Annotated in this window: 23 protein-coding genes (1 of these 23 running past the window's edge); 8 read left to right on the forward strand and 15 right to left on the reverse strand. The window is 69.5% G+C overall.

Annotation, left to right across the window (positions count from 1 at the left end; all coding sequences use genetic code 11):
- Positions 1-590 precede the first annotated feature (590 nt).
- Entirely contained in the window at positions 591-1,814 is a 1,224-nt protein-coding gene (locus ACT53R_RS09390; RefSeq protein WP_476171605.1) for a glycosyltransferase family 4 protein, read from the reverse strand.
- A 185-nt stretch (positions 1,815-1,999) separates the two neighbouring features.
- On the opposite strand from ACT53R_RS09390, the gene ACT53R_RS09395 reads away from it, so the two are divergent.
- Positions 2,000-3,034 (forward strand): zinc-dependent alcohol dehydrogenase family protein, encoded by a 1,035-nt coding sequence (locus tag ACT53R_RS09395; RefSeq protein ID WP_476171606.1) that lies wholly within the window; start codon positions 2,000-2,002, stop codon positions 3,032-3,034.
- Between the two features lie 16 nt (positions 3,035-3,050).
- Here the strand turns inward: ACT53R_RS09395 and ACT53R_RS09400 are convergent, their stop codons facing one another.
- The gene (locus ACT53R_RS09400) at positions 3,051-4,895 is read right to left on the reverse strand and encodes an ATP-binding cassette domain-containing protein (RefSeq protein ID WP_476171607.1); all 1,845 of its coding nucleotides are present in this window, start codon (positions 4,893-4,895) and stop codon (positions 3,051-3,053) included.
- Between the two features lie 24 nt (positions 4,896-4,919).
- Here ACT53R_RS09400 and ACT53R_RS09405 point away from each other — a divergent pair, with 24 nt between their 5' ends.
- The 7 genes from ACT53R_RS09405 (at position 4,920) to ACT53R_RS09435 (ending at position 16,562) form a co-directional block, all read left to right on the forward strand.
- On the forward strand, positions 4,920-5,873 hold the full coding sequence (locus ACT53R_RS09405; protein ID WP_476171608.1) for a class I SAM-dependent methyltransferase: 954 nt from the start codon (positions 4,920-4,922) through the stop codon (positions 5,871-5,873).
- 104 nt (positions 5,874-5,977) lie between these two features.
- On the forward strand, positions 5,978-8,101 hold the full coding sequence (locus ACT53R_RS09410) for a hypothetical protein (protein ID WP_476171609.1): 2,124 nt from the start codon (positions 5,978-5,980) through the stop codon (positions 8,099-8,101).
- 153 nt (positions 8,102-8,254) lie between these two features.
- Positions 8,255-10,285, forward strand: coding sequence for a hypothetical protein (locus ACT53R_RS09415; protein ID WP_476171610.1), 2,031 nt, complete (start codon positions 8,255-8,257; stop codon positions 10,283-10,285).
- Positions 10,286-10,331: 46 nt separating this feature from the next.
- Positions 10,332-12,335, forward strand: coding sequence for a carbamoyltransferase family protein (locus ACT53R_RS09420; RefSeq protein WP_476171611.1), 2,004 nt, complete (start codon positions 10,332-10,334; stop codon positions 12,333-12,335).
- 136 nt (positions 12,336-12,471) lie between these two features.
- Positions 12,472-12,705, forward strand: a complete 234-nt coding sequence (locus ACT53R_RS09425) for a hypothetical protein (protein ID WP_476171612.1) — start codon at positions 12,472-12,474, stop codon at positions 12,703-12,705.
- Positions 12,706-12,901: 196 nt separating this feature from the next.
- Positions 12,902-15,040 (forward strand): hypothetical protein, encoded by a 2,139-nt coding sequence (locus tag ACT53R_RS09430; protein ID WP_476171613.1) that lies wholly within the window; start codon positions 12,902-12,904, stop codon positions 15,038-15,040.
- A 211-nt stretch (positions 15,041-15,251) separates the two neighbouring features.
- Positions 15,252-16,562, forward strand: a complete 1,311-nt coding sequence (locus ACT53R_RS09435) for an amidohydrolase family protein (protein WP_476171614.1) — start codon at positions 15,252-15,254, stop codon at positions 16,560-16,562.
- A 98-nt stretch (positions 16,563-16,660) separates the two neighbouring features.
- Here ACT53R_RS09435 and ACT53R_RS09440 read toward each other — a convergent pair whose 3' ends face one another.
- From ACT53R_RS09440 to ACT53R_RS09500, 13 genes are all read right to left on the reverse strand, one after another.
- Complete coding sequence (locus ACT53R_RS09440) at positions 16,661-17,155, reverse strand: DinB family protein (RefSeq protein WP_476171615.1); 495 nt, start codon at positions 17,153-17,155, stop codon at positions 16,661-16,663.
- A gap of 53 nt (positions 17,156-17,208) precedes the next feature.
- Entirely contained in the window at positions 17,209-18,489 is a 1,281-nt protein-coding gene (locus ACT53R_RS09445; protein ID WP_476171616.1) for a cupin-like domain-containing protein, read from the reverse strand.
- A gap of 14 nt (positions 18,490-18,503) precedes the next feature.
- Positions 18,504-19,691: an ABC transporter permease gene (locus ACT53R_RS09450; protein WP_476171617.1), complete on the reverse strand. Its 1,188-nt coding sequence runs from the start codon at positions 19,689-19,691 to the stop codon at positions 18,504-18,506.
- A 9-nt stretch (positions 19,692-19,700) separates the two neighbouring features.
- On the reverse strand, positions 19,701-20,849 hold the full coding sequence (locus ACT53R_RS09455) for an ABC transporter permease (RefSeq protein ID WP_476171618.1): 1,149 nt from the start codon (positions 20,847-20,849) through the stop codon (positions 19,701-19,703).
- A 116-nt stretch (positions 20,850-20,965) separates the two neighbouring features.
- The gene (locus tag ACT53R_RS09460; RefSeq protein WP_476171619.1) at positions 20,966-21,916 is read right to left on the reverse strand and encodes an aldo/keto reductase; all 951 of its coding nucleotides are present in this window, start codon (positions 21,914-21,916) and stop codon (positions 20,966-20,968) included.
- Between the two features lie 10 nt (positions 21,917-21,926).
- A complete protein-coding gene (locus tag ACT53R_RS09465; RefSeq protein WP_476171620.1) occupies positions 21,927-22,613 on the reverse strand; it encodes an ABC transporter ATP-binding protein in 687 nt (228 codons plus the stop codon).
- Positions 22,610-23,590: a polysaccharide deacetylase family protein gene (locus tag ACT53R_RS09470; RefSeq protein ID WP_476171621.1), complete on the reverse strand. Its 981-nt coding sequence runs from the start codon at positions 23,588-23,590 to the stop codon at positions 22,610-22,612. The genes ACT53R_RS09465 and ACT53R_RS09470 overlap by 4 nt, the downstream gene beginning before the upstream one ends.
- Positions 23,591-23,620: 30 nt before the next feature.
- A complete protein-coding gene (locus tag ACT53R_RS09475; protein WP_476171622.1) occupies positions 23,621-24,709 on the reverse strand; it encodes a glycosyltransferase in 1,089 nt (362 codons plus the stop codon).
- Positions 24,710-24,712: 3 nt separating this feature from the next.
- Entirely contained in the window at positions 24,713-25,597 is an 885-nt protein-coding gene (locus tag ACT53R_RS09480) for an alpha/beta fold hydrolase (protein ID WP_476171623.1), read from the reverse strand.
- Positions 25,594-25,803, reverse strand: a complete 210-nt coding sequence (locus tag ACT53R_RS09485) for an MbtH family protein (protein WP_476171624.1) — start codon at positions 25,801-25,803, stop codon at positions 25,594-25,596. Before ACT53R_RS09485 ends, ACT53R_RS09480 begins: the two co-directional genes overlap by 4 nt.
- 171 nt (positions 25,804-25,974) lie before the next feature.
- Positions 25,975-36,300, reverse strand: coding sequence for an SDR family NAD(P)-dependent oxidoreductase (locus tag ACT53R_RS09490; RefSeq protein WP_476171625.1), 10,326 nt, complete (start codon positions 36,298-36,300; stop codon positions 25,975-25,977).
- A 20-nt stretch (positions 36,301-36,320) separates the two neighbouring features.
- Entirely contained in the window at positions 36,321-53,255 is a 16,935-nt protein-coding gene (locus ACT53R_RS09495; RefSeq protein WP_476171626.1) for an amino acid adenylation domain-containing protein, read from the reverse strand.
- A protein-coding gene (locus ACT53R_RS09500) for an amino acid adenylation domain-containing protein (RefSeq protein ID WP_476171627.1) crosses the window boundary here: on the reverse strand, positions 53,252-57,671 show its final stretch. Its footprint extends 14,585 nt past the window's final position; the window shows 4,420 of its 19,005 coding nt (coding positions 14,586-19,005); its start codon lies beyond the right edge, outside the window; the stop codon is at positions 53,252-53,254. The genes ACT53R_RS09495 and ACT53R_RS09500 overlap by 4 nt, the downstream gene beginning before the upstream one ends.

A 57,671-nucleotide genomic window follows, 5' to 3' on the forward strand; every position in this document is an offset into this window, starting at 1 on the left:
TCTTCATGAGTTCTCCTTGGTCTGTCGAGGGTAGAGAACTCACCTCCCGGGCGGCTACATGATTCGTCTCAGGTCAACGGCAGCCCCGTCCTTCCGTCATTCTCTTGGCCGCATATCGAGTCAAAGACAGGTTGTTCTTCGACGGACGGATACTGTCCAAATCCGTGCAGGCGGTGCTTCAGGAAATATGTCTGGCCTTGGCCAAACAGCCCGGGGACCAAAGCCGCATTGGCGGATATCTTCGTGCTTACGAGCGCATCCTGTCTCGCGGGTATGCCGGCGCGGCTTACCACACGCTATCCAAGCTCGCTTCCCCGAGCAACCCAAGCACGGCCGCGTTCTGGAGGCCGGTTGTTATGGTCCGGCGGCGAAAACGGACGAGTAAGCTGACCATCCTGTGGCTACGAGATCGGGCGCCAACGACGGAGGACACATGAGAGCCACTGGGCACGGAACGCCATTATCTTCAACAATGTGGCTCCCGGCGGGCACAAAAGTCTGCGGCTGCTCTCCATTCCGCAAATTTGTCTGCTGCAGTCCCGGTAGGCTAGCGCATGCTCTGTAGAAAAATCATTAGCAAAAACAGACCGTTACAACTCGCCTAATTCTCTACCGTAAACATACGCCTCCAGCGTCTGCTCCACCATGCGCGTGCCGCTGAAATCCGCAGCACGCGCCAGCCCGGCTTCACGAAGGCGTTGTGCCTTCGCCGGGTCGTCGACCAAGTCGACGATGGCTGTCGCCAGCGCGTCCGGGTCGATGCGTGCCAGGCCGTCGGGATCGATCGCGACGTCGACGAGCACGCCGTTGCGGTCGTGTTCGACGATCTCCGCAAGTCCGCCGATGCGGCTGGCGACCAGCGGCACGCCGGCCGCCATCGCCTCGGTCGCCGCGTAGCCGAACGGCTCGTACAGCGACGGCACCACCGCGACCGCAGCGCGCGCGTACAGCGCCCGCAACTGCGGGCGTTCGAGCTTGCCCAGGAATCGCGTCGTCGATGCCAGCAGCGAATCGGCTGCGGCGAACTCCCGCAGCGCCTCCGTGTGGTCTTCCATGCCATCTCCGGCGACGACCAGCCGGAGGTCGTCACGGCCGGTCGCGATGCGGCGGAATGCATGCAGCAGGAAACGCAGGCCCTTCTGCGGTACGAGGCGCCCGGCAAAGACGATCGTCTTCACCGGCGAACCGTCGGCGGCGGCCTCCACGGGACACAGCGCCGCGACGGCCGCGACCGCGTCGGGTTCCACGTCCGCCCAGGGCGCCGCGCCGTTGTGGATGGCGACCACGTTCGCGTCCGCGCGCAAGGTGCGCACATCCTCGGCCACCGAATGGCTGACGGCAATGACCAGATCGCTGGTGCGGCACAGGTCGCGTTCCAGTTCGGCGATGAAGCCCAGTGTGTCCACGCCCCAGCGCGGCGTGAACAGGTGCTCGAGCGAATGCACCGTCGACACGATGGGCCTGCCCCAGCGTTCGCGCAGGCGTCGACCGCAGCGATAGGTGAACCAGTTGTTGCAGTGGATGACGTCCGGGATGCCGCGTCCGCTTTCGCAGCGCCGCGCGACTTCATCCGCGATGCCATCGGAAAACAGGTTGAAGCGTTCGCTGCCGAGCACCAGCGGGTCGACGTCGGCATGCACGAAATGCACCTGCCGGTTGGCTTCGACCAGGGTATCGCGCGGGCCGCATCCACCGATCGCGATGGTCAGGCGCATGTCTTCCGACGCCAGCCCGTTCGCCAGTTGCCCCAGGTACGTGGCCACGCCGCCGATGGTCACGGGCGGGAATTCGTGGGCGAGGATCAGGACGTGCATGGGCGACACATGGCGGTTCGGCATCCTCGTGGGCGATCTTGCAGGCGATGGCGCGCGGGCCTCCCCGCCCGGCGCAATGCGATTCTCGCCGATCGGCGCGCGAATGCAACGCGATCGCGCCCTGCCCCGCGCGAACCGGTTTGTGGTAAGCCTGCACCTCCGCGAACCGCCCCGAGCAGCCCCCCATGCGCGCAACCCTCCTCTACGGTGCCGGCGACGTCCGCATCGAGCACGTCCCGGACGCGAGCCTCGTCCACGACACCGATGCGGTCATCCGCGTCGTCCGCACCTGCATCTGCGGCAGCGATCTGTGGCCGTACCAGTCGATGCCCCCCGGCGAAACCGGGCTGCGCATCGGCCACGAGGCGATCGGGGTGGTCGAGGCGGTCGGCCGCGAAGTGCGCAGGCTCCGCGTCGGCGATTTCGTGATCATGCCGTTCTCGTTCTCCGACGGCACCTGCGTGTTCTGCGATGCAGACCTGCACGGCTCGTGCGTGCAGGGCGGGCTGTTCGGCATGGGGCCGGTGGCGGGTGCGCAGGCGGAAGCGGTGCGCGTGCCGCTGGCCGACGGCACGCTCTACCCCGTCGGCGCCACGGCCGACGAGGCGATGCTGGCGTCGCTGCTGACGCTGTCGGACGTGATGGGCACGGGCCACCATGCGGCCCGTGCCGCGCAAGTCGCGCCGGGGAAGACGGTGGCGGTGATCGGCGATGGCGCGGTCGGCCTGTGCGGCGTGATCGCCGCAAAGCGCCTGGGCGCCGAGCGCATCCTGCTGCTCGGCCGCCATGCCGATCGCGTCGCGCTGGGCCGCGAGTTCGGCGCGACGGATGTCGTGGGCGAACGCGGCGAAGCGGCGGTCGCGCGCGTGCGCGAACTCACGAACGGTTTCGGCGTGCATTCGGTGCTGGAGTGCGCGGGACATGGCGAATCGATGGCGACGGCGATCCTCATCGCGCGCCCCGGCGGCCATGTCGGGCGCGTCGGCGTGCCGCAGGACGCCACCCTGCCCGCGTCCATGCCGGCCTTCATGCGCAACATCACCATCAGCGGCGGCCTGGCGCCGGCGCGCGCCTACATCGACGAACTGTTGCCCGACGTCCTGGAGGGACGCATCGAGCCCGGGCGCGTGTTCGATCGCACCACCGGCCTGGACGACGTGCCCGACGGCTATCTCGCCATGCAGGAGCGGCGGGCGCTCAAGGTGATGGTCGCCCCCTGAAACGCAGCGGCCGGCCTCAGGCCGGCATCGTCACGGGCGCATCCGTCGAAGCGCGCTGCAGCGTCGCCGCGCGCAGTTCCGCGTAGTCGCGCGAAGTCGCGGCCAGCAGCGATTCCGGTCCCTGCGCCACCAGCCGACCATCGCCCATCAGCAGCACTTCGTCGAAGTGCTGCAGCAGGTCCAGCCGATGCACCGAGGCCACGAGGCAGGTGTCGGCGAATTCGGCGAAGAGATTGCGGTACACCGCGGCTTCCGTCCGCGCATCGAGGCTCGCGGTCGGTTCGTCCAGCAGTATCAGCGAACTTCCGCGCGCAGCGAGGATGCCTCGCGCCAGCGCCACGCGCGCGCGCTGTCCGCCCGACCAGTTCGCGCCCTTCTCCGCGATCTGCACCTGCAGCGGATCGGCATCGGCGGCCATGAACTCCGTCACCATCGCCAGTTCCAGCGCGCGCGGCAGCGTGTCCCGCGACGGCGGGCCCTCCAGCGATTCGCACATCGACAGATTGTCGGCGAGGGTCGCCTCGAACAGTTCGGCGTCCTGCGGGATCATCGTCGTCGAGCCCCGCAGCAGGCGCGCAGCGTCGCGTGGCGTGTCCGCGACCAGGCCATCGGACGTCTCGACGACGATGCGGTCCGCGACGTACAGACCGGCGAGCACGCGCATGAGCGTGCTCTTGCCCGAGCCGCTCTTGCCGATCAGTGCATACCGCTTGCCACGCTGGAGCGACAGCCGGATGTGGTCGAGCGTGGGCGCTTCGTCGCGGCCGTCGACATGGCGGAACACCACGTCGCGAAGGTCGCAGCGTTCCCACGACAGCGGCACGATCGGCGCGTCCAGTTCTTCGTCGACCTCGGCGTGGCGGATGGGATCGGCGCTCTGGTAGTTGGCGTATTGCCCCGCGAACTGCTGGAAATTGGTGGCCACCGAGGCCACGACCGCACCGGCCTGCACTGCGTATTCCCAGACCATGTAGACGCTGCCGAGCATCAGTCGCTGCCCGCCCGACGACGGGCGCAGCACGAGCCACGCGTACAGGCCGACCAGGCAGCAGCTCAGCAGGCGGCTCGCCATGTCGACCACGAACCATTTGCTTTCGTTGAGCACGATCATCCGCTTCAGCGGCACGAAGATGCCTTCCACCAGTTGCCCGAGCAGGCGCACGAACGGGCGCACCTGGCGCAGGGCGAACACGGTGGTCGCATTGCCCAGCGCATCCGCGAGCACCGCGCCGTAGCGCCGGTCGGCGTCGTTGGTGCGGATCGCCAACCGCACGATCGCGCGGTCGAAGCCCGCGACGGACGTGGCGATCACGACCAGGCCCAGCGCCGCCATGCCGCCCACCAGCGGATGGATGACGACGAGCGCGGCGACCGGGCCGACCAGCCGCACCGCGCTGCTGAGGTACATGAACTGGCTTTCGGCGAAGTTGCCCAGCGCGGCGCTGCTCTGCTGCACCCGCTGCGCGGTGGCGACCGAATGGTGCCGGTCGTGCCACGACAACGGGAACGACAGCAGGCGCTGGGTCAGCGTGGTCGCCACCCGCGCGCGCACGGCGAGCGCGATGTTGCGTTCGAAGATCCGCCCGGGCGCATGGATCACCCAGCTGCCCAACGCAGCCGCGAGCACGGCGACGAGCCAGAGGGCCGCCTCCCCCGCCCCGGCGCCGCCCTTCGCCTGGAGGACGTTGAACGCGCGGCCGAGCAGATAGGGGATCAGCAGCAGCACCAGCTGCGCACCGATCAGCAGCAGCATCGAACTCACCAGCGTGGTGCGCCTGCCGCGTGCCTGCCGCCAGAGTTCTCGGTAGAGCAGCAGGACCGGGCTGACCGGCCTGCCCTGCTTCGCCTCGTCGGGATTCATGCGATTCCAGCAATGTGGGACGGGATGCCGCAACGCACTGTAGTGGAGCAGCCCCAAAACTCAACCTTCCGGATGCCGTCTCCGGCTTGCCGCACCGCGCCTTGTGGGGGGCAAGGGGCCATGCAATACTCCGGCCGCGACGGAAACGGATCAAGTCTAAGGTTGGAGACGCGCGTGTCACAGAGCGCCATGATCAAGGGCTACGACACGGCCATGCAGGGTGCCGTGATCGAGGCCTACTACGGCTCCAGCGACTTCTACAACTTCGGATTCTGGACTCCGGACACGAAGACCCAGTCGCAGGCTTCCGAACAGCTCGTCGAACGCCTTCTCGCGTTCATTCCCGACGATGCTCGCCAAGGATGCATCCTCGACGTGGCCTGCGGGCTGGGGGCTTCCACCCGCCATCTGCTGCGCCATTTCCCCGCGGACCGCATGGTCGCCATCAACGTGTCCGGGCAGCAGTTGGAGCGCGCCCGCCGCAATGCACCGGGATGCGACTTCCGGGTGATGGACGCGACCCGGCTGGATTTCCCCGACGCATCGTTCGACAACATCCTCTGCGTCGAGGCGGCATTCCACTTCGATACCCGCGAGGCCTTCCTGCGCGAAGCCCTGCGCGTGCTCAAGCCCGGCGGCAGGCTGGTGCTGTCCGACATCCTGATGTCCGGGCTCTCGCCGACCACGGCGAAACGCACGCACATCCCCGATGCCAACGCAATGACGTCGCCCGCCGGGTACGAACCCGCGCTCGTCGGCGCCGGCTTCGCGGAGGTGACGGTCGTCGATGCGACCGACGCGTGCTGGAAGCCGTTCCTGCGCTCGGTGCGGCAGTTCAAGGCGAGCCATGCGGGCGCCGGTCAGGCTCCGGCCATCCCGCCCTCGCGGCGCGAGGGACCGATCTTCTTCAATCCCGAATACCTGGCGCGTTTCATCCGCGGGTACGTGCTGGCTTGCGCGCGCAAGGCGGCCGATTGACCACGCGTTGAATCCCGGGGGCGTGCGGCCCCTGCGTCGCGCATCGCGTGGATGCATGGCGCCCGGGCGTCGTCCGGGAGGCTCGTCCTGACCATGGAGACACGATGCAATCCGATGTTCCCGCCACCGTTCCCGCTGCAGCGACGGACGAGGTCGATGCAATCCTCCGGCAGGACCCGATGCAGGTCTTCGCACGCATGGACGCGCGCTCACGGCGGGATTACCGCGACCGCGTCCACATGTGGGCCGGGCGCGCACGGCGCGAGGCACCGGAGGTCGCCCGGCTCGTGGTCGAGCTCGCGACGCAGGCCGGCGAGCGCCACGGCGCGTCCGACCGACGCGCGCACGTGGGTTATTTCCTCGTCGACGACGGCATCGCGGACCTCGCCCGCGCCCTGAAGACGAAGACCACCTGGCGCGAAGCCCTGCGCCTGCGCCGGCAGGGCACGCTGGTGTTCGCGTATTGCGCGCTGGCGGGTTTCATCTGCCTCGGCGCCGGCGTGGCGGCGGTGCTGCTGTTCGACATCCGGATGCCCTGGCCGGGCCAGGCCCTGCTCGGGCTTGCGGTGGCGCTGTTCCTGAGCGGCATCATCCCGGGCTGGTTCAACATGGTCATCTCGCGCGCGCTGGTGCCGCGCTGGATGCCGCGCCTCGATTTCCGCCAGGGGATTCCCGATTCGGCGAAGACACTGGTGGTCATCCCCTGCCTGCTCACGTCGCGCGAAGGCACCCAGAAGCTGGCGCGCACGCTGGAACGCCTGTACCTGGGCAGCGTGCGCGCGGGCGTCGGCTTCGCGATGCTGTCCGACTTCGTCGACGCCGATGCCGAGACCGCCGAGGGCGACGACGCGCTGCTCGAACATGCGCGCGCGGAGATTTCCGCGCTCAACGAGCGCCACGGCGGAGGCTTCGCGCTGTTGCACCGACCGCGCCGCTGGAATCCTTCGGAAGGCCGCTGGATCGGCTGGGAGCGCAAGCGCGGCAAGCTGGAGGAGCTCAACGCCTGGCTCGCCGGCGAGCCGTCGCCCTTCACGACGATGCACGGCGACCTGGGCATCGTGGATGGCGCGCGCTACGTGCTGACGCTGGACGACGACAACGCCAACCTCTCGCCCGGCGCCATCGCCGCGCTCGCCGGCGCGATGGCGCATCCGCTGCATCGCCCGGTGCTCGACGCCGGCGGCAAGCGCGTCGTCGCCGGCTTCGTCATCATGCTGCCGCGGTTCCGGATCAGCCTGCCGGACGACGACGAGGCGAGCCGGATGGAGCAACTCTTCCAGTCGACGATCGACATCGAGACGGCGGGCGAGCACTACTCGCCCGAACCCACCGTCGACGTCGACCAGGACGTCTTCGGCGAGACGGTCTACCTCGGCAAGGGCATGTACGACGCCGCGATGTTCCATCGCCTCACCCGCGGGCTCATCGCCGAGAACACCATCCTCAACCACGACGTGCTGGAGAGCGGCCTGCTCCGAGCCGGCCTGGTCAGCGACGTGCTGCTGGACGAGACGTTCGCGCCGACGTTCCTGGCCGCCACCAAGCGCAGCCATCGCTGGCAGCGCGGCGACTGGCAGCAGATCCCGTGGCTGTTCCCGACGGTGCGCAATGCCGCCGGCGTCCGGGTCGAGAACACGGTGTCGCTGTTCGGGCGCTGGAAGCTTCTGCAGAACATCATGCGCCTGCTGTTCCCGGTGTCGGCCATCCTCTGTTTCGTGGCGGGCTGGGCCACGTCGGGCCGCCCCGGCCAGTGGACACTCAGCCTGCTGGCGATCGTCTGGCTGCCTTCCCTGTTCGGGTTGATGCTGGGCGCGATCCGCAGCGCGCTGTCGGGGAACCTCGCATCGATGCTGCGCGGCATGGTGGCGGCGCTGTCCATGCGCCTCGGCGGCTTCATCTTCGGCGTGCACCATGCCCGGGTCGCGCTCGATGCCGTCCTGCGGTCAAGCTACCGGATGTGGATCTCGCACCGGAAAATGCTGGAGTGGACGGCATCGATCATGGACACCTCGCAGCGCGGGCTCACGCTGTGGCAGTACGTGCGGTTGATGTGGTTCTCGCCGGCCTTCGCGATCGCGGTGCTCGTGCTCGTTGCCAAAGTGAATCCGCCGGCGATCACGAGCGCGCTCCCGTTCGCGGCACTCTGGTCGATGGCGCCCTGGCTGGCCTGGTGGTGGAGCCAGAAATCCGGCGAAGGGACCTATTCGGAGCAACCTTCGCAATCGTGACGGCGTACTGCCAGCCCGCTTGCCGGTCCTCCACCCCGGCGGCATCGGGTCCGGTGCAGGAGGAATGCGATGGAGACGGATGCTGAGGGATCGGAGGGTGTCGACAGGATCGACGCCCTCCTCCGCGGGGACCCCGCCCGTGCCTTCGGGCGCATGGACGCGGGATCACGCGAGGATTACCGCGATCGCGTGCATGCGTGGGCCGTGCGGGCGCGACGCGCCGACGAGGACATCGCGCGCGTGGTGCTGTCGCTTGCGAAGGCCGCCTGCGATCGGCTGGGGCCGGACGACCGTCGCGCCCACGTGGGCTACTACCTGACGGACACCGGCATCGTCGACCTCGCCGCGGCACTTCAGGTACGACTGGACTGGCGCGAGCGGCTGCGCGTGCGCACTTCCGATGGCCTGCTGCTCGCGTACTGCGGCCTCGCCTATTCGCTCTGCGCACTGTACGGCGCGCTGTCGGTCCGGTGGCTCGACATCCGCCTGCCCTGGCCCGGCCAGGCGCTGCTGGCGCTGGCGGTCGCGGTGTACGTCAGCGGCATCATCCCCGGTTGGTTCAACATGATCCTCCACCGGTCGCTGGTGCCACGCCGGATGCCCCGGCTCGATTTCGCCGACGGCATCCCCGCTTCGGCGAAAACGCTGGTGGTGATCCCGTGCCTGCTGACTTCACGGGCCGGCATCGAGCGCCTGGCGCGCACGCTGGAACGCCTGCGCGCGCGCAACGCCGAGGCCGGCGCGGGCTACGCGATGCTCTCCGACTTCGTCGATGCCGATGCCGAACGCGCGGACGGCGATGCGGCCCTGCTCGACGCGGCGCGTGCGCAGATCGATGCCCTGAATGCGCGCCACGGCGGCGGCTTCGCGCTGCTGCACCGGCCGCGCCGCTGGAATCCCGCCGAAGGCCGCTGGATCGGCTGGGAGCGCAAGCGCGGCAAGCTGGAGGAGCTCAACGCCTTCCTGGCCGGCGAGGCGTCGCCGTTCGCGACGATGCACGGCGACCTCGGCGTCGTCGACGGCGCGCGCTACGTGCTGACGCTGGACGACGACAACGCGGATCTCTCGCCCGGCGCCATCCGGCAACTGGCCGGCGCGCTCGCGCATCCGCTCAACCGTCCGGTGCTCGACGACAGCGGCCGGCGCGTCGTGGCGGGCTACGTCATCATGCTGCCGCGCTCGCGCATCAGCCTGCCCGGCGAAGACGCGCCAAGCCGGCTCGAGACCCTGTTCCACACGACCGTGGAGATCGAGACCTCGCGCGGGCAGGACGACGAGAAGCCCACCGTCGACGTCGACCAGGACGTGTTCGGCCAGAGCTGCTACGTCGGCAAGGGGATGTACGACGCGCACCTGTTCCATCAGCTGACGCGCGGCCTCATCGCGGAAAACACCATCCTCAGCCACGACATCCTCGAAGGCGCGCTCGTGCGTGCGGCCGTGGTCAGCGACGTGATCCTCGACGAAACCTTCGTTCCCACGTTCTACGCCGCCGCGCGACGCACCCATCGCTGGCAGCGCGGCGACTGGCAGCTCATCCCGTGGCTGCTGCCGTGGATCCGCGACGCATCGGGCCGGCGCGCGAAGAACACGCTGTCGCTGTTCGGTCGGTGGAAATTGTTCCAGAACATCATGCGCGTCCTGTTCCCGATCGCGGCGCTGGTGTGTTTCGTCGCCGGCTGGGCCACGTCGGGCCGGCCCGGCGCATGGACGCTGAACCTGCTGGCGATCGCGTGGGTTCCCGCCTTCGTCGGCCTGTCCATCGGCGCCATCGTGATGCTGCTGTCCGGCGACCTGCGGTCGATGCTGCGCGGGTTGTGGGCGTCGCTGTCGATGCGCGCGGCGACCTTCATCTTCGCGGTGGACCACGCCCGCAACGCGCTCGACGCCATCGTCCGCGCCAGTTACCGCATGTGGGTGTCGCACCGGAAACGGCTGGAGTGGACGGCGTCGATCCTGGTGTCGACGCAGCAGGGGCTCACGTTCCTGCAATACCTGCGGCTGCTGTGGTTCTCGCCGGTCTTCGCGGTTGCCGTGGTTGCGCTCGTCGCGCGCGTCAATCTCCCGGCGCTGTGGAGCGCCGTTCCGTTCGCCCTGCTGTGGTGCATGGCGCCCTTCGTCGCGTGGTGGTGGAGCCAACCGATGGAAGCGTCGCGCACACCAGCGGGGTCTCCACGCACCTGACACGTCAACGGCACCCGGCATCGCTTCAACAAGGAGGACAAGACTGATGCGGATACTCGGCTATTACGGTGGCTTCGGCACCGAGTTCGACGACACTTCCCCGACGCAGACGCACGACGGCGCCGCGGTGCTGATCGAGGACGGCGACGTCGTCGCCGCGATCGAGGAAGAGCGGCTGAACCGGATCAAGCATTCGTACGCCGCACCCCTGCGCGCGACGCGCTTCGTGTTGGCGGAAGCGGGGATCGGGCTGGGCGATGTCGACTGCATCGCGATCCCCTACAGGCCCGAATCCGCCGAACGGCTGCTGCGGAGGCTGTACCGCGAAGACCCGACGGCGACGCATCCGGTGGACATCATCGACGCCCTGCGCGCGCAGTGGCGCGAACACCTCGGGGCGGACGTGCCGCGCGAACGGGTCCGGTTCGTTCCGCACCACATCGCCCACGCCACCGCGACCTTCGCGATGTCCGGTTTCGACGAGGCGCTGGTGATGACCATCGATGGCCAGGGCGACGCCGAGTCAGGCCTGGCGCTGGCGGGCCGCGCGGAGGGGCTGGAGCTGCTGCGCAGCATGTCGATCCGCGACTCGCTCGGCCATTTCTATCTCGACGCGATCGGATTCCTGGGCTACCGGCTGTTCGACGAGTACAAGGTCATGGGCCTGGCCCCCTACGGCGATCCGGCGCGCTTCCGGGACGATTTCGCGCGCATGTGCGAATTGCTGCCCGACGGTCACTGGCGCCTGCATCCGCACCTGCTCGACGAGTTCCACGCCACGCTGGTCCCGCGCCGCAAGGCCGAGCCCATCGTGCAGATCCACATGGACTTCGCCGCCGCGCTGCAGGAAACGCTGGAACGGGCGGTGATGCATGCGCTGCGGCATTTCCGCGCCGCCACAGGGCTGCGTCGGCTCTGCCTGAGCGGCGGCGTCGCCCACAACTGCACCATGAACGGCAATCTCCTGCGCTCCGGCCTGTTCGACGACATCTTCGTGCACCCCGCTTCGCACGACGGCGGCAATGCGCTCGGCGCCGCACTCGCCGTCCACCGTTCGATCGCCGGCGCCGGCGCGCCGCAGCGCCTGCGCAGCGTGTTCTGGGGATCGGGCATCGGCGGTCGCGACGAGGTCGAAGACCGGCTGGGTGCGTGGTCGGACGTGCTCGACATCGCGCACAGCGACGCGATCGAGGAGGACACCGCGGCGCTGCTGGCCGCGGGCGAGGTGGTCGGCTGGGTGCAGGGCCGCTCGGAATTCGGGCCGCGGGCGCTCGGCCACCGCAGCATCCTGGCCGACCCGCGTCCGGCGGCGTTCAAGGGACTGATCAACCGCATGGTCAAGACCCGCGAGTCGTTCCGCCCGTTCGCACCGGCGGTGCTGGAGGAAGCCGCGGCGGACCATTTCGAACTGCCGGACGGCAGGACCAAATTCCCGTTCATGTCGTTCGTCCTGTACGTGCGGCCCGAGAAGCGCGAGCTGCTCGGCGCGGTGACCCACGTCGACGGCAGCGCTCGCGTGCAGACCGTCTCGCGCGACGCGGATCCGCGGTTCTGGCGCCTGATCGATGCGTTCGGCCGCCGCACCGGCGTGCCCGTGGTGCTCAACACGTCCTTCAACAACAACGTGGAGCCGATCGTCGACTCGATCGAGGACGCCATCGCCTGCTTCCTCACCACCGGCCTGCACGCGTTGGTCGTGGGCGACTTCATCCTGCGCCGCAAGGAAGGCGGCGACCGGTCATCGCTCGTGCCCGGCCTCGCCGACAACGCGCGCCTGGTCGCCACGCGCCGGCGCGAGGCGGACGGTCGTGTCCACGATCGCTTCGAACTGCGCCGCTCGGAATGGAATGGGCAGGCGTCGAAGCCGCTGGATGCGGGGGGCCACGCCATGCTGCGGGCGATGGACGGCCGCGCCTCGATCGCGGCGCTGGCCGCGACGGCCGGCGTGCCGCTGGACGAGGCCATGCCGGTCATGGACGCGCTGTGGGCGGAACGTTTCCTGGTGATGCGTCCGCCGCACCCGGCGACCGTCGCGGAGGCCACGCCGTGAACCTGATAGAGTGCATGCTCTTCATGGAGCGTGTCCTTCCCTGCGGACGCCCGGCGGCATGCGCAACAGCCGCCGACGCCCATGCCGATACCGCAGTGCTGCGATGGCTGGAACCGCACGATGCAGACGGATCGCCATGACGGATCCGTGGACCGATGGCCAGGAGGTGCCCGCGATGAAGCCCTACACTCTCATTTCCGTGGATGGCCATGCCGGCCTGCCGGCGGCGCGGTACCGCGATTATCCGGAGCGCAAGCACCACGCCGCGTTCGATGAGGAACTCGAACAACTGGCGGAAATACGCAAGCACTTCGTCAACGCGGGGAAGAACGTCGCCGACGTGCCGCTGATGTACAAGGCGACGGACTGAACTCCCGTTCCCGCGCGCACATGTGCCGGCGGTGATCGCCGCACATGCGCGTCATCGAAGCGTGCAACCGTGGTGCGATCCGGCGAAGCACGCGGCCATGGAGGCCATTCGGCACGAGCGCCCGCAGGCGCCGTGAACCGACGCACCACCATCCCGCTCCTGGTCCGGCGAGCGGACCATTCGGGAGAGGTCTTGGGTGAACTCGGCCGTCGTTCCAGAACACGTGGCTGCGGGCGATCACGCCGCAGTCGATCACGCCATCGATACGATCCTGCGCCACGATCCCGCGGAAGCCTACGCGCGGATGGATGCGCGCTCCCGCGAGGACTACCGCGAACGCGTGCGCTGGTGGGGCGATCGCGCGCGACGATCGGCAACGGACGCCGCCCGGGCGGCGATCGACCTCGCGACGCAGGCCTGCCAGCGCCACGGCATCACCGACTGCCGGTCGCATGTCGGCTACTACCTGTCGGACGAGGGCGTGGTCGCGCTCGGCGCCGCGCTGCACGCGCGGCCGAATTTCCAGCAACGACTGCGGCTGCATTTCACCGCCAACCTGGTCCTGTACTGCATCTCGGTCCTGCTGATCTGCGCCCTGTTCGGCTTCCTGTCGGTGCACTATTTCGGCGCAAGCCTGCCGTGGTACGGCAAGACGCTGCTGGTGCTGGTCGCCGGCATCTACATCAGCCGCATCATCCCGGGCTGGCTCACGCTGCTGGTCTCGCGAACGCTGCTGCCGCAGTGGATGCCGCGGATGGATTTCAGCCAGGGCATCCCTGCTTCCGCCAAGACGCTGGTGGTCATCCCCAGCCTGCTGACCTCACGCGCCGGCATCCACAAGCTCGCGGAATCGCTGGAGCGGCTGTACCTGAGCAATGCCGAGGCCGGCGCGGGCTACGTGATCCTGTCCGATTTCGTCGACGCCGATGCCCAGTGCGTCGACGGCGACGACGCGCTGCTCGACGAGGCACGCGCGCAGATCGATGCGCTCAATGCACGGCACGGCGGCGGTTTCGTGCTGCTGCACCGGCCGCGGCGCTGGAATCCCGCCGAAGGCCGCTGGATCGGTTGGGAGCGCAAGCGCGGCAAGCTGGAGGAACTCAATGCCTACCTGATGCAGGAGGCAGCGCCGTTCGACGTGCAGCATGGCGACCTCGACCGGGTCGTGGACGCCCGCTACGTCCTCACCCTCGACGACGACAACGCCGATCTCACGCCCGGCGGCGTGCACCAGCTGGCGGGCGCACTGGCGCATCCGCTCATTCGCCCCGTGCTGGACGCGGACGGCCGGCGAGTGGTGCGCGGGCACGCGCTGCTGCAGCCGCGGGTCACGATCTCGCTGCCGCTGAACGACACGCCGACCCGGCTGGAGACCTACTTCAACTGGATGTTCGAGTTCGAGACCTCGGAGGAATACCGCTCTGCCCTGCCCATCATCGACGCCGACCAGGACCTGTTCGGACAGACGTGCTACTACGGCAAGGGCATCTACGACGTCGCACTGTTCCACCGCCTGACCCGCGGCCTGATCGCCGAGAACACCGTGCTGACGCACGATGCGCTGGAAGGCGGGCTGGTGCGCTCGGGCACCGTCACCGACCTGCTGCTGCACGAGACCTTCCCGCCGACGTTCCACAACTCGATGACGCGCACGCACCGCTGGCAGCGCGGCGACTGGCAACTGATCCCCTGGTTGTTCCCGACCGTCCGCGATGCTTCCGGTGCGAAGGTGCGCAATCCGCTGCCGTTGTTCGGGCGCTGGCTGATCTTCCACAGTGCGATCCGCATCCTGTTCCCGGTCTCGGCACTGATCTGCTACCTGATCGGCTGGGCCACCTTCACCCGCTCGGGCACCTGGACGCTGGGCCTGCTCGCGATCGCGTGGATCCCGCCGCTGGTGGCACTGCTGATCGGCACGCTGCACAGCCTGTTCATGCGCCGCGGCCTGGGCATGATCATGCGCGGGCTCTGGGCCTCGCTGTCGCTGCGCGGTGCCACGTTCATCTTCGCCGTCGACCAGGCGCAGAACGCCTTCGACGCCGCCTTCCGGGCGACGTTCCGGATGCTCGTGTCGCGCCGCAAACTGCTGGAATGGACGGCGTCGGTGCTGGAATCGAACACGCCCGATCCCACCCTGTTCCAGTACACCCGGATGATGTGGCTGTCGCCGGTGCTGGCCATGTTCACGGCCTGGTGGATCGCGCGGCTCAACCCCGACGCATTGCCGAGCGCGATCCCGTTCGCGGCGTTGTGGTTCGTGGCCCCGTTCGTCGCCTGGTGGTGGAGTCAGAAACCCGCCGCGCCGACCGGCCCGGCGCAGACCCCGCAGCCATGATGCGCCGGGTCGGCGGGCTGCGCGCGTGCAGCGATCCACGCGCGGCGGAGCGGTACCTGGAACCTGCTACAGTCGCCCCCTGCCGGCATGGCGACCACCACCGCGCCGGTCCGTCGCCCCGCCCGGCCGGGGATCGGCACGGACGAAGGGATGCAGCGGCTGCGTCCCGGAACGATCTCTACGCAAAACTCGACAGACCGAGGTGCCCGCGATGAAACCCTATACCCTCATTTCCGTGGACGGTCATGCAGGCCTGCCGGCCGCGGGCTACCGCGATTATCTGGAGCGCAAGTACCACGCCGCGTTCGATGAAGAACTTGAACAGCTGGCGGAAATGCGCAAGCACTTCGTCAACGCGGGGAAGAACGTCGCCGACGTGCCGCTGATGTACAAGGCGCACATGCACCGCTACTCGAACCCGGACAACACGGAGATGCAGGAACGCATCCGCGGCGCCTGGGACATCTCGGTGCGCCTGAAGGAACTGGATGCCGAAGGCATCGCCGGCGAAGTGCTGTTCCCCGATGGACAGGGCTTCAACACCTTCCCCTTCGGCGGGTTCTTCGGCGATCCGAAATGGGCGGGCGATGCGGAGCTGCGCGTCGCCGGTGCGCGCGCCTACAACCGCTGGCTGGCGGAGTTCTGCGCATCCAGCGGCGGACGCCTGCAGGGCGTCGCCATGATCATGCCGTTCGACATCTGGCAGGCCGTGTCCGACGTGCGTTCGGCCTACGCGGCCGGCCTGCGCGGCATCGTGCTGCCGCCGCCCGACGAAACCTATCCGCTCTACCATGAGAGCGTGTTCGACCCGCTGTGGGCGGTGTGCGCCGAGCTCGGCATGGCGGTGCATACGCACGGCGGCGATCCGCCGAAGATCTACGGCAACGGCATCGCCTCGCAGACGCTGGCGATCCTCGAACTCGGCTTCTTCCGCAGGCGCATCCTCGCCCAGCTGATCTTCGGCGGCGTGTTCGTCCGCCACCCCAACCTGCGTTTCGTCTACACGGAGCAGGGCATCGACTGGTTGCCCAACCACATCGAGATGCTGGAGCACGTCTACCACAACGACTGGCTGCGGATGGGGCATGCACCGAAGAAGTGGCTGGCGCTGTCGCCGAAGGAAGCGTGGGCGCGCAACTGCGCCGCCGCCGCCACCGCCGCGACCTACGACGAGGTCCAGCAGATCCGCCGGATCGGCATCGACAACATCATGTGGGGCGCCGACTATCCGCACGTCGAGGGCGGCTGGCCGAACTCGTGGAAGGAGATCAGGCAGGCGTTCGCGACGCTGGACGATGGCGACCGCCGCAAGCTGGTCGGCGAGAACGCCATGCGCTTCTACGGGTTCGATCCGGACGTGATCGCGCCGCTGGTGTCGCGGATCGGTCCGCCCGAAGGCGCGCTGGTCGGCGATGAAGCGCCTTCGGGCCCGTCGCCGTTCAACGAGCACGACTTCACCAACGGCTGGGTGAACACCTACGGCGGCTTCGCCCGCAACATGCGCTGGTCGCTCGATTCCTGAGCGGCCGCGGCCGGCGAGAGTCCCGATCCATCAGCCCGGGCACCCGTCGGTGCCCGGTGCCCTGCCCCGCCGGGATGGCGGGGCACTGCGTTTCGCGGTCAGCCCGCGTCGTCGATGTTGATGCCCGGGGCGCCGTAGATCGTCGGCGGCTGCCCGCCCGCCACCATCATCAGCATGCTGAGCTGGCCGCGATGGTGCACCTCGTGGCGGAACATCAGGTGCAGCAGGTCCATGCGCGTCCACGGCTTGCCGTAGAAGTTCACGCTTTCGTCGACCCACGCCTCGTCCTTCGACGCGACGATGTCCATCAACGCCGTGTGGGACGTCCGGAAGGCGTCCGTCATCTCGGCGATGCTCTCCGGCTGCCGGTTGGACGGCACCGGATTCTCGCCCTCGGGCTTCGCGCCCATGATCTCCGCGCAGAACCAGCGCTCGCTGATGCAGATGTGCCAGGCCAGTTCGCCCAGCTTCCATCCCTTGCCGGGAACGATGGTCTGTTCGTTGCGACCCTCGGGGATGGCCGCGAAGACTTCGAGGGTCGTGTTGTACTCGCGCTCCCATGTGTTGAGGGCGCTCTGGATATCGGCTCGCATGCGTAGGGCTCCAGTGTCGGGAAAAGCGGATGACGGACGGCAGGCGCGGTCGGCTAGACCACGCTCGAACCCGGCGACCGCAGGTAGACCATGAACTGCACGGCATCGATCTTGCTCAGGCTGTCGAGATCGGTCTTGCCGAGCCGGTTCCACATGAGATGCCGGAGCAGGTCTTCGGAATAGCCGAGCCGGCTCGCGATGCGTCCGATCGTCTGTTTCTGGACGTCGGTGATCGGCCCGACCGGCCGGGCGCGGGCCGCGAGGTCGGGCGCGACGTAGCGCGCCGTCTGGCCGATGTCCGCGATGATCTTGTCCACCTCCTGGTTTTCCAGGTGCGGCGGACAGAACCGCGACGGCTGCGCTTCGGGCATCACGCGCTCGCAGACGCGGCGCAGCACCGAGCGCATGCCGACGACCTTGTCGCGCAGCGAATCCGCCGGCCGCACGTATTCCGCCTCGATCTCCGGCATCGCCCGGGTGTAGACGTTCTCGCCGCGGCTGCCCGCCAGCTTCCAGCCGAGGTTCTGGATGTACGAATCCCGGTGCACGTTGTCGACGCAGAGGAAGCGGCCGTAACGGTTGCGCTTGAAGCGCAGGTTGAACGACATCGCGTCGTCGATGTAGCCGAGGTAATGCCAGATCAGCGCCGGCATGTAGATCGTCTCGCCCGGCTCCAGCACCGCATGGTAGCCGCCCACTTCGGCGACGAAGTCCAGCCGCTCCTGCGGCGACATCCGCTCCAGGTAGATGCCCGGCGTCCATGGCGACGCCGTCGTGGTCCGCAGGTGGAGGCAGGCATCGGGATTGAACAGGATCACCTGCTTGCGGCCGAACATCTGGTGCAGCAGTACCTGCCGGTGGTCACCGTCGAAATGCAGGTGCGCCCGGTTGCCGCTGTTGGCGACGAAGATGTTGAGGTAGAGGTCGTGGTCGCCGTACTTGCGCGGCAGGTCGAGGACCTCCGGCACGTCGAGGTCGTCCGCCAGGCAGAATTCCGGCAACCGGAACATCCGCATGATGCTCGGCGGGATCTCGTACTCGGTGCACAGCAGCGACGTGTCCGGATGGGCATCGACGTGCGCCCAGTATTCGTCGAAGGTCATCGTCGTCTCGACGGCGCTCTCCGGCGATTCGGACGCCACGGTGTATTCGGTCTGCACGTTCAACGGCACGTTGCCGAAGGCGGCGCTCGCATCCTCCCGCGTGCGGATCCGGTCGATCGGCTCTCCCTCGAACAGACCGGTGATGATGACCGGCGTGCCGGTCTCCACGTACTCCCGCAGGAACCGCTCCGGCTCCGGCTTGGGGATTCTCGCGATTTCTCTCGCTGTCATGTCGTTTCCCGTTTTCAGATGGCACGCAGATCGTCGACGATCTGACTCCTGATCGAGCGCGCGGCCGGGATCATGCCTCCGAAGATCCCGATCGCCAGCGCCGCCCCCAACCCCTTCAACACCACGGCCGGCGTCATCGCCACGTCGAACACCAGTTGGCGGAGATCGCCCCCCACCGCCGTGCTCACCGTGCTGCCGTTGGCGATCGCCCATGCCGCCAGCGCGCCGAGCGCGCCGCCGCCGAGCGCCAGCAACGCCGACTCCACGACGATCGACGCGACGACCACGACCGACGGAAACCCGAGCGCACGCAGCGTGGCGATCTCGCGGCGGCGATCGTCCACGCTGGCGTACATCGCGTTGATCGCGACGAACACCGCGCCGAGCGCCATGATCCCGCCCATCACGTAGGCCATGAAATGCAGCAGGCCGTTCAGGCTGCGCGATTCGCGCTGGAGGAATTCCGATTCGGTGAACACGTCCATCGCCATGCTCGGGTTCGCCGCGATCGCCTTGCGGAATCCCGCGATGGCCGAAGGATCGGGCAGCACGACGGTGACGTTCTGGAACATCGGCCGCTGGCTGACTTCCATGACCACGCTGGCGTCGGCCATGAGCTCGGATTCGCGCATGCTGTGATCGGCCGCATAGATGCCGACGATCTTCCACTTCGTGTTGTATGCGGTCAGTTCGCCGCCGAGGCCCAGGCCCTCGAACTGCTGCAGCGCCTGCTGGCCGACGACGATCTCGAACTTGCCGGGGTTGAACATGCGACCGGCCACGATCCGGATCTCCGGCCGCACCGCCATCACCTCCGGGCCGACGCCGCGGATCGTGCCGTTGACTTCCATCCCGCTGCGTTTCTCGATCAGGGTCAGCGGTGCGACCGCCTCGCCGGTGATCAGCGGCGTGCCGTCGGCCGCCTTCTTCACCACCGTGGAATTGCGGATGGTGTCCATCTCCTCGCGCGAGATCGCGCTGGCGATCTCCACCGTGGAGCCCGCGCGCAGCACGACCGCACGATCCGGCCTGCCGGCGTCGCGCATCGCATCGTCGAGCCCGGCGTTCATCGCCAGCACCCCGGAAAACACCGCGACCACGCCGGCGATGCTGGCGACCATCACGAGCGCGTTCAGCCGCCTGCGCGCGAGGTTGCGCAGGTTCATCACGGCCGTGGACAGGATCAGTTTGAATGCATGCATGGCGCTCTCCTAGCGTCCGGACAGCGCGGCGACGATGCTGAAACGCATCGCGCGGGCGATCGGCAGGGCCGCGCTGACCAGCGCGAGTCCGACGGCGATGAGCGCACCCGTGAGGAAACCGCCCGGCTGCAGGCGCATCGATCCGAACAGTTCGGCCACGGACGGGAACGCCACCGCGGTCAGCGCGAACCCGGCCGCCGCCGCCAGCAGGCACAGCAGCAGGGCCTCGCCGAGGATCAGTCCCGCAACGCGCGCGGGCGTGAACCCCATCGTCATCAGCACCGCGAACTCGGAGAAACGCTGCCGCACCGATTGCATCATCGTGCTGGCGCTGACCACGAACAGCGTGAACAGCACCGCGATGACGATGACGTTGCTGATCTTGCGCAGGTCGGTGATCTGGCGCCACTGCACGGCGGCGTAGGCGTTCTCGGTGCGGGTCCGGGTCTGGAACGGCGAGTTTTCCGACATCTGGTCGATGGTTTTCGCGATCGGCCCGCTCTGCTGCTTGTCCTTCACCCGGACGATGATCAGGTGCACCGCGCCCGCACCGAACGCGCGCGCTTCGTCGAAATGATCGAGGTTGATGAAGAACAGGTCGTTGAGCGCCGGCGACGCTTCCGATGGCTCGTAGATGCCGACGATGTCGAAGTACCAGGCATCGCCCCCGTCCTTGCGCGGCCAGATCGCCGATTTCACCGGGACGCGGTCGCCGACCTTCCAGCCGTAGCGGCTCGCGAGATGCTGGCTGATCACCGCGCCGGTCTTGATCCGCGACATCGCCTGCAATTGGTCCGGCGGCAGGTGCAGTTCCGGGTACATGCGGAACATGCGCTCCACGTCCGCGGCCACGATCGGCAACTGCTCGGTCGGACGCTGGTAGTAGCCGACGAAGTAGGCCCAGTACGCGACATCCGCGACGCCGGGCATCTTCTCCACTTCCTGCGCGAACGGAACGATCAGCGGGTGGTACATGCTGATCTTGTTCATGACGTAGAGACGGTCCAGGTGGAACCGCTCGGTGACGTGGTCCAGTCCCTGGTTGATGCCGTTGAGCAATCCGAACAGCAGGAACGCGACCGTCATGGATGCGAAGGTCAGCGTGGTGCGCACGGGCTTTCGCCAAAGCCCTTTCCAGATCAGCAGCCAGTAGCTCATGGTCCCTGCGTCCTCTTCGCCGATGGTGTGGAGCGTCTTTTCATCCGTTCACGTCCTGGTTCGCGCGGGGCCGGCGCATCGCCGGGCCCGCCGTCGTTCAACAATCGGAACATCTTTCAATCGGAGCATCGCAGTGCGCGCACGTGGGGGTCGAGCATCGCCGGATACGGCAGGTGCGGCATCGACGCCGCATCGAGCATCGCGACGTGTCCGGGCGCCAGGCGCAGGTCATGCACGCCGAGGATCTCCCCGATCTGCACCGGCGACGAGGCACCGACCGCCACCGCATCGACGCCAGCGCGATCCAGCGTCCAGCGCAGCGCGACCTGTGCCATCGGGCGCGCGACCTGCGCCGCCACTTCGGCCAGCACCGAACGGATGCGCATGAGGCGCGACGCTTCCGCAGCATCCCTTTCCGGAATCTCCGCGCCGGCATGCGCCAGCGCGCCGCGCGCCAGCGGGCTCCACGCGACGACGCCGACGCCCTTCTGCACGCACATCGGCAGCAGTTCCGCCTCGATGTCGCGCGCCAGCAGGTTGTAGTGCGCCTGCACGCAGCAGTAACGGGCCAGATGGCGGGTCAGTGCGATCCACAGCGCCTCGTTGAGACGCCAGGCGGTGAAGTTGGACGCGCCGACGTACAGCACCTTGCCCTGGCGCACGAGCTGGTCGAAGGCGGCCAGCGTTTCCTCGATCGGCGTGAGCAGATCGTCCGAATGCGCGAAGTAGAGGTCGATGAAGTCGGTCTTGAGCCGGCGCAGCGAAGCCTCGCAGGCCTGCACGATGTGCTTGCGCGACAAGCCGGCCTCGTTCGGGCCCGGGCCGGTCGGCCGGAACACCTTGGTCGAGAGCACCAGCGCCTGGCGGCGATCGCCGCACCAATCGCCGAGCAGCGCCTCGCTTTCGGGCGACGCGTCGGCGGTATCGATGAAGTTCACGCCGGCATCGAGGCTCCGGTCGAGGATCGCCCGCGACACGTCGACGGGCGTGCTCGTGCCGAACGCCGCGGCGCCCAGGCACAGTTCCGATACCTTCAGGCCGGTCCCGCCGAGGAAGACGTGGCGCATGCCCGATGCCTCAGTGCGTCACCGGGGCGTCGACAGCGCGCCCCTTGTCGAGATGCAGCTGGCGCGTCGCGCGCGCCGCTGCCTGCGGATCATGGGTGACCATCACGATCGTCTTGCCGTGGCGCTGGTTCAGCGCGGACAGCAGGTCGAGCACGTCGTCGGCGCTCGCGCGATCGAGGTCGCCGGTCGGTTCGTCGCAGACCAGCAGCGGCGCGTCGGTGACGATGGCACGCGCAATGGCCACCCGCTGCTGCTGCCCGCCGGACAGCTGCGACGGCTTGTGGTCGTCGCGATCGGCCAGTCCCACCAGTTCCAGCGCCGTGCGCACCTGCTGCCTGCGCTGGGCGCGGCCGAGTCCGGTCAGCAGCAGCGGCACTTCGACGTTCTGCGCGGCGGTGAGCATCGGCAGGAGGTGGTAGAGCTGGAACACGAAGCCGATGTGGCGGGCGCGCCAGTGCGCGAGTTCGGTCACGCCCATGCCCGCGATCCGCGCATCGGCGACCAGGACTTCGCCCGACGTCGGCTTGTCCAGCCCCGCGATGATGTTGAGCAGGGTCGACTTGCCGGACCCCGAAGGCCCCATCAGCGCGAGGAACTCGCCCCGCGCGACCTCCAGATCGACGCCGTGCAGCACCTCGACGCCCTGCTTGCCAAGTCCGTACGTTTTCCTCAATCCGCGAAGCGACACCAGGCTCATGCGAAGGTCCTGTCGAAATGGTGGGTCTGTGGCGGCATCGCGAACATCGCCTCCAGGCGTGCGCCGAAATCGTCGCCGGCCTGCACGGCGCAGCGCGGCAGCACCAGCGGATGACTGCGCCGCCAGGCCGGCTGGTTGCCGGTGGTGACGGCGATGGTGAACCCCGCCCGGCCCGTCAGCTCGACCGTTTCCTCGTCGAAGGCGCCGTGCGGATACGACAGCGACTGCACCTCGTGCCCCAGCAGCGCTTCGAGTCGTTGCTTGCACTGCGCGATCTCGCGGATCTTCGTCTCCGCGGACTGCGCCGGCAGCAGCAGGTGGTGCGCGGTGTGGGCGCCGATCTCCATGCCCGGCATGCGATCCAGCGCGCGGATTTCCTCGGGGGTCATCGGCCGGATCGGGCGCCGGGCCTCCGCGTCCGGCAGCCCGGCCCAGCGCAGCAAAGCCGAGACGCGCGCACGCTGTCCTTCGAGCGGCAACGTGTAGAACGTGCGCCGCACCGCATCGAACGCCGCGCGGATCTCCCCGGGCGTGCGCGTGGGCATCGAGGCGACACCGTCGGGCAGCGCGACGTCGAGCATCGCGGGCAATGCATCGTGCGCGAACACGCGCTCCAGTGCCTCCCACCAGAATTCCGCGGTCTCGTCGAGCGTCGAGGAAATGATGAAGAAGGTCGCGGGGTGGCCGAACTCCTGCAGGATCGGCACAGCATCCGTGAGCGCATCCAGGTAACCGTCATCGAGGGTGATCGCGACGCTTTTCTCCGGCGCGTCGCCGCGCGCGAGCGCAGCGGCCAGCTCCGGCAGCGGCAGCACGCGGCAGCCCGTCTCGCGCAGCAGCCTCATCTGGGCGCGGAACTCCGCCGGCGGCACGCAAAGATCGGTGTCGTCGTCGGCGATGCGGTGGTACATCAGGATGACGGCGTTCCCGGCGGCAGTTCCCGGGACGTGCGCAGCCTCGGCAAGGACATCGGTCATCGGGCGTGTCTCCATTCCATCACGGCGGCCTCAGGCTTGCAGGTAGCGGCGGGTGGCCCAGGCGATCAGGCGCAACCGCGGACGCAGGGGGATCGGCTTCGACCACAGTTCGCGCACGAGTTCCCGGTAGATGCGCGGCCGCTTGGCAAAGACCGCCGCATTCCGCCGGAAACGCTCGAAATCGAGCGGCACGTCGGGGAAATCGCGCGGCCCGGCCACGGGTACGCGATCGGGCTTGGGCTCGAACAGGCGCAATACCTGGTCGTTGCCGAAATGATTGCTGACGACGAACGCCTCGACGCCGTCGCTGATGTCGACGAAGCGCAGGGCGTCGTCGCCGGCGGCGCGCTCGTCGACACGCCTGCTGAAATCGTCCATGCGACCGCCGATGAAGGCCGCGGCTTCGCCGGCATGGGTGTCGGGCAGCGACCAGCGCGCCTGCAGCAGCCGCGCAAGGGATTCGTCGCGTTCGGGCAGGAACCACAGGTCGGCGATCTGGTGATGGATCGCGAGTACCGTCAGCCGATGCGTGGGCCATCGACACAGCAGCGAGAGCCCGGTGGACAGGATCCACCCGCCGCGATGCCAGGCGCAGCGATAGCCCAGCGGCGCGCGCCGACTATGCACGAGCTCCCATTGCACACCCTTGCGGCTGGCGAGCGTCGCGACCGGCGCCAGCGTGTCGGCGTGCTCGACGGCCGCGCGTTGCAAGGTCGCGATGAAGTGCGCGGGCAGTGCGTCGTCGTCGTCCAGCAGCGTGGTCAACAGCCGGCTCGCCTGCGGCGGTGCGTACGGCTTCAGCCAATCCGTCGCGGTCAGGTCCTCGGCCGGATCGTAGACGTGCAGGTGCGTGCGCGGGCGGCCGGCGACGAGCGACTCCAGGCGTTCGCGCCATTCGCGCGGAAGATCCCGATCCACGATGAGGAACCAGTCGAAGTCCTGTTCCGTCTGTGCCAACAGCGACGGCAGGCAGGTCAGTTCGAACAAGGCGTAGCGGAACGCGAGCCGCTCCGGCTGCAGCGGATCGCGCTTGAGCACCGAGACCAGCACGCCGTCGAGGCCGGCGGCCGCGGTCGTGTGGCGGTAGCTGAAACGGGTGATGACGGCGTGCCAGAGCATGGGTCAGCCCGCGCTCCCGGTGTGCAGTCGCGGAGCATCGCGCAGGCCCTGCCAATGCGACAGGTAGTGCAGGACGAGCGCATTGAAGCGGGTCGGATTGTCGAGCATCAGCGCATGCCCGGCACGTTCCACCGTTTCCATCGCGGCCTGCGGCACGCGCGCCGCGAAGGCATCGCACCATGCCTTCGTGCACAACGCCGACGCCGAACCGCGGACCAGCAGCAGTGGCAAGCGCATGGATTGCAGCGCCTGCCACAACGCGCCGTCGATCGCGGGGTCATGCACCTGGTAGCCCAGTGCGCGATCCGCCTTCAGCCGGAATTCGCCGGGAGCGAGTGGCTCCAGCGCATCGGCGGCCAGCGCCTGCAACACCGGCGTCGCCGCCATCGGCATGCTGGCCAGCAACTGGTCCCGGTATTCCTCGACCGAGTGGTAGCGGAACTTCAGCTGCAGGAATTCCTCGCGGATATGCGCCGACGCCGCGGCACTCAGGCCCGGGCCGCCGTCCGCGAGGATGACGGCCTGCGGCCGACGCGGCAGGCGCTCCGCGGCCAGGATCGCCACCGAGGCGCCGAGCGAATGGCCGACGAGCACGTACTCGTCGAGATCGAGCGCGCGGGCGACCGCGGTCACGTCGGCCACGTGCGTCTCGATGTCGTACCGGCGCCGGCGGTCGCGATCGGAATCGCCATGCCCGCGCAGGTCGACTGCGGCCACGCCGCAATCGGGCATCGCCTCGACGAGCGATTCCGCGAGTGCCCGCCAGACGAAACCGCCATGGCTGAACCCATGGACGAGCAACAGCGTCGGCGGCCGCGCGCCCCACGTGCGCACGTGCAGTGCGATGCCATCGCCGACATCGATGCGCATGGAAGAAGCAGCGGTCATTCCGGCGTATCGGCCGTGCCGGCGGAGCGCGACAGCGCGAGCCGCACGCTGCGCGGCGTGAGGTCGGTCCACACCGCGTCCACGTAGTCGAGGCAGGCCTGCCGCTCGGCCGGACCATGCACGACCCGCCAGCCCGCCGGGACGGGAATGGAGGCGGACCAGAGCGAGTACTGCTCCTCGTCGTTGATCAGGACGATGGAATCCAACGACGCATCATGCCCAGACATCGTCACCTCGAACGGTCGGTGTGGCGAGCGCTGCCCGCTCCTGCGGGAAGGCTCGGCCACCCCGCACCCATGTTAATTGCACGCAGGGAACGTCGTCCATGGACGGCGTCGCCCCTGCCCTTCGCGTTTCGCGGCCCGCGATCGCGACGCTCATATCGTGTAGCTCATCGGTTGCGGACGCCGCTTCGCCTGCGCGGCCGGCGACGCGTCGGGCATGCCGGCCTCCGCGATCGACGTGCCGTCCTCGTCCTCGCGTCCCTGCAGGAGGTGCGCCATCAACGCGTCGAGCGTGGGATGGTCGAACGGGCTGGTCGTCGTCAATTCGAGCTGCAACGACTGGTTCAGGCGCTCCACCCACTGCACGGCGAGCATGGAATCGAGTCCGTAGTCGGTGAACGGCGTCTGCGCGTCGATGTCGGCGACGTCGATCTCCAGCACATCGGCCAGCGACTGCAGCACGCGCGCGCGCAGGCCGCCACCGGACGACGTCGGCTTCGCACGCTGCGGTTGCGGTCGCGGCACCGCGCGCGTTTGCACCGGCGCCTGCCTCTCGACGCTCGGCGCTGCGGGCGCAGGCGCGAAGCCACCGCCGCTTCCCGCGAGATGCGCGACCAGTGCATCCATCGTCGGATGATCGAACAGACTGGTCGTCGTCAGTTCGGCATGGAGCCGCTGGTTCAGCGCCTCGACGATCTGCACGGCCAGCATCGAGTCGACGCCGTAGTCGGTGAACGGCACGTCGCCGCGGATGTCCCCGGCGTCGATGCCGGCGATGTCCACCAGTGCCTGCACGATGGCCTGCACGATCGCCTGCGACGGTGCCTGCGATGCCGCGGCGCCGGCATCGACGGTGTCCACCGGACGAGGCGCGGGCATGCGCGAGGGGGACGGCGACGACGACGGAAGGGCCGGCTGCCGAGGCACTTCCGCCGCCACCGCACCGACGACGGCATCCGGCATCGACAGGATGTGCGCGACGAGCGCATCGATGCTCGGGTAGTCGAACAGGCTGGTCGTGGTCAGCGTCGTGCCTGCGGTGGTGTTCAGGACCTCCACCGCCTGCACCGCCAGCATCGAATCGAGGCCGTAGTCGGTGAGCGGCGCATCGTCGCGGATCGCGCCTGCGTCGATGTCGAGTGTGGTCGCCAGCGTTTCGCGGACGATGCGGCGGATCGCCGCTCCGGCGTGATCGACGATGGCGACGGGCTCGGGCGCCGCCGGTGCCGGCATGGCCGCCTGCGCCGGGATGCTCGCCGATTGCGGCGCGCTGGCGGCGGCGATCGCGGGCGCGGGCGACGATGCCACCACCGGCTGGCGGATCCAGCCGTCGCTGCGCGCCACGACGATCTGCTGCCCGAGGATGGCCGCGTGCTCGGCCGGCAGGCCGATCGCCTCGAAGCCCTCCTCCGCCAGCACGCTGCGCCACGACGCCGGCGACAGTGCCGGCGAGCCGGGGATGCGCAGGTGTCCGTCCTCGTACAGCCACCAGCCCTTGAGCAGGCCGAAGGTGACATGCGCGAACAGGCTGGTGGCGCAGACCTCGTTGACCAGCAGGAGGCCGTTGCGCTTGAGCGTGGCTTTCGCGTTGCGCAGCGTGCGCCGGATGTCGCGGGTCGCATGCAGCACGTTCGCGGCGACGACGATGTCGAATTCGCCGAGGCCGATGCCCTGCGACGCCGGAGAACGCTCCACGTCGAAGCTGCCGTACTGCATGTACGGCGCGCGTTCGGCGAATTCGCGCTCGGCAGCGACCGCGAACGCCTTCGACAAGTCGGTGAAACGGTATTCGGCGATGGCGTCCGCGTACGGCGCCAATGCCTTCACCAGCGGCGTCGTCGTGCCGCCGGTGCCGGCGCCGATCTCCAGGATCCGCAGGCGCACGTCGGGATCGACGCGACGGCGGCGTTCGATGTGGCGCACGAGGACCGCACTCAGCACCCGATTGAAGAAATCGGGTACCGGGCTGTCGCGGTAGATGCCTTCGACCAGATGCGGCGACGCCTTCGGGAACAGCACGTCGGTGGCCTGGCGTCGGCCGCTCAGCACGGCATCGAGTTCGCGCAGCGTCGCTTCCGCAAGCGCCACCGGCGCGGCGGTTTCCGGATTCGCGCGCCACGCCGGCGCGGCGCGGTCCCACTCGTCCCATGGCGAAGCCGAAGACGACGACGCGACCACGTGCCATCCGCCCTCGCCTTCGGCCACCATGCCGTGCTGCGCGAGCAGATCGAGCGTGTGGCGCAGCCAGGGCTGGTACTGCGGGACGATGCGGCTCGCACCGGCCGCGTCCGTGAACACGCCCAGCGTGTCCAGCGTGTGCCGCAGCAGTTTCAGGATCAGCGTCTCGAACGCCTCGGGCAGGCCCTGCTGGATCAGGCCACCGACGTCCGCGTCGATCGGCGTGTCCAGCAGCACGATCGGTGCGGCGTTCGCGACGCGCGAAAGCCGGTCCTCGGAGAAATGCACGCCCCTGAGCGCATCCGCACGGGTGGTCTTCAGGAAGGCGAGCTGCCGGAACGGGCCCGCGAGCAGGCGTTCCAGCGCGGCCATGCCCTCGGCGGGTTCGACCGATCCCATGCCGGCCTGTGCGATCCAGTTGCGGTAGCCGCTGGAGATCGCGGCGAAACCGACGCTGCCCCAGTACCCCCAGTTGACCACGCGGACCGGGCACTTCCAGTCATGCGCAAGGCGCGCGGCGAAGGCATCCTCGACCGTGCAGCCCGCGGCGTAGTTGGCCTGCCGCGGCGTCTTCTCCAGCGCCTGGATCGACGAGAAGAACAGCACGAAGTCCAGCGGCAGGTGCGCGAACGCCTGCGCCATCCGCACCGATACCTCGATCTTCGCGGCCAGTCCGCGCCAGAAGCGCTGTTCGTCCATGCGCTCCAGCGGATCGCCGGCCATCAGCAGCGCCGCGTGCACGATGCCGTGGATGGTGCCGAAGCGGCGTTCGACGTCGGCGCTCGTGCGCTCCAGCGCCAGCGCATCGGTCGCGTCGGCGGAAATGTAGTGCGGCGCGGGACCGAGCTTCGCGAGGCGGTCGATCTTGTCCTCGATCACCTCGTCGCGGCTGCGCAGGCCGATCCACACCACCTGCGCCGCATGGCGGCGGATCAGGTATTCGCTGAAGGCCTCGCCGATGCCGCCGGCACCGCCGATGATCACGTAGACGCCGCCGTGACGGAACGCGGTCTGCTCGGGCTCCGGCATCGAGCACGGCACCCAGCGCTGGCGGTGCCAGCGCCCGAAGCGGTGCGCCCACGCGTTGCCGTCGACGTCGGCCGGCAGTGCCAGCATCTCCTGCCACGGCCAGCGCGTGCCCGGCTGCACGTCCACCAGCCGCACGCGCCAACCGGGATATTCCTTCGCCAGCGTGCCGACCAGACCATGCACGCCGGCATGGGTGGGATCGACCGCCTCGTCGTCGAACACCGGCTGCGCGCCGCAGGTGACGATGGTGAGGCCGAGCGGCTTCTTCGCGAACTCCAGCCGCAACAGCGCCTTGACGAGACGGAAGATCGCCATCACGCCGCGCTGCTGGCCGACCACGAGGCCATCGCTGTCGATCGACGTGAAAGCCGTGTCAGGCGACAACCAGACGAGATGATCGATGCCGCCCAGGCCGCGGAGTTCCTCCACCGCGCGATCGACCGTGTCGGTGATCGCGGCGGGCATGCGCCGGGCGCGCGGGTAACGGCGCCGGAGCTGGGCGTACTGCGCGTCGTCGCCACCAATCACGACGACGGCCGACTTGTCCGCGGGCCATGCCTCGTGTTCCGGCGGCACGGCGGGTTCCCAGGCCGGCGCCAGGGTCAGGGCACCGACGCGGACATCGTCCGTGCCCGCTTCGATGGCGACAGGCCTTTGCGCGACAGGCGCAGCCGCGACGGCGGTTGCCGGTGGCGGTGCCACGCGCGCTGCCGCGGCCTGCGGTGCCTGCGCGGGCCGCGCGGATGCACCGGCTTCACGCGAGGTCACACCCTTCAGGCTGGCGACGATGCGCCCGCTCGGCGTGCACAGGTCGACATCGAGCTTGTGGCTGGCCTGCCGGCGGTCACGCCGGATCCACACCCACATCTGCGACGTGCAGCGCCCGAAGATCTCCATGCCGTCGAGCGCGAACAACATCAGAGAACGCTGCTCGCCCTGCCCGTCCCCGGGCTGCACGACGCCGATCTCGAAGCCGATCGACACCTGCAACGCGCTGTCGAGCAGGCTGGGATGCAGCTGGAACGCCGAATCCTCCAGATCCTCCGACTCGGTGGCCGCGATGACGTCGGGCAGCCGGAGCTGCGCGAGGATCTGGTCCTCGCCGACGAACGCACGCTGGATGCCGCGATAACCCTCGCCGTAATGCAGGCCCATCTGGTCGAAGACGCCGTAATAGTCCTGCGTCGTCAGCACGCGCGCGTCGCAGCGGGTGCGGACCATCGCGATGTCGATCGCCGGTGCGGACAGGGGCTGCGACAGGGGCGCCATGGTGATGCGTCCCTGGCAGTGCGGGGTCGTGCTGCCGGCACCCAGCACGCGGAACGCGATGTCGCCCGACGGTCCGGCTTCGAGCACGATCTCCAGATCGACCGGCGTCGCGACCGCGAGCGGACGCAGCCAGACGACGTTGCGGAGCTGGCGAACCAGTCGATCCGGATACGCCAGACTCGCCGCGGCGCGCACCATTTCGAGGCAGCCCGCGCCCGGCAGCATCGGCGCGCCCTGCACCACATGGTCGCGCAGGAAGAATTCCTGCCCGGTCCAGTGCGTGGCGAAGCGATGCACGCCGGCCGCAGCCGAGGCATCACCGACGGCCGCATGCACGAACGGATGCAATGGCGCCGCGCCCCCGGCGACGGCAGCGGCAGGTGCCGCCACCTTCACCGCCGGTGCGGATGCCGGCACCGACGATGGCACGGCTGGCATCGCGACCGATGTGGCCGGAGTCTCCGCCCGCGCGGCCGGTGCGGGATCCGGCACCCAGTAGCGTTTGCGCGTGAAGCGGTACAGCGGCAGCGGCACGCGTCGATGCGAAGCGAACAACCGGCGCAGATCGAGTGCGACGCCCTGCACGTGCAGCGCAGCCAGTCCGGACAGCGAACGTGTGCGCAATGCGTCGTCCGTCGTGGCCGTCAGGCGCTCGATCTCCTGCTGCCCCTGCGAGGCGAGTTCTGCCCCAGGATTCGCGACGGCGACCGCCGCAACGACACGCGACGCGGTGCCGGCCAGCCAGCGACGCAGTTCGACGGCCGCGTCGGCCGCCGTGTCGGCGACCAGCGCGAGGCGATGGCGATGATGACGACGCCCGACCGCGAGCGTGAAGCCCACGGCGTCGAGGTCGATGGCCGCGGCCTCGCGCTCCAGATGCTCGGCCAGCGCATCGACCTGCGCCGGCACGTCTTCCTCGCGATAGCCCGACACCACGAGCAGCGTCGGGCGCGACGCACGGGCGACGACGGGCCGCGCCGGCGCCTCTTCCACCACCATGTGCGCATTGGTGCCGCTGAAGCCGAACGAGCTGACGGCGGCGAGGCGGCGACGCCCGATCGGTGCGGGCCAGTCCCGCAGCGTCGTGTTGACGACGAACGGACTGTCGGCGAAGGCGATGTGCGGATTGGGCGCCTCGAAATGCAGCGACGGCGGGATCTGCCGATGGCGCAGGGCCAGCAGCACCTTCATCAATCCCGCGACGCCGGCGGCGGCCCCGGTGTGGCCGATGTTGGTCTTGATCGACCCGAGCGCGCAGAAGCCCGTGCGATCGGTGTAATGGCGGAACGCACGCGTCAACGCGGAGGCTTCGATCGGATCGCCGAGGATAGTCCCGGTGCCGTGCGCCTCGACGAGTTGCAGGTCCGCCGGATCGATCCCGAACATGTCGTAGACGCGACGTTCCAGCCGCTCCTGCGCGGCGGCGTTCGGCGCGGTGATGCCGTTGCTCGCGCCGTCCTGGTTGATGCCGCTGCCCTTGATGACGCCATGGACATGGTCGCCGGCGTCCAACGCGTCCTGCAGGCGCTTGAGGACCACGACACCGACGCCTTCCGACGGCACGAAACCATCCGCACCCGCGCCGAAGGCACGGCAGCGACCAGTCGGCGACAACATCCCGGCGCGGCTGGAGGACACCAGGAAACCGGGCGTGCACTGGATCCACACGCCGCCGGCGAGCGCGATGTCGGTCTCGCCCGTCCACAGCCCCTGGCAGGCCAGGTGCACGGCGACCAGCGAGCTCGAACACGCGGTATCGAGCGTGATCGCAGGTCCCTGCAGATCGAGATGGTAGGCAATGCGCGAGGACAGCACCGACGCCGCATTGCCCCACATCGCATGCGGGGGAAGCGTCGGCTGCGCCTGCACCAGGTCGCCGTAATCGCCGCCGTTGAACCCCACGTACACGCCGCAGCGTGCGCCCGCGATGCCCTCGCCGGCGTAGCCCGCATCTTCCAGCGCATGCCAGCAGCCTTCCAGCAGCAGGCGATGCTGCGGGTCCATGTAGGTGGCTTCGGTACCGGAGATGTTGAAGAACAGCGGATCGAACAGGTCGATGTCGCTCAGGAACCCGCCGCGCGGGCAGAGGCGGACGCTGTCCGGCAACGACGCGGTGTCGACCTTCCAGCGCGTGATCGACTCGGTCACGTCGTGGCCCGCGGCGAGGTGCGCCCACAGCGCCTCCAGGTCGTCCGACTTCGGGAAACGGCCGCTCATGCCGACGACGGCGATGGGACCCGGACCGGCCATGGGCGCGAGGCGCGTCGATGCCGGCATCGCCGTCGCGACGGCCTCCGCGGGACGCGCGCCCGCGGCGTGCACGGCCGCTTCCTGCGCACGCGGCGCAGCGATCGACGCCTGCACGCGCGTCATGTCGCAATCGCGCAGCACGTGACGGACGAGCTTGTTGACGGAGCTGTGGTCGAACAGGCTGGTGCCCGCCAGTTCGATGCCCAGCGCCTCGTTGAGCGCACGCACGATGCGCACGCTGCTGATCGAATCCACGCCGTAATCGGCGAACGCGCCGTCGGGATCGATCCGATCCGGCGCGAGTTTCAGCGTGGTCGCCAACTGGGCGAGGAGCGTGTCCTTCACATGAGCTTCAAGCGCGGGAGCATCGAGTTCGATGGCGACCACCGTTTCGCGGTTCGTGGAGGGGGGAACGGATGCCGCCGTGCCTGCGGCTTCGGCGGCGGCACGGGATGCCGCGGGGGTGAGGCGATGCAGCGCCGCCATCTGCGGCGCGTCGGACTGCATGAGGATCTCCACCGCCGCCATCGCCTCGTCCGGCTGCAGGGCACCGATGTCGGCCTGTGCGAAGCGCTCGCGGACGCGCGGCGGCATGGCCGCCGTCGCCCCGATCGCGCCCCAGAAGCCCCAGTTGAGCGTCTTCACGGGACGACCGAAGCGCACGGCCATCTGCCTAGCCAGCGCATCCTGGCAGAGGCTGCCCGCGCTGTAGTTGCTCTGCCCGGCCTCGCGGGAATGGCTCGCCAGCGAGGAGAACAGCAGCACGCAGTCGAGCGGGTCGTCGGCGAACACGCGGAAGACGTTGGCGGCGATGCGCGCCTTGGTCGCGAACGCCTGCTCGAAATGCGCCGCGTCGAGGGTGGCGATACGGCTGTCGTGCAGTTCGATCGCCGAGTGGACCACGCCGTGCACGGCGCCGAAGGTGCGCAGGACGTCGGCGCGCACGGCGGCCAGCGCCGCCGGGTCCGTCGCATCGGCCTGCACGTATCGCGGCGCGGGGCCGAGCGCGGCCAGGCGAGCGAGTTTGCCGGCGATGCCATCGTCGACGGCACGGCGCCCGACCCACACGACCCGTGCCCGATGATGGCGGACCAGGTATTCGGTGAAGACCTCGCCGACGCCGCCGGCGCCGCCGATGATCACGTACACGCCGTCGCGGCGGAACGCACTGTGCGCCGGCGCCTTCGCCGCCACGCTGCGCAGGCGTTCACGCATCCACTGCCCCGCGCGATGGAACCAGATGCGGCCTTCGGCATCGCCCGGGATCGCGGCGATGCGTTCGGCCGGCAGCGCATCGTCGCGGTCGAGATCGACCAGCGTCGCCACCCAGTCGGGATGTTCCTTGACCGCACTGGCGACCAGTCCATGCAGCGCGGCATGGCTCGGCGTATCCCGCGCAGCGCGCGTGACCAGCGTCCAGTGCAGCGGCGCATCGCCGTCTCCCCGTGCCAGCAATGCCTTGATCGCGTGGAAACAGGCCAGCACCGGCAGGCGCAGGGCCTCGTAGGTCGACAGCGCACCGGGGGCCGAGACCTCCTCCTGCGCGATCCACACGAGGCGTTCGATGCGTCCCGCCATGCGCAACGACGCGGCCCAGGCATCGAGGCGATCGAGTGCCGGTGCCGGCAACGCGACCACATGCGGCCAGACGCGCGCGAACGCCGCGAGCTGCGCATCGCTGGCGCCGACGACGACCACGCGCGCATCGGCGGCGACGGCCTGCTGCGGCAGCGGGACGCTGTCGGCGTCGGGCACCAGCAGTTCGAGATGATCGAGCACGACGTCCGCCGGCGATGCATGCGGAGTCGCCGCTGACGGAGCCGCGGCCGGGACGTGCGCCGTGGCCGCATCGGCAGGCGCATCCACCCAGCAGCGCTCCTTCGCGAACGGATACGTCGGCAGGTGCGCCAGGCGCACGCGCGTGGCGCGAGGCAGATCGCGCCACTGCGGCTCGAAGCCGCGCACCCAGCGAGCGGCGAGTTCCGCGAGGAATCCCGCGCCGGCGTCGGCGGGAACCGGCATCGGCACATCGTCGTGCGCGATCTCGCGCATCAGCGCGGTCAGTCGCCCGGTGAAGAGCCCGTTGCCGGCCTGCCCCGCGAGGGCCTCTTCCAGCCGCGCGATGGCCTCCGGCCGCGTGGTCGCGACGAACGCCAGGCGATGGTCGAACGCCGCGCGGCCGACCTGCAGGGTCCAGGCGACATCCGCCAGCGGGATGGTCGTCGAACGCGCGAGGAAGCTCGCCAGCGCGGCGCACTGCGCCTTCAGCGCGTCCGCATCGCGGGCGGAGACGACGAACAGCAGCGGTTCGGCATCGGGCGCCACCACGGCGACCGGTTCGTCCCATTCCTCCAGCACCAGATGGGCGTTGGTGCCGCTGTAGCCGAACGAACTGACCGCGGCGCGGCGCGCACGGCCTGCCGGCACCATCCACTCCCGCAGTTCGGTGTTGATCACGAACGGCGAGCCTTCGAAGGCGCAGTGCTCGTTCGGCTGCGCGTAATGCAGGGTGGGCACGAGGCGGCGTTCGCGCATCGACAGCACCGCTTTGTGCACGCTGGCGACACCCGCGGCCGCGGAGGTGTGGCCGATGTTGCTCTTCACCGAACCGAGCGCGCAGAAATGCGCCTCGGCAGTGGCTTCGCGGAAGGCCGTGACCAGCGCCTCGAATTCGATCGGATCGCCCAGTTTGGTGCCGGTGCCGTGCGCTTCGACACAGCCGATCGTGGCCGGATCGATGCCGTGGCGCCGGTGCACGTCGCGCAGCAGGTCGATCTGGCTGCGGATGCTGGGCGCGGTGATGCCATTGGTGCGCCCGTCCTGGTTGATGCCGGAGCCGAGCACCACCGCATGGATGCGGTCGTTGGCCGCGATCGCATCGCCCAGCCGCTTCAGCACGAGCACGCCCACGCCCTCGCCCGGCACGAAACCGTCGGCGGCATTGTCGAACGCGCGGCAGCGGCCCGACGCGGACAGCATCCCCGAACCGCACATGCTGATGTAGCTTTCCGGCGTGAGATAGAGGGTGACGCCGCCGGCCAGCGCGAGGTCGATTTCGCCCGCCAGCAGCGCCTGGCAGGCCAGGTGGGTCGCCACCAGCGACGACGAACACGCGGTGTCGATCGCGATCGCCGGGCCCTTGAGGTTCAGGTGGTACGCGATGCGCGCCGCGGCGATCGACCCGCTGTTGCCGGTCGCCTCGCCGATGCCTGCGCCGGCCTGCTGGCACAGGTTGACGTACTCGTTGTTCATGATGCCGAGGTAGACGCCGCAGCGCGCGCCATCGAGTACCGCCGGCGCGTAGCCCGCGTCCTCGAACGCACGATAGCCCTCTTGCAGGAACAGCCGGTGCTGCGGGTCCATCACCGTGGCTTCGGCCGGCGAGATGCCGAAGAACAGCGGATCGAACGACTCGACGTCGTCGAGCATGCCCAGCCACCGGCAATAGACCTTGCCCGGCTGCTGCGGCCGCGGATCGAAATGGCGTTCGACGTCCCACCGCGACGGCGGGATCTCGCGCACGGCGGAACGCCCTTCGGACAGCAGCGCCCAGAACGCATCGAGCGACGCGGCGCCGGGATAGCGCCCCGACATGCCCACGATCGCGATCCGCTCGCGCGTGGCGCCATGCGGCGGCGATGCCGCCTGCGGTTGTGCGCTCGCGCTCCGTGCCAGCGCGTCCAGCATCGCCTTCGCCTGGTCCGGGGTGATCTTCCGTGCCTGCAGGGCCCGCAGAATGTCTTGTCGATTCATGTCCATGTTCCACTTCATCGTCATGCCAGTCCCTCGGTCGCATCCACCGGATCGATGTCCGGCGTCGCCAGCCAGGACTGCGCTTCCTCCGGATCCGCCGTGCCGTCGTAGATCGCCTGCAACCAGTCGTCGACCGTGCGCGTCTCCTGCGCCGCCGGTGCCTGCACCGGTGTCGACGCCTCGGTGCTGCCCTCCGGCATCTGCGCAAGCACGAACGCCGCCAGGTCACGGATCGTCGGGTATTCGTAGATCTTCGTGGGACCGAGCAACACGCCCAGCCGTTCGAGGATCACGGGCAACCACGCCACGCCCATCACCGAATCCATGCCGAGATCGACGAAGGTCGTGTTCAGGCCGACATCGGCGGTCTGCATGTAAAGCACCTCCGCCAGCGTTTCACGCAACACGTCCTCGACCCGCCGCAACGCCGCGGAGGCGGGCTTCGGGGACGCGGGCCGCGATGGCAACGGATCAGGGGATGCGGAATGCGAGGCGACGGGCTTTGCCTGCGCCGGAACGACATCGACCACCGGCGCGACGGCCGCGGCCTGCGGCACCACGCGCCCCCGGAACGCATCCGGCGCCCAGTAGCGTTCCCGCGCGAACGGATACGTGGGCAGGCGCACCCGCGGCGGGCGGCGCCCCGCGTGCAGGCGCGACCAGTCGCAGGTCGCACCGTTCGCCCATGCCTCCAGCAGGCGGCGCTCCTCGCCGCGTGCGAGCGATTGCGCGGGATCGTCGATCGACACCGCGGTTCCGTTCGCAGCGTCCTCGTCCACCACGCCGCAGCGACAGCCTGTGCGGTCGCCGGCAAGGAACGCCCGGAGCTTGTCGGACAGTTCGGCGATCGAGCGTGCCGACAGGCCGAGACGATGCGCATGGTGCTCACGCCCGGTCTGCAGCGTGCAGGCGATCGCGCCCAGATCGGCGTCGTGATAGGCACCGGAGGCCATCGCTGCCAGCAGGTTGCGTGCGGATTCTTCCAGGCGCGCCGCATCGCGGGCACTGAGCACGATCAGTGCCGGCAGAAGCGATGGCGTCGCATCGCCCGGCACTGACGTGAGGTACTCCTCGACCAGCAGGTGCGCATTCGAGCCGCCTGCGCCGAACGACGACAGCGCGGCCATGCGCGGCAAGGTGCGCCCCTGCGCATCGGTGCGTGCCGGCCACGGCGCCAGCGTGCGCTGGACCACGAACGGCGTCTGCGCGAAGTCGATGTTCGGATTCAGCGACTGCGCGTGCAGCGTCGGCACCAGCGTCGCATGGCGCATCTGCAGCAGGATCTTGGTCAGCCCGGCGATGCCGGCCGCGCTTTCGCAGTGCCCGATGTTGGACTTGACCGAGCCGATGCGCACGGTTCCGTTCGCCGGCGCGTCATGTCCGACCGCGAGGCCGCGAACCAGGCCCGCGATCTCGATGGGATCGCCCAGCGCCGTGCCGGTGCCGTGTGCCTCGACGTAATCGATGGTCGCCGGGTCCACGCCGCTGCGTGCGATCACCTGCGCGATCAGTTGCGCCTGCGCCGCCGCACTCGGCACGGCGAAGCCGTTGGAGCGCCCCCCGTGGTTGACGCCGCTGCCGCGGATCACGCCGAGGATGCGGTCGCCGTCGGCGACGGCGCGCGCCAGCGGCTTGAGCACGACCGCGCCCACGCCTTCGCCCGGGACATAGCCGTCGCCACCGTCGCCGAACGCCGCACAGCGGCCGTTGCCGGAAGCGAACCGCGCTTCCGACAGGCCGAGGTACTTGTTCGGGTGCAGCGACACGTTCACGCCACCGGCGATGGCCACGCCGCAGTCGCCTTCGCGCAGGCTCATGCAGGCGAGATGGATCGCGGTCAGCGACGAGGAGCACATCGTGTCCACGGCGATCGACGGCCCCTGGAAGTGGCCGAAATAGCTGACGCGATTGGCGACCGACGACATGCCCGACCCCAGCGCGAGCGGCACGCCCAGCATCTGCGCCTGCGCGCCGTACAACTGGTATTCGGTGTGCATCACGCCCACGAACACGCCGACGCCTGCACCGGCGGATGCGGCGCTGCGATTCAGCGCATCGCGGGTGTAGCCCGCATCCTCGACGGCATCGTGGGCACTCATCAGGAACAGGCGCTCCTGGGGATCCATCATCGGCGCCTCGCGCGGCGAGATGCCGAAGAACTTCGGATCGAAATCGGCGACGCCGTCGATGAATCCCCCCCACTTGCAATAGCTCTTGCCGGCGGCATTCCTGTCGGCGTCGTAGAAACCGTCCAGCGGCCAGCGATCGGCCGGGATCTCGGTGATGCAGTCGACGCCCGCCTTCAGGTTCTCCCAGAACGCCTCCAGCGTCGGCGACTGCGGATAGCGTCCGGCCAAACCGATGATGGCGATATCGTCCCGGGCTCGATCCGGAGGAACCGCCGCATCGCGCGGAGCCGCCGTGGTCGCGGCGGGCTCATGCGGCATCGGTGCCTCGACGGAGACAGCGGCCGGCGCGGCCGCCTGCACGGGGCGCCGGCTCGCCAGATGGTCCGCGAGTTCGCCGACGGTGGCGTATTCGAAGAACAGCGTCTTCGACAATGGGCCGTGGTGCTTCTCCAGCGCCGCGGTCAGTCGCACCGCGACGATCGAGTCGATGCCGAACGCATCGAACGTGTCGTGCGCATGGATGCGTCCCGGTGCGATCATCAGCTGGCGGCTCAGGAAATCGCGCAATGCAGGCACCCCGTCCTCGAACGGGGATGCGTCCGCGGCGGCATTGGCCTGCGCCGGGGCCGTCGATGCCACGGCCCCGACCGTCGGCGTTTCGACGGCGGCATTCGGCGCATGCAGCGCCGCGCGGAGCTGCGCGGGATGGCCATGCGCGACCGCGATGACGGGGTGCGCCATCGCCAGTGCACGCTTCAGCGCGCCCAGACCGGTCGCGGCATCGAGCGGCACGAAACCCTGCCCCCGCATCGCGTTCACGGCGTCCGCCGGCACCTGCATGCCGCCGTCACTGGCCCAGTACGGCCAGGCGATCGACAGGGTGCGGCCACGGCGTTCGCCCAGCGCCTGCAAGGCGTGGCGGTATTGTGCGTATTCGTCGAGGAAGGCGTTCGCCGTCGCATACGCGGCCTGGCCGATCCCGCCGGTCCTGGCGGTGAGCGACGAGAACAGCACGAAGCATCCGAGCGACAGGTGCCGGGTCGCGAGATCGAGGTTGCGGGTGCCGGCGACCTTCGCCGCCAGCGTGTCCCGCAATTCCGCACCGGACAGGCCGGCGATCAGGCGACTGTGGGCCACGCCCGCGCAGTGCAGTACGCCATCAAGCACGCCTAAGTGCCGCGTGATCTCCTCGACCAGTTCCTCCACCTGCGCACGGTGCGCGACGTCCACGCAGCGGTAATGCACGCGGGCACCGGCAGCCGTGAGCCGGCGCAGCCGATCGCGCCCGGTCGCGTCGAGGGCCCTGCGACCGGCGACGATGACGGTCGCCCCCGGCGTACGGCCGATGTCCGCCACCACCTCGCTGCCGAGGCCGCCGAGGCCGCCGGTGACGAGATACAGTCCGCCCTCGCGCCAGCCGGCCGCCTCGTCGCCTCCGGGCCATTCGACTTCGCGCAGCGCAGCGGCGTCGACGACCTCCGCACCGACCACGCCCGGCATCAGCGTGCGGGTGTGCAACGCGGGGGATTCCGCCGTCGCGCAGCGCAGCAAGGCCGCGAGCGCGGCATTCAGGCGTCCCGTGCCCTGTGCGGGCACGCGCAGTTCGAGCATCGTCGGCGTGCGCGTGCGCTGCGTCGTCTGGACGATGCCCAGCAGTTGCTCCGCGTTCGCGAGGAAACGGTCGGCCGGATCGGTGGCCGCACCCTCCAGCACGGTGCATTCCGCAGTCGCCGGCACCGGGAATGCGGCGAGCCCGGGCGCGGGGAGATCGCAGGCGATGATCCGGTGCTGCGTGCCGGCGATCACCGCCGACGGATCGCAGGGCTGCGCCGGGGCGGGCACGAAGAACAGCGTCTTCGGCACGGCAGGCTGTGCCGGACCCTGACGGAATTCCCGGCCGCTCAGGCCTTCCATGCGCACGCACACCAGACCGGCGTCATCGCACAGATCGATGTCGGTGCGCACGAGCCCGGATGCCGCCGTCGTCCGGCGCACCACCGCCCAGCACTCGCGCGGGCAGGCACGGAAGAATTGCAGGCTGTCCAGCGCGAACGGCACGGATGCGACACGGGGGGCACCGTCATCCGGCGCGTCGCCCAGGTCGAAGCCCGCCGCCTGCACCGCGGAATCCAGCAGGCTGGGATGCAGCCCGAAGCGGTTGGCGTCGTGGGCGACGACGGACGGCAGCCGCAGGCGCGCAAGCACGAACCGGCCGCGCGCATCCGAACCGGGTTGCAGTTCGACCAGGCCGCGATGGGAGGGGCCGTACTCGACCCCCATCGCCTGCAGATCGCGATAGCCGCCATCGGCGGGCTTCGGCGCCGCGGTGGTCGCGATGCGCAGCGCGGCGATGTCGAGCGCCGGGGCCTGCTGGGGGCGCAGCGACACGGTGGCACGCACGCACGGCGCCTGGCGCCGGCGTGCATCGCCCTCGCCGTCGTCCTCGGCGGGATCGCGCGTGAATTCGCAGACCAGGTCGTCGCCCTGCGGCTTGACCTGGACATGCAGGTCGAACGGCCCGTCACCGGCCACGACCGGCTTGAGCCAGACCACGTCGCCGATGCGCATCGCGGCCTGCGCGTCGCCCTGTTCGGTCGGCGAGCCGGTGGCGAGCGCGGCGGCGGCCCGCGCCATTTCGAGATAGGCCACGGCCGGCAGCAGGCGCTGGCCCGACACGACGTGGTCGGCGAAGATCCGTTCGTTGCCGGTGAACGTCGAACTGAAACGAAGCCCCTGCAACGTCGAGGTGTTGCGATGGACCAGCGGATGCAGCAGGCGCGGGCCGCCCGCATCGTCGAGGTTCTCCGGTACCTGCGGTGACGGCGCCGCGACCGATGCGGCATCGCCCAGCCAGTAACGCTCCTGCGCGAACGGATACGTCGGCAGCGGGATGCGCTGCGGCGACGCCTGCGGATACAGTCGGTTCCAGTCGATCACGGCGGTGCCGTCGACCCATGCGCCCAGCAACGGCGCGTCGTCGCCGCGGGTCGTCCAGGCGTCCAGCAATGCCTGCACCGCATCGTCGCCCAGGCGTTCCGGCGCCTTGCGGCCGCGGTGCGCGACGCCGACATGGAGTCCGTCGCCGTCGCGCGGGCCTTGCAGGAAGCGTTCGAGCTTGTCGCGCAGATCGGCCATCGAATGCGCGACGAAAGCCAGGCGCACGTCCATCGCTTCGCGCCCGACCTGCAACGTGCAGGCGACCGCCGCGAGGCGGTCGTCAGCCAACGCGCGGCAGGCATCGAGCAGGCGTCGCACCTGCTCGCGCAGGCGGGCGTCGTCCATGGCCGACACGGGCACCAGCACCGGACCGGGTGTGCCGGAAGACGCGATCGACGGGGCGACGTATTCCTCGATGATCACGCAGGCGTTCGCTCCGCCCGCGCCGAAGGACGACACGCTGGCGATGCGCGTGCCGGTGGCAGCGATGGCGGGCAGCACCCACGGCATCGACGTGCGCTGCAGGCGGAACGGGCTGCGTTCGAACGCGATGTGCGGATTGACGCGCTCCGCGTGGAGCGACGGCACCAGCCGCCGGTGGCGCAATTGCAGCAGCACCTTGGTCACGCCGGCGACGCCGGCGGCGGCCTCGAGGTGGCCGAGGTTGCTCTTCACCGAACCGATCGCGCAGAAACCGCGCTCGTCGGTGGATTCGCGGAACGCCTGGGTCAGGGCGTCGATCTCGATCGGATCGCCGAGTTCGGTGCCGGTGCCATGCGCCTCCACGAACGAAACGTCCTGCGCACGGATGCCCGCCTTGCGCAGCGCGGTCTTGACCAGTTCGCGTTGCGCGGCGGGATTCGGCGCGGTGTAGCCCTTCGCCTTGCCGCCGTGGTTGATGCTGCTGGCGCGGATCACGCCATGGATGTGGTCGCCGTCGGCGATCGCGCGCGACAGGCGCTTGAGGACCAGCACGCCCACGCCCTCGCCCGGGACGAAGCCGTCGCCGCCTTCGCCGAAACTCAGGCAACGCCCGGACGTCGACAGGAACCGGCCCTCGCACGAGGCGACGTAGCGCGAGGGATGCAGGTTGAGGTTGACGCCGCCCGCAGCCGCCACTTCGCATTCATCGCGAAGCAGGTGCTCGCAGGCTTCGTGGATCGCGGTGAGCGACGAGGAGCACATCGTGTCGATGGGCATGCTCGGGCCCTGCAGGTCGAGCAGGTACGACACCCGATTGGCGACGGAACCGAACGACGTCTGCGGATGGATCGCGTCGCCGCCGGCGTCCAGCGCACTCGCGCAGCGTTCGAAGCCGGACTGCGAAATGCCCGCGAAGACGCCGACGCGGCGGCCGTGCCGGCTCGCCAGCGACGTGCGGCTGTAGCCGGCGTCCTCGAACGCGCGCCAGGTTTCCTGCAGGAACAGGCGTTCGTGCGGATCGATCGCCATCGCCTCGCGCGGCGCGATGCCGAAGAACAGCGGATCGAAATCGGCGAAGCCGTCGATGAAACCGCCCCATTTGCAATAGCTCTTGCCTTCGGCGATGGCCTTCGCGGGATCGGGCTCGTAGAAGCCGTCCAGCGGCCAGCGTTCGGCGGGGATCTCGGTGACGCAATCCTGCCCGCGTTCGAGGCAGGCCCAGAATGCATCGAGGTCGGGAGCCTGCGGATAGCGGCCGGACAGACCAACGATGGCGATCCTCCGGTCGTCGGTCCGCGCATCGCCGGACGCTTCCACGGACACAGGGGGCCGAGCTGCTTCGCGAAGCGCCTCCGCCTGTGGAACGGCGGCATCCAGGCGCGTGCCGGAGACGCTGACCGCGGAGGCCGCGGCCGGGATCGGCGCCCTGGCATGCGGCGCGGCCTGCAACGCGCGTGCGGCCTCCGGCTGCGTCGCGACGAAATGTTCGGCGATCGCGGTGACGGTGCGGTGCTCGAACAGCACCGTGCTGCCGACGTCGTGGAAGGTGTTGCGCAGTTCGTTGGCGACCCGGATCGCGAGGATCGAATCGACGCCGTAGTTTTCCAGCGGCTCGTGCACGTCGACTTCGTCGGCCGGCTGCTCCAGCGTCTTCGCCACGACCGCGCGCACGTGCGCGATCGTCGCCGCGCGGACATCGCCGGACACTGCAACGGGGGCCAGCACCATCGAAACGGGCACCGGCGAAGCAGTCATCGGCGTCGAGGGCACAGCGAGAGGCGACGGCATCAGCGCACGAGCGGCCTCCGGCTGCGTCGCGACGAAATGTTCGGCGATCGCGGTGACGGTGCGGTGCTCGAACAGCACCGTGCTGCCGACGTCGTGGAAGGTGTTGCGCAGTTCGTTGGCGACCCGGATCGCGAGGATCGAATCGACGCCGTAGTTTTCCAGCGGCTCGTGCACGTCGACTTCGTCGGCCGGCTGCTCCAGCGTCTTCGCCACGACCGCGCGCACGTGCGCGATCGTCGCCGCGCGGACATCGCCGGACACTGCAACGGGGGCCAGCACCATCGAAACGGGCATCGGCGAAGCGGGCGTCGGCATCACGGACGCGGCGAGAGGCGACGGCATCAGCGCACGGGCGGCCTCCGGTTGCGTCGCGACGAAATGTTCGGCGATCGCGGTCACGGTGCGGTGCTCGAACAGCACCGTGCTGCCGACATCGCGGAAGGTGCTGCGCAGTTCGTTGGCGACCCGGATCGCGAGGATCGAATCGACGCCGTAGTTCTCCAGCGGTTCGTGCACGTCGACTTCGTCGGCCGGCTGCTCCAGCGTCTTCGCGACGACCGCGCGCACGTGCGCGATCGTCGCCGCACGGACATCGCCGGATGCGGCCTGCGTCGGCCCATTCGCGCCGCGCGTGGGTGCAACGGCGGTGATCGCCGGGACATCGTCGCCCGCGACCGTCGCGGCCGACGCGAGATGGGTACCGAGCGCACGCACGTTGGGATATTCGAAGACGAGGGTGCTCGAAACATCGCCGAAGCGGACGCGCAGGGCATTGGCGAGGCGGATGGACAGGATCGAATCGATGCCGTAGTTCTCGAAGGGCTCGTCGATGTCGACCTCGTCCTCCGCGAAGTCCAGCGCCTCGGCGACCCGCTGGCGCACGAAACGGATCGCCTCCGTGCGCGACGTGCTGGCGCCTGCGCCCGCTTCGGTGCGCACCGGGGCGATCGTGTCCGCCTGCACGGCGGCGGTCGGCGCGGGCGCGTCGCCGGCGGCAGATCGGGGACCGTTGTCATCGGGGGCGGGTCGCACCGCCGTACGCTTCTGTCGGAACACGCCATCGCTCTCCGCAATGATGATCTGCTGTCCGAAGCGATGCGCCTTCCCGACCGGGAAGCGCACCGCACGGAACCCCTCTTCTTCCAGCACGCGCTGCCAGGTGTCCGGCGCCAACCCGGGCGATCCAGGTTCGCGCAGCCAGCCATCCTCGTGGGCCCACCAGCCGGGCAGCAGGCCGAACGTCAGGTGCGCGAACAGTTCATGCCCGCGCATTTCGTTGACGATCAACAGGCCGTTCCGCCCCAGCGCGCTCTTGGCGTGACGCATCGTGCGATGGATGCCGCGGGTCGCATGCAGCACGTTGGTCGCGATCACCAGGTCGTACGCACCGCAATCGATGCCCTGCTCCGCCAGCGGGCGTTCGATGTCGAGGATCCGGCCATGCAGGTACGGCGCCACGGCGCGGTATTCGCGCTCGGCATGGGCAAGGAAGGCGCGCGAAACGTCGGTGTAGACGTACTCCGCCACCGACGCCGCGAACGGCCGCAGCGCCTCGAACACGTGCGCGCTGGTCGCGCCGGTCCCGGCACCGATCTCCAGGATCCGCAGCCGCACACCCGGCGTCGCGCGCAGCCGCTGTTGCACGTTGCTCGCGACCAGCGCCGCGACCACGCGGTTGTAGTAGTCGATGAACGGATTCTTCTTGTAGACGTCCTCGACGCGCTGCAGCGACGCGTTCGAGAACATGACGTCGGTGGCTTCGCGGCGCCCGGCCAGGATGTCGGGGAGCGCGCGCAGCAACGGCGCGACCAGGTCGGCATGTGCGCGGGCACTCTCGTCGCCCCCAGCCTGCGTGGCGGCGAAATGACGTTCGACGATGTCCCAATCGGCACCGGTGAGCGGGCGCACGAACGCGAAGCGGTCGCCGCCGAGCGCGCGCATGTGCCCCGTCCGGCACAGGAAGGCGACGGCTTCGCGCAACCAGCGTGCGTACAGCGCGGGCTTCGCCAGACGGGCCTCGAGCGCGACCAGCGAGACTTCGCCCGATGCGAAGCCGGCGAAGGCCGCGATCCGGGACGCCAGGCCCAGCGCGAGCATGGCATCGAGGTCGTCGGGGGCCTGCGGAGCGTCGGCATCGGGCAGCGGAGCCATCGAGGCGACATCGCCCAAGGCGAACCGTTCCGCCACCGAGGACGCGATCGACAGCGTCTCGTCCGCGAGGATCGGCAGCGCGGCACCGCCGTGCGGCGCGGCACGCTTGAGCAGGCCCACTTGTTCGAACGGGCCGGCAAGCACGCGTTCGATGAAGGGCATGGCTTCCGACGGTTCGATCGAGCCCTCGCCGATGTGCGCCATGCGCCGGCGATGCGCCGCCGACGCGACGATGCCCACGCTCCCCCAGTAGCCCCAGTTGAGCACGCGCGTCGCGACCACGCCCTTGCGCCGCAGCCAGGTCGCCGTCGCATCGACGAACATGCTGCCGGCGGCGTAGCTGCTCTGGCCCGGCGAGGGGTTGAAGCTCTGCAATGCGGAGAAGAACAGGACGAAGTCGGCGGGGCGATAGCGCGCGAGCGTCGCGGCCAGCGCGGCACCCGTGCGGATCTTCGACGACAGCGCGTCCGTGAAGGTCGCCTCGTCGACGGTCATGACACTGCGGTCGTGCAGCGTCAGCGCCGTGTGGACGACACCGTGGATGACCCCGTGCTCGGCTTCGATCCGCTTGAAGGCGGCTTCCAGATCGGTCCGCCGCCGTGCGTCGACGCGCAGGTAGCGCACGCTGCCGCCGAGCGCGGACAGCCTGCGCAGCGCATCGGTGATCTCGTCCGTGGCGTCCCGCCGGCCCAGCCAGACGACGTTCGCGCGATGGCGACGCAGCACGTGCTCGGTCCACGCCTGGCCGAGGCCGCCGGCGCCGCCGAGCACGACATACACACCGCCTTCGACCATGCGCAGCGGACCGTCCGCAGGCAATGCCGCCGGCAGCAGGCGTCGCTGGTAGGCAGCGCCATCACGCACGGCGATCGAACTGTTCTCCGGGTCCGCCGGCGCATCCAGCAGCGCCGGCCACGGACCGTCGCCGGCCAGCGTCGAGAGCGCCTCGACGTCGAACGCGTGCACCGACCAATGCGGGTATTCCTTGGCGAGCGAGCCGACGAAACCGTGCACCGCGGCCTGTACGGGATCGCCGCAATCCGCGTTGCGCACGGCGAGTGCCAGCGTCGTGATCGCGGAGAAATGCAGCGCTTGCGTCTCGCAGCCCGCATGCAGCAGCGCCTTGGCGAGGCGGAAGCAGCGCAGGACCTGCGTGTCCGCATCGTCGGCAGCCGCATTCGTGTCCGCGCCCGTGACCCACACCACGTGCGTCGGCCGCTGTGCGCGGATCAGCGCGATCGCGTCATCGGCGGCATGTTCGGCCGGAAGCTGGCTGACCTGCGCATCGGCGAAGGCCCCACGCAGCGCGGCGGCCACCTCGGCGGGCGCACCAACGAGCAGGATCCGTCGTCCGGCAAGCGCGGCGACCGGCCGCGACAGCGGCCCGAGGCAGTCCCACACCGGCACCAGCGGGATCGCGCCCAGCGGCAAGGTCGCGACACCGCCGGCATGATCTTCTCCTGCCGTTTCTCGGGCATCTGCCACTGTCTTCGCCTGTACGACTTCCGGCTCGGGCACCACCGGCGGCGCGGCGAGCGTTTCGACGACCGCGACGTCGGCAGGAGCCTCCTGCACCACGCGGGCACTCAGCCCCGCGATCTCCACCGCGACCCGGCCGTCGGCGTCGCAGATGCAGACATCGAGCTTGCTCACGCGCTCGGAGCTGCCGGCTGCTTCGCGCACATGCACCCACGCTTGTTCGCCGGGCGCACGCAGGATGCGGACCCGGTCGATGCTGAAGGGCAATGTCTGTTCGAGTGACGTCTCGTCCAGCGTGTCTCCGTTGAGGCCGAGGCCGATCGACGCCTGCAACGCGGAATCGAGCAGCCCCGGGTGCAGCACGAAGCGCCCGTCGCGGACCGCATTCTCCGGCAGGCGCAGTTGCCCGAGCGCGAAACGCGTGCCGTCGGCAGCCGTACCCGCACGCGTGTCGACCAGCGCCCGCAGCGAGCGTCCGTACCGGCAGCCGAGTCGGTCGAACAGCGCGTAGCAGGCCTCGCCCGCGACCGCGTGCATGCAGGCCGCGCGCAGCGTCGCGAGGTCGAGCCGCTGCTCCGGCGCTCCCGCCACGCGTGTAGCCGTGCCTTCGCAATGCACGCATTCGACGCCGTCCGGCAGGCTGCAGACCTGGAAGGAGAACGCGGCATCGCCGCGCGCCGCGATGCGGACATGCACCTCCACCGGACGCGACTCGACGACCAGCGGTCGCAGCCAGGCGACGTTGTGCAGCACGACGGATGCATCGGCACCGCCGGCCGATCGTGTCGCCATCGTCACGGCGGCCCGGGCCATTTCCAGGTAGGCCACGCCGGGCAGCAACCGGATGCCGCGCACCTCGTGGTCGGCGAAGACGAATTCATCGCCGCGGAACAGCGTGGTGTAGCGATGCTCGGCGAGACTGGAGGTGTTGTGGTGCAGCAGCGGATGCAGCACGGCGGCGGCGGACGGTGCCGCGAGCGGCACGGCCTGCGGTGCCGCCATGCGCCGGACATGGCGGATCGGTGCGAACGGATACGTGGGCAACGAGATGCGACGAGGGCGATCTTGCCCGCGATGGAGCTGCGTCCAGTCGATCTCCGCACCGCCCATCCATGCCGCGGCGATCTTCCGCCGCTGGCCGCTGTCCACCCAGTGCGGCAGCAGTCGCGCCAGATCGTCCGCATCCAGCGCGGCGTAGTGCGCGGCGCCGCGATCTTCGCCGGCCGCGGATGCATCGGTGGCAATGAACGTGCGCAGGCCTGCGCACAACGCTTCGACGGTCGAGGCTTCCAGCGCCAGTCGGCAGTCGAACGCTTCGCGCCCGACCTGCAGGGTGTAGGCGATGTCGCTCAGCGCCAGATCGGGATTGCGCTCCAGGAAGGCCAGCAAGTCCACGGCGCAGGCGCGCAGCCGATCGGGCTTCCGGGCCGAGAGCGGCACCAGGCAAGGCACCGGCGTGGAAACGATGGCGTCGCCGGAAGCGCGCGCGTCGACGCGGCATTCCTCGAACAGCGCGTGCGCGTTCGTCCCGCCGATGCCGAACGAACTCACGCCCGCCCGGTGCGGCACAGCACGCGGCGCCAGCGTGCGGCCGGCGTCGACGACGTAGAAGGGGGACGCCGCGAAGTCGATCGCGGGATTCGGCCGCGAGTAATTCAGCGACGGCGGAATCTCGCCATGCTTCAGGCCCAGCATCACCTTGATGCAGCCCGCCAGGCCAGCCACGGTGTCGAGGTGGCCGATGTTGCTCTTCACCGAGCCGATGCCGCAGAACTGCCGGCGCTGCGTATGGCGGCCGAAGGCATCGCCCAGCGCCGCGAGTTCCAGCGGATCGCCCAGTCTCGTGCCGGTGCCGTGCGCCTCGACGTAGTCGATCGTCTCCACGTCCACGCCGGTGTCGCGCAGCACGCGATCGATCACGTTCGCCTGCCCGGTCGCGCTCGGAGCGTAGTAACCGGCCTTGTCGGCACCATCGTTGTTGACGGCGACACCGCGCAGCAGCGCGTAGACCGGATCGCCATCGGCGATCGCACGGCGTGCTTGCTTCAGCAGCAGCACGGCGACACCCTCCCCGCCCAGCATGCCGTCTGCGGCGGCATCGAACGGGCGCAGGTGGCCGTCGCTGGAGAAATTCATGCCGTGCTCGGCGACGTACCCCAGCGGTTCGCTCACCGACAGCGAGGCCGCACCGACCAGCGCATGCACCGCATCCCCGGCCAGCACGCTGCGGAACGCCGCCTGCAACGCGACCAGCGAAGACGAACAGTTCGAATGCACGAACAGGCTGGGGCCGCGCAGACCGAGCCGATGCGAGATCAGCGTGGGGATCGAACCGTTCTGCGACCAGGCCGAGGCGACGTACTGCTTCGAGCCTTCCATCACCGTCCACGGCGCCGGCGGCACGTCCGCGTGGTAGCCGGTGTTGGCGGCGGTCATGAACACGCCGGCATCCGCGATCCCGGACGGACGGTAGCCGGCGTCCTCGACCGCCTTCCACGCATGCTGCAACAGCCGCCGCAACTGCGGATCCATGGCCTGCGCGTCCTGCACGGACACGTGGAAGAACTCGGCGTCGAAGCAGTCCTTGTCCGGCACGGTGGCACGTGCGGCGACCAGGCCCGGCTTCGCGAGGAGATCGTCCGGGACACCCCGCGCGCGCAGAGTGCCGGCGTCGAGGATCTCGATGCTCTCGACGCCGTTGCGCAGGTTCTCCCAGAACTGGCGATGGTCGCGGGCGCCGGGCAATTCGCAGGAGATGCCGATGATCGCGACGCAGTCGTCGATGTCCGCGGCGGCCGGCTCCGCCGCTTGCGACGGCATCGCGGCAGCGGCCGTCGGCGCGGGATCCACCGTGCGCTCGCCGGAAGGCGTCGCGCCGGCACGGGCGGCAGTACGGATCGCGGCGATGTGCGCACCGATCCGGCGGACGCTGGCGAGATCGAGCAGCGCCATCACGTCGAACGGCACCTCGAAGGTCCGCGCGATGCGCGACGCGACGCCGACGGCGAGGATGGAGTCGCCGCCGATGTCGAAGAAACCTTCGTCCAGCGGCACGTTCTCCAGCCGCAGGCTCTCGGCCATGATCGCGCACAGCTTCGCTTCGATGTCGCGGTCACGCATCGTCATCGTCGGCACTTCCTCGTGATTCGCGCTGCGCGGGCGCTCGGCCAGCGCGCGGCGATCGACCTTGCCGTTCGCGTTCGTCGGCAATTGCGCCGAGAACTCGACCAGCGTCGGCACCATGTAATCGGGCAGGCGCGCGGCGATGTGCCGACGCAGTGCCTGCGCATCCGGCACGGCGACACCCGGCGCCGGCACGACGAAGGCGGCCAGTTGCTGGCGAGCCTCCAGCAGCACGACCGCGCATTGCGCAACGCCGGGATGGGATTGCGCCGCGGCCTCGACCTCGCCCAGCTCCACGCGCGACCCGCGGATCTTCACCTGCGCGTCGGCGCGCTCGACGAATTGCAGCTCGCCATCGCCGAGCAGGCGCACGCAGTCGCCGGTGCGGTACAGCCGCGTGCCGGGTGGCCCGAACGGATCGGCGACGAAGCGCTCGGCGGTAAGTCCGGGCCGGCGCAGGTAGCCGCGCGCCAGCGCGACGCCGCCGACGAACAGTTCGCCGACCTCGCCCACCGCCACCGGACGCATCGTCCGCGGGTCGAGCACGTGGGCCGTCGTCGCCGTGATCGCGGCACCGATCGACACGGAACCCGGCACGGACGCGGCCATCGATGCGGGATCGCAGATCTTGAACGTCGCGCAAACCGTCGTCTCGGTCGGGCCGTAGGCGTTGACGAAGCGGCATCGCCGCATCCAGCGTTCGGCGAGCGCCGGGGTGCATTCCTCGCCCGCGACGATGAGCGTGTGCAGGTCCGGCAGCGCGACGGCTTCCAGCAGCGTGACCGCCGAGGGCGGCAACGTGGCGACCGTGATCCGGCCCTGCTGCATGAGTTCGGCGAGCTGTCCGCTGCGGCGCAACGACCCGTTCGGCGCCAGGTGCAGGGTCGCCCCCGCCTGCAGCGCCATCGCGATTTCCCACACGGAGGCATCGAAGGTCCACGGTGCGAACTGCAGCACGCGATCGCCGGTCGCGACGCCGAATGCTTCCGCCTGCGTCCGCGCGAGATTCGCCAGTCCCGCATGGGTCAGGGCCACGCCCTTGGGCGTGCCGGTGGATCCCGAGGTGTAGATGACGTACGCGAGCTGTCCGGGCGCCACGGCCATGGCGGCGAAGGCATCGCGGCCTGCATCGACGCTCAGGATCCGCTCCAGCACGAAGCGATGCTCGACCGGCGAAGGCAACCGATCGCACAGGTCGCGCACGGTGATCACGGCCGCAGGCGCGGCGTCCTCGAGCAGGAAACGCAGGCGATCGGACGGCAGTTCGGGATCGAGCACGAGATACGCGGCGCCGGCCTTCCACGTGCCCACCAGCGCGCACAGCGCATCGGTCGAACGTTCGAGCAACAGGGCGACGATGTCGTCGGCTCCGATGCCGGCCTGCCGCAGGTGGGCGGCGACGGCATCCGATCGTGCGTCGAGCTCGCGATAGGTCAATCGCGATGTCCCGTGCGCGGCCGCCAGCACATCGGGATGTCGATGCGCCTGCTCGCGAATCGACTCGTGCAGCGGCCGCCAATGCGCCGGCACGGCGGGCGCCGGCAACGACGATGCACCGCGCGCATCCGGCGTGGCGCATGCGGCCTCGATCGAGGCGACCAGCCGCGCCAGCCATGCGTCGGCGGTCGCTTCGGGCAAGCGCTCCGCGTCGTGATCGATGTAGAGGATCCAGCCGCCGTCGCGCTCGGCCACCTTGAAGGCCAACGGGTATTCGCCTTCCTGGTACAGCCCCTCGACCGGCGTGAAGCGGACGCCCGCCCACGCCTGCGCGAGCGACGGCAGCGCGAAGAAGCGCCGGCTCTTGTACTCGAACACGGTGTCGAAAAGTTCGACGTGGCCGGCGCCATGCGGTCGCAACGCGCGCGCGATGCGCGGGAACGGGTAGTCCGCATGCGTCAGGGCATCGGTGATCCGCGCATGCGTCGCGTGCAGGCGCCGATCGAGCGTTTCCGCGGGATCATGCGCCGTGCGCACGGCAACGAGGTTGACGAAACTGCCGACCGTGTCGTCGAAGCCGGCATGCGGCCGACGCTCGACCGCCATGCCGACGGTGACATCGTCGCGACCGGACACCGAAGCCAGCAGCGTCTGGTACATCGACAGGAAGAACGTGGCCGGCGTGACACGCAGCCGGCTGCACAGCGCACCGATCGCATCGGCCGTCGCCGCGTCCAGCGCGTGCCGCACCGTGCGCGGACGACGCGCACTGCCGACACTGCCGCCGAGGCCGAGCACCGGTCCGGCACCTTCCAGCGTGCGCAGCCAGTACTGGCGCGCCGCTTCGCCCGCCCCGCCGGCGATGAACGCCTGCTCCCGGCGGACGAAATCGTCGAACTGGTGCGTCGCCACCGGCACCGCGACGGTCGCGTCGCCGGCCGCCCGTGCATACGCGGCACAGAGCGTCCGCAGGAAGACCTCCACCGAGCCGCCATCGAACGCGATGTGGTGGACGACGACCAGCAGGCGCCATGCCCCCTGCCCGCGCGCGTACAGATCGACGCGCATGAACGGACCGTCGGCCAGCACGAAAGGCCGGCGCAGCCGCGCGGACATGCGGGTCGCCAGTTCCACCTCGTCGAGGCCGGCGGCATCGTGGATCGCGAAGGGCAACGCTTCCGGCGCAATCCGCCTGCGTCGCGGACGCCCGCCGCGCTCGACGATCGCGGACGCGAGCACCTCGTGCGTGCGCAGCACCTCGATGCAGGCGGAACGAAGCGCCTCGGGATCCAGCGGGCCCGCCAGGTCCAGGCACAACGGAATGTTGTAGGCGAAGGATTCGGGACGCGCGGCCTGCAGCATCCACAGCCCCTGCTGGCCTTCCGACAGCGGCAGATCATCGGGCGCCACCTCATGCAGCCTGCGCCGCAGTTCGGCACGCGCAAGCTCGCCGCGCCGGAAAGCCATCAACAGTTCGCGGACGGTCATGGCGCCACTCCTTCCTCGATCAGTCGCGCCATGGCATCCAGGTCCAGCTGGCCGGCCTCGAACGCATCCAGCAGTACGTCCAGGCGATCCTTCGCCTCGTGCGCGGGCACGCCCGCCGCGCGTGCCGAGGCCAACTGCCTGCCGACATGCGCCGCGAGCGATTCGACGGTGGGATGCTCGAACAGTTCGCGACCGGACACCGCGAGCCCGTAGCGGTGTGCGATCTCGCGCATCAGCCGCATGCTCGCCAGGGAGTCCGCCCCGAGCGCCTGCACATCCGCGTCGGGCGTCAACTCGCCCGGTTCCAGCAGCAACGCGCGTTCGAGGAACCCGGTGATGAAGGCGTGCAGCTCCGCCACCGCGTCGCCCGTGGCCCCGTTCTCGATGGCGACATCGACAGGCGTCGTCGTGGCCGCGGCCTCGACCGATGCGCGCCGCGCCGCCGGCTCCGCGAGCCAGTAGCGTTCGCGCGCGAACGGATAGGTCGGCAGCGGGGTGCGGCGGATACGGCCTCCGAACAGACCAGAGAAATCGGGCGTCGCGCCACGCACGAACACCTCGCCCAGCCGATGCAGCGCGGACCGGCGATCCTGCATGCCGCGCGCTTCCTCGATGCAGCGCACCGCCTCCTTCGTCAGCGCATCGCGTTCGCGCGCGCCGGGCCTGGCGCGCTCGCCCGCCGGCACGACGGCGAGCGCCGCGACGAGCGCGTCGACGATCTCGTCGACCTGCGTCGCCACGCAAGCCCAGCGGTGTTCGAAGTGCTGTCGTCCCTGCAACAGCGTGCAGCTGATGGCCATGCAATCGACATCGCTCCCCGCGTCTTCCTGCGATCGCAGGTGCGCCAGCAACCGCTGCTGGCTGGTGCGGAGCTGCTCCGCCGTGCGCGCAGACAACGCCACGAGCCACGGCAGCGCCGGGCCCGGTACCGCGGCGTTCGCGACCGGCGGCGCTTCCTCGATCACGAGGTGCGCATTCGTGCCGCTCAGGCCGAAGGCGCTGAGTGCCGCGCGTCGCGGACCATGCGCCGGTGCGGGCCAGTCGCGCAGGACGGTGTTGACATGGAACGGGCTGCCGGCGAAATCGATGTGCGGATTGCAGGTGCGGACATGCAGCGTCGGCGGCATCCGGCGATGACGCAGCGACATCAGCACCTTGAACAGGCCCGCCATGCCGGCAGCCTCGGCGGCGTGGCCGAGGTTGCTCTTGACCGAGCCGATGGCGCAGTAACCTGTCCGCGCCGTGCGCCGACGGAATGCGCGGGTCAGCGCCTGCACCTCGATCGGATCGCCGAGCACCGTGCCGGTCCCGTGTGCCTCGACCATCTGGATCCCTTCGACGTCGATCCCGAAGCGATCGTAGACCGCCGATTCCAGTTGCTCCTGCGCCAGCGCGCTGGGCGCGGTCAGGCCGTTGCTGGTACCGTCCTGGTTGATCCCGCTGGCCGCGATCACGCCGACGACGTGATCGCCATCGGCTTGGGCGGCGGACAGGGTCTTGAGCACGACGATGCCGACACCGTCGGCCGGCACGAATCCGTCGGCGCGCGCATCGAAGGTGAAGCAGCGACCGCCGGGCGACAGCATGCCCGTCCGGCTGCCGATGAGGTGGAAGCCGTGCGTGCACTGCACGTGGACGCCGCCGGCGATGGCCAGTTCGATCTCCTCCATCCACAGCGCCTGGCAGGCCAGGTGCACGGCGACGAGGCCGCTCGAACACGCGGTGTCCACCGTCATCGCCGGACCGTGGAGGTCCAGGTGATAGGCGATGCGCGAGGAAAGCAGCGCGGTCGAGCTGCCGTGCATCGCGGCATCGGGAAGATCGCCCGGGAGCAGTTGCGTGTAGTCCTCGCCGCTGCATCCGATGTAGACACCGCACTGGCGCCCGGCAATGGCCGCACCGACGTAGCCGGCCACTTCCAGCGCCTTCCACGACTCTTCCAGGCACAGCCGCTGCTGCGGATCCATGCAGAGCGCGTCGGCGCGCGAGATGCGGAAGAACAACGGATCGAAGGCATCGACGTCGCGGATGAAACCGGCATGGCGGCACAACGGCCCGTCGATGCCGTCGCTCCACGCCCCGCCCTGCCAGCGGTTCGCCGGTTCGATGAGGTCGTGGCCGGCCGCGAGGTGTCGCCACAGTTCATCGACGTCGTCGGACTGCGGGAAACGCCCGCTCATGCCGATGATGGCGATGGGTTCGCGCGGTCGCGCCGGACGAGGTGCCGGCGCGCAGGCAGCCGGCGTCGAGGCTTCGCTGCGCGGTACAGGCATTCCGGCCACGGGCGCTGCCTGTGCGTGCGCCCGCTGCGCACCCGCGCGGTGAGCGTCGAGGATGTGCGCCGTCAGCTTGTCGAGATTCGGATGGTCGAACAGGCACGGACCGGGCAGCGCGATGCCGAGGGCCTCGTTGATCGCACGCACGACCTTCAGCCCCGTGATCGAATCGACGCCGTATTCGGCGAACATCGCCGCCTCGTCGAGCAGCGACGGGGCCATCCTGAGTGCACCGCAGACTTCGCGCATCACCGTCGCACGCACGAAATCGTGCAGGGCGAAAGGATCCTCCGCGTCGACGGTCGTCGGCGCATCGCGGGTGACCGGAGCGTCGGCGGCCATGCGCCTTGTGCCAGCGCTCGCCATCGGAGCACGGACCACCCTGCGCACATCACCGCCATCGATCGACAGCGCCTCGCGCAGGTTCATGCCTTCGACCGACAACGGCCGGCTCGTGCACAGGAAACCGCACTGGTCGAACGGGCCGGACAGCAGCGTCTCCAGTGCGCGCCCACCGGAAGCGGCATCGATGAAGTCGATGCCGATCTCGCGCAGTTCACCAGTGCGCAAGGGATCGTCGATCGTCCAGTAGCCCCAGTTCATCACCTTCACCGCCCTGCCCGTGCGGCGCGACAGCACCTGCGCGAATGCGTCCTGCCATGCGCAGGCGGCGGCGTAGTGGCTCTGCGCACGATTGCCGATGAACGACACGAGCGAAGAGAGAAACACGATGCAGTCGATCGCATCGCCCCCGAAGACGCGGGCAATCCCGAGCGCCGGATCGACCTTGGCGCGGAATGCGGCGTCCAGATCGGCGGACGACAGCGCCGCCAGCGGCGCGAGCGAGAAATACGTCGTCGCCACGAGCAGCGCATCGATCCTGCCGTAGCGCGCGAGCACCGCTTCGCGCATGCGCTGCATCGACGCGGTGTCGGCGGCATCGGCCTGCACGTACGCGGGACGCGTGCCGGAATCGAAGGGGGACAGCGCGTCGTCGACATGCGCCTGCGGGCGTCGCCCGACCCAGACGACGCTGGCCGCATGCGTCCGCACGAGGTAGTCGGTGATCCGCTGGCCGACATGGCCGGCGCCGCCGACGATGACGTAGACGCCGCCATGCCGGAACGTGCTCGGCAGCGGGGCGGCGACATCCACGGCCGTCAATTGGTTGCGCCACCACCGACCATCGCGATGCGCATGCACCACGGCCCGGCCCGTCGTCGCACGCAGGGCGAGCAGCGTATCGAGCGATGGCAACGACGCCGTGTCGTCCTCGATGTCCGCCACCACGCAGGTGCCATGGCGGTACTCCTTCGCCGCGGAACGCAGGAAACCGGCGACGGCGGCATGCGCGGGATCGAGTCGAGCGACGTCGTCGCCCTTCCCTGTCGCCTGGCCCTGTCTGGTCACGGCGACGAAGTCGATCGCGACGCCCCGTTCGCCCGCTTCGATCAGCGCGTGCAGCAAGGCGGCGCATTGACCGACCGCGATCGCGTGCGTGTGCCGCATCGTCTCGAACGCGGGCGCGGATCCGGTCGCCCGCGAAGACGGTGCATGCCACACGACCGTGGCGCGCTCGCGGCCGGGCAGCCGCTGCCGCAACAGCGAGGTGTCATCGCCGTGGACTTCGATCCAGTCGACGACGGAGCGCACACCGGACGACGGTGCGCACTGCCATGCGTGCCGCAGGGCATCCGGCGCGTTCACGACGATCAGGTCGCCCTCGAATGCCGTCACGTCGACGGCGCCGATGTCTTCCCATTCGGGCGTGAGCAGGAGTTCGCCGCCCGTGCCGGAAGCGGTATGCGTGGAATCGGCGTCACTCACGGCCGGCGATGCAACCCTCACCGGCCAGTAGGTGTCTTCGGCGAACGGGTACGTGGGCAACCGCACGAATGCGGGCATCCCGACGTACAACCGCGCCCAGTCGACCGTCGCACCAGCGACCCACGAGGTCAGGAATGCGTCGCATCGCGACATCGTCCAGACGCCGTCCGGCGGCAGGATGGCCGCGGCAGCGGGTGCCCCGCGCACCAGCACACCCACGTGCGCACCGGAGGGCCGCGGATCGCCATCGGCGAAGCGCTTCAAGGTGCCGATCGCATCCGCGAGGGACGTCGCGACGAAGCCGAGACGGTGC

The sequence above is a fragment of the Lysobacter sp. DMC104 genome (assembly GCF_056313665.1).

Excerpts from the sequence above, each read along its gene's own strand:
- ACT53R_RS09445 (WP_476171616.1), bottom strand. The coding sequence starts at position 18,489 with ATGACAGCGAGAGAAATCGCGAGAATCCCCAAGCCGGAGCCGGAGCGG.
- ACT53R_RS09425 (WP_476171612.1), top strand. The coding sequence starts at position 12,472 with ATGACGGATCCGTGGACCGATGGCCAGGAGGTGCCCGCGATGAAGCCC.
- ACT53R_RS09490 (WP_476171625.1), bottom strand. The coding sequence starts at position 36,300 with ATGAATCGACAAGACATTCTGCGGGCCCTGCAGGCACGGAAGATCACC.
- ACT53R_RS09465 (WP_476171620.1), bottom strand. The coding sequence starts at position 22,613 with ATGAGCCTGGTGTCGCTTCGCGGATTGAGGAAAACGTACGGACTTGGC.
- ACT53R_RS09420 (WP_476171611.1), top strand. The coding sequence starts at position 10,332 with ATGCGGATACTCGGCTATTACGGTGGCTTCGGCACCGAGTTCGACGAC.
- ACT53R_RS09415 (WP_476171610.1), top strand. The coding sequence starts at position 8,255 with ATGGACGCGGGATCACGCGAGGATTACCGCGATCGCGTGCATGCGTGG.
- ACT53R_RS09495 (WP_476171626.1), bottom strand. The coding sequence starts at position 53,255 with ATGACCGTCCGCGAACTGTTGATGGCTTTCCGGCGCGGCGAGCTTGCG.
- ACT53R_RS09480 (WP_476171623.1), bottom strand. The coding sequence starts at position 25,597 with ATGACCGCTGCTTCTTCCATGCGCATCGATGTCGGCGATGGCATCGCA.
- ACT53R_RS09410 (WP_476171609.1), top strand. The coding sequence starts at position 5,978 with ATGCAATCCGATGTTCCCGCCACCGTTCCCGCTGCAGCGACGGACGAG.
- ACT53R_RS09475 (WP_476171622.1), bottom strand. The coding sequence starts at position 24,709 with ATGCTCTGGCACGCCGTCATCACCCGTTTCAGCTACCGCCACACGACC.
- ACT53R_RS09405 (WP_476171608.1), top strand. The coding sequence starts at position 4,920 with ATGCCGCAACGCACTGTAGTGGAGCAGCCCCAAAACTCAACCTTCCGG.
- ACT53R_RS09435 (WP_476171614.1), top strand. The coding sequence starts at position 15,252 with ATGAAACCCTATACCCTCATTTCCGTGGACGGTCATGCAGGCCTGCCG.
- ACT53R_RS09390 (WP_476171605.1), bottom strand. The coding sequence starts at position 1,814 with ATGCACGTCCTGATCCTCGCCCACGAATTCCCGCCCGTGACCATCGGC.
- ACT53R_RS09460 (WP_476171619.1), bottom strand. The coding sequence starts at position 21,916 with ATGCGCCACGTCTTCCTCGGCGGGACCGGCCTGAAGGTATCGGAACTG.
- ACT53R_RS09470 (WP_476171621.1), bottom strand. The coding sequence starts at position 23,590 with ATGACCGATGTCCTTGCCGAGGCTGCGCACGTCCCGGGAACTGCCGCC.
- ACT53R_RS09440 (WP_476171615.1), bottom strand. The coding sequence starts at position 17,155 with ATGCGAGCCGATATCCAGAGCGCCCTCAACACATGGGAGCGCGAGTAC.
- ACT53R_RS09400 (WP_476171607.1), bottom strand. The coding sequence starts at position 4,895 with ATGAATCCCGACGAGGCGAAGCAGGGCAGGCCGGTCAGCCCGGTCCTG.
- ACT53R_RS09450 (WP_476171617.1), bottom strand. The coding sequence starts at position 19,691 with ATGCATGCATTCAAACTGATCCTGTCCACGGCCGTGATGAACCTGCGC.
- ACT53R_RS09395 (WP_476171606.1), top strand. The coding sequence starts at position 2,000 with ATGCGCGCAACCCTCCTCTACGGTGCCGGCGACGTCCGCATCGAGCAC.
- ACT53R_RS09455 (WP_476171618.1), bottom strand. The coding sequence starts at position 20,849 with ATGAGCTACTGGCTGCTGATCTGGAAAGGGCTTTGGCGAAAGCCCGTG.